This window comes from Macrococcus capreoli (genome assembly GCF_025628935.1).
Lineage (GTDB): Bacteria > Bacillota > Bacilli > Staphylococcales > Staphylococcaceae > Macrococcoides > Macrococcoides capreoli.
In genome coordinates this window covers 1-57,671 of sequence record NZ_JAOTIS010000003.1, presented here as the reverse complement: position 1 = coordinate 57,671, position 57,671 = coordinate 1, and the positions used below count along the sequence as shown (strand labels likewise).

General features: G+C 33.8%; 61 protein-coding genes, 1 other RNA gene and 1 riboswitch (1 of these 63 running past the window's edge). Of the genes, 44 read left to right on the top strand and 18 right to left on the bottom strand.

The features are described 5' to 3' along the window. The 5 genes from OCL94_RS03140 to OCL94_RS03120 all read left to right on the top strand — a co-directional run. Window positions 1-977: the 3' portion of a pyridoxal phosphate-dependent aminotransferase gene (locus OCL94_RS03140; RefSeq protein WP_262994489.1), read on the top strand. It extends 208 nt beyond the left edge of the window; the window shows 977 of its 1,185 coding nt (coding positions 209-1,185); the start codon falls outside the window, past its left edge; the stop codon is at window positions 975-977. Between the two features lie 2 nt (window positions 978-979). Further along, window positions 980-2,275: an asparagine--tRNA ligase gene (gene asnS / locus OCL94_RS03135; protein ID WP_262994487.1), complete on the top strand. Its 1,296-nt coding sequence runs from the start codon at window positions 980-982 to the stop codon at window positions 2,273-2,275. A gap of 90 nt (window positions 2,276-2,365) precedes the next feature. Then, a complete protein-coding gene (locus tag OCL94_RS03130; protein ID WP_262994485.1) occupies window positions 2,366-3,043 on the top strand; it encodes a DnaD domain protein in 678 nt (225 codons plus the stop codon). After that, complete coding sequence (gene nth, locus OCL94_RS03125; protein WP_262994483.1) at window positions 3,033-3,686, top strand: endonuclease III; 654 nt, start codon at window positions 3,033-3,035, stop codon at window positions 3,684-3,686. The genes OCL94_RS03130 and nth overlap by 11 nt, the downstream gene beginning before the upstream one ends. Beyond that, a complete protein-coding gene (locus tag OCL94_RS03120; RefSeq protein WP_262994481.1) occupies window positions 3,683-4,000 on the top strand; it encodes a YpoC family protein in 318 nt (105 codons plus the stop codon). The genes nth and OCL94_RS03120 overlap by 4 nt, the downstream gene beginning before the upstream one ends. Before the next feature lie 17 nt (window positions 4,001-4,017). On the opposite strand, the gene OCL94_RS03115 is transcribed toward OCL94_RS03120, so the two are convergent. Together OCL94_RS03115 and recU are read right to left on the bottom strand one after the other, a co-directional pair. Continuing rightward, entirely contained in the window at window positions 4,018-6,363 is a 2,346-nt protein-coding gene (locus OCL94_RS03115) for a transglycosylase domain-containing protein (RefSeq protein ID WP_262994479.1), read from the bottom strand. 25 nt (window positions 6,364-6,388) lie between these two features. Further along, complete coding sequence (recU, locus tag OCL94_RS03110; protein WP_262994759.1) at window positions 6,389-6,988, bottom strand: Holliday junction resolvase RecU; 600 nt, start codon at window positions 6,986-6,988, stop codon at window positions 6,389-6,391. A gap of 77 nt (window positions 6,989-7,065) precedes the next feature. Between recU and OCL94_RS03105 the strand changes: the two genes are divergently transcribed. The 6 genes from OCL94_RS03105 (at window position 7,066) to OCL94_RS03080 (ending at window position 11,106) form a co-directional block, all read left to right on the top strand. After that, on the top strand, window positions 7,066-7,401 hold the full coding sequence (locus OCL94_RS03105; protein ID WP_262994477.1) for a YppE family protein: 336 nt from the start codon (window positions 7,066-7,068) through the stop codon (window positions 7,399-7,401). 8 nt (window positions 7,402-7,409) lie between these two features. Continuing rightward, window positions 7,410-7,961, top strand: coding sequence for an SLOG family protein (locus OCL94_RS03100; protein ID WP_262994475.1), 552 nt, complete (start codon window positions 7,410-7,412; stop codon window positions 7,959-7,961). Between the two features lie 10 nt (window positions 7,962-7,971). After that, complete coding sequence (gene gpsB, locus OCL94_RS03095; RefSeq protein ID WP_262994473.1) at window positions 7,972-8,286, top strand: cell division regulator GpsB; 315 nt, start codon at window positions 7,972-7,974, stop codon at window positions 8,284-8,286. 52 nt (window positions 8,287-8,338) lie between these two features. Beyond that, an RNA gene (gene rnpB, locus OCL94_RS03090) (RNase P RNA component class B) lies at window positions 8,339-8,707 on the top strand. Between the two features lie 139 nt (window positions 8,708-8,846). Further along, a complete protein-coding gene (locus tag OCL94_RS03085; RefSeq protein ID WP_262994471.1) occupies window positions 8,847-9,965 on the top strand; it encodes a THUMP domain-containing class I SAM-dependent RNA methyltransferase in 1,119 nt (372 codons plus the stop codon). Window positions 9,966-10,104: 139 nt separating this feature from the next. After that, complete coding sequence (locus tag OCL94_RS03080) at window positions 10,105-11,106, top strand: MsnO8 family LLM class oxidoreductase (RefSeq protein WP_262994469.1); 1,002 nt, start codon at window positions 10,105-10,107, stop codon at window positions 11,104-11,106. Between the two features lie 49 nt (window positions 11,107-11,155). Here the strand turns inward: OCL94_RS03080 and OCL94_RS03075 are convergent, their stop codons facing one another. The 3 genes from OCL94_RS03075 to OCL94_RS03065 all read right to left on the bottom strand — a co-directional run bounded on the left by OCL94_RS03075 (window position 11,156) and on the right by OCL94_RS03065 (window position 13,539). Continuing rightward, entirely contained in the window at window positions 11,156-12,811 is a 1,656-nt protein-coding gene (locus OCL94_RS03075) for a b(o/a)3-type cytochrome-c oxidase subunit 1 (protein WP_262994757.1), read from the bottom strand. A 68-nt stretch (window positions 12,812-12,879) separates the two neighbouring features. Next, window positions 12,880-13,359 (bottom strand): cupredoxin domain-containing protein, encoded by a 480-nt coding sequence (locus OCL94_RS03070; protein WP_262994467.1) that lies wholly within the window; start codon window positions 13,357-13,359, stop codon window positions 12,880-12,882. Window positions 13,360-13,371: 12 nt separating this feature from the next. Then, window positions 13,372-13,539 carry a cytochrome c oxidase subunit 2A gene (locus OCL94_RS03065; protein ID WP_262994465.1) on the bottom strand — a complete coding sequence of 56 codons (168 nt, stop codon included), beginning with the start codon at window positions 13,537-13,539 and terminating at the stop codon, window positions 13,372-13,374. A 133-nt stretch (window positions 13,540-13,672) separates the two neighbouring features. Between OCL94_RS03065 and OCL94_RS03060 the strand changes: the two genes are divergently transcribed. The 5 genes from OCL94_RS03060 to OCL94_RS03040 all read left to right on the top strand — a co-directional run bounded on the left by OCL94_RS03060 (window position 13,673) and on the right by OCL94_RS03040 (window position 20,721). Beyond that, window positions 13,673-17,071, top strand: a complete 3,399-nt coding sequence (locus OCL94_RS03060) for a dynamin family protein (RefSeq protein WP_262994463.1) — start codon at window positions 13,673-13,675, stop codon at window positions 17,069-17,071. Next, on the top strand, window positions 17,071-17,961 hold the full coding sequence (locus OCL94_RS03055; protein ID WP_262994460.1) for a sulfurtransferase: 891 nt from the start codon (window positions 17,071-17,073) through the stop codon (window positions 17,959-17,961). The genes OCL94_RS03060 and OCL94_RS03055 overlap by 1 nt, the downstream gene beginning before the upstream one ends. Before the next feature lies 1 nt (window position 17,962). After that, window positions 17,963-18,835, top strand: coding sequence for a 5'-3' exonuclease (locus OCL94_RS03050; RefSeq protein ID WP_262994459.1), 873 nt, complete (start codon window positions 17,963-17,965; stop codon window positions 18,833-18,835). Between the two features lie 135 nt (window positions 18,836-18,970). Further along, entirely contained in the window at window positions 18,971-19,906 is a 936-nt protein-coding gene (locus OCL94_RS03045) for a Fic family protein (RefSeq protein ID WP_262994457.1), read from the top strand. A 29-nt stretch (window positions 19,907-19,935) separates the two neighbouring features. Then, window positions 19,936-20,721, top strand: a complete 786-nt coding sequence (locus OCL94_RS03040) for an HAD family hydrolase (RefSeq protein WP_262994455.1) — start codon at window positions 19,936-19,938, stop codon at window positions 20,719-20,721. A gap of 6 nt (window positions 20,722-20,727) precedes the next feature. Here OCL94_RS03040 and OCL94_RS03035 read toward each other — a convergent pair whose 3' ends face one another. Then, on the bottom strand, window positions 20,728-21,117 hold the full coding sequence (locus OCL94_RS03035) for a ribonuclease HI family protein (RefSeq protein ID WP_262994453.1): 390 nt from the start codon (window positions 21,115-21,117) through the stop codon (window positions 20,728-20,730). A gap of 21 nt (window positions 21,118-21,138) precedes the next feature. Further along, window positions 21,139-21,819 (bottom strand): queuosine precursor transporter, encoded by a 681-nt coding sequence (locus OCL94_RS03030; RefSeq protein WP_262994451.1) that lies wholly within the window; start codon window positions 21,817-21,819, stop codon window positions 21,139-21,141. 133 nt (window positions 21,820-21,952) lie between these two features. Between OCL94_RS03030 and OCL94_RS03025 the strand changes: the two genes are divergently transcribed. The 26 genes from OCL94_RS03025 (at window position 21,953) to brnQ (ending at window position 45,911) form a co-directional block, all read left to right on the top strand. Further along, complete coding sequence (locus OCL94_RS03025) at window positions 21,953-22,135, top strand: zinc-finger domain-containing protein (protein ID WP_262994449.1); 183 nt, start codon at window positions 21,953-21,955, stop codon at window positions 22,133-22,135. Between the two features lie 10 nt (window positions 22,136-22,145). Continuing rightward, window positions 22,146-23,255, top strand: coding sequence for a virulence factor (locus tag OCL94_RS03020; RefSeq protein WP_262994447.1), 1,110 nt, complete (start codon window positions 22,146-22,148; stop codon window positions 23,253-23,255). 55 nt (window positions 23,256-23,310) lie between these two features. Beyond that, on the top strand, window positions 23,311-23,745 hold the full coding sequence (locus OCL94_RS03015) for a BrxA/BrxB family bacilliredoxin (protein WP_317618538.1): 435 nt from the start codon (window positions 23,311-23,313) through the stop codon (window positions 23,743-23,745). Further along, window positions 23,732-24,556 carry a hypothetical protein gene (locus OCL94_RS03010; RefSeq protein ID WP_262994443.1) on the top strand — a complete coding sequence of 275 codons (825 nt, stop codon included), beginning with the start codon at window positions 23,732-23,734 and terminating at the stop codon, window positions 24,554-24,556. Before OCL94_RS03015 ends, OCL94_RS03010 begins: the two co-directional genes overlap by 14 nt. Window positions 24,557-24,777: 221 nt before the next feature. Further along, window positions 24,778-25,731: a thymidylate synthase gene (locus OCL94_RS03005; RefSeq protein WP_262994441.1), complete on the top strand. Its 954-nt coding sequence runs from the start codon at window positions 24,778-24,780 to the stop codon at window positions 25,729-25,731. Window positions 25,732-25,738: 7 nt separating this feature from the next. Next, the gene (locus tag OCL94_RS03000) at window positions 25,739-26,224 is read left to right on the top strand and encodes a dihydrofolate reductase (protein WP_262994755.1); all 486 of its coding nucleotides are present in this window, start codon (window positions 25,739-25,741) and stop codon (window positions 26,222-26,224) included. Further along, entirely contained in the window at window positions 26,217-26,936 is a 720-nt protein-coding gene (locus tag OCL94_RS02995; RefSeq protein WP_262994439.1) for a lysophospholipid acyltransferase family protein, read from the top strand. Before OCL94_RS03000 ends, OCL94_RS02995 begins: the two co-directional genes overlap by 8 nt. 42 nt (window positions 26,937-26,978) lie before the next feature. Next, window positions 26,979-27,824, top strand: coding sequence for a DegV family protein (locus tag OCL94_RS02990; RefSeq protein ID WP_262994437.1), 846 nt, complete (start codon window positions 26,979-26,981; stop codon window positions 27,822-27,824). Continuing rightward, entirely contained in the window at window positions 27,817-28,371 is a 555-nt protein-coding gene (locus OCL94_RS02985) for a DUF2140 family protein (protein WP_262994435.1), read from the top strand. Before OCL94_RS02990 ends, OCL94_RS02985 begins: the two co-directional genes overlap by 8 nt. A gap of 4 nt (window positions 28,372-28,375) precedes the next feature. Beyond that, entirely contained in the window at window positions 28,376-28,903 is a 528-nt protein-coding gene (gene msrA, locus OCL94_RS02980) for a peptide-methionine (S)-S-oxide reductase MsrA (RefSeq protein WP_262994433.1), read from the top strand. After that, window positions 28,896-29,321 carry a peptide-methionine (R)-S-oxide reductase MsrB gene (gene msrB, locus OCL94_RS02975; RefSeq protein WP_262994430.1) on the top strand — a complete coding sequence of 142 codons (426 nt, stop codon included), beginning with the start codon at window positions 28,896-28,898 and terminating at the stop codon, window positions 29,319-29,321. Before msrA ends, msrB begins: the two co-directional genes overlap by 8 nt. Before the next feature lie 47 nt (window positions 29,322-29,368). Continuing rightward, on the top strand, window positions 29,369-29,869 hold the full coding sequence (locus OCL94_RS02970; RefSeq protein WP_262994428.1) for a PTS sugar transporter subunit IIA: 501 nt from the start codon (window positions 29,369-29,371) through the stop codon (window positions 29,867-29,869). Further along, window positions 29,869-30,090 carry a YozE family protein gene (locus OCL94_RS02965; RefSeq protein WP_262994426.1) on the top strand — a complete coding sequence of 74 codons (222 nt, stop codon included), beginning with the start codon at window positions 29,869-29,871 and terminating at the stop codon, window positions 30,088-30,090. The genes OCL94_RS02970 and OCL94_RS02965 overlap by 1 nt, the downstream gene beginning before the upstream one ends. 80 nt (window positions 30,091-30,170) lie before the next feature. Beyond that, the gene (locus tag OCL94_RS02960) at window positions 30,171-31,649 is read left to right on the top strand and encodes a S41 family peptidase (protein ID WP_262994424.1); all 1,479 of its coding nucleotides are present in this window, start codon (window positions 30,171-30,173) and stop codon (window positions 31,647-31,649) included. Between the two features lie 17 nt (window positions 31,650-31,666). Beyond that, window positions 31,667-32,731, top strand: coding sequence for an undecaprenyldiphospho-muramoylpentapeptide beta-N-acetylglucosaminyltransferase (locus OCL94_RS02955; RefSeq protein ID WP_262994422.1), 1,065 nt, complete (start codon window positions 31,667-31,669; stop codon window positions 32,729-32,731). A gap of 10 nt (window positions 32,732-32,741) precedes the next feature. Then, window positions 32,742-33,362 carry a phosphatase PAP2 family protein gene (locus OCL94_RS02950; protein ID WP_262994420.1) on the top strand — a complete coding sequence of 207 codons (621 nt, stop codon included), beginning with the start codon at window positions 32,742-32,744 and terminating at the stop codon, window positions 33,360-33,362. A 222-nt stretch (window positions 33,363-33,584) separates the two neighbouring features. Then, complete coding sequence (locus OCL94_RS02945) at window positions 33,585-34,184, top strand: GNAT family N-acetyltransferase (protein WP_262994418.1); 600 nt, start codon at window positions 33,585-33,587, stop codon at window positions 34,182-34,184. A 20-nt stretch (window positions 34,185-34,204) separates the two neighbouring features. Continuing rightward, window positions 34,205-34,882 carry a response regulator transcription factor gene (locus tag OCL94_RS02940; RefSeq protein ID WP_262994416.1) on the top strand — a complete coding sequence of 226 codons (678 nt, stop codon included), beginning with the start codon at window positions 34,205-34,207 and terminating at the stop codon, window positions 34,880-34,882. Then, the gene (locus tag OCL94_RS02935) at window positions 34,879-36,255 is read left to right on the top strand and encodes a HAMP domain-containing sensor histidine kinase (RefSeq protein WP_262994414.1); all 1,377 of its coding nucleotides are present in this window, start codon (window positions 34,879-34,881) and stop codon (window positions 36,253-36,255) included. The genes OCL94_RS02940 and OCL94_RS02935 overlap by 4 nt, the downstream gene beginning before the upstream one ends. A 94-nt stretch (window positions 36,256-36,349) precedes the next feature. Then, window positions 36,350-39,121 carry a 2-oxoglutarate dehydrogenase E1 component gene (locus OCL94_RS02930; RefSeq protein WP_262994412.1) on the top strand — a complete coding sequence of 924 codons (2,772 nt, stop codon included), beginning with the start codon at window positions 36,350-36,352 and terminating at the stop codon, window positions 39,119-39,121. Window positions 39,122-39,133: 12 nt separating this feature from the next. After that, window positions 39,134-40,405 (top strand): 2-oxoglutarate dehydrogenase complex dihydrolipoyllysine-residue succinyltransferase, encoded by a 1,272-nt coding sequence (odhB, locus tag OCL94_RS02925; protein WP_262994410.1) that lies wholly within the window; start codon window positions 39,134-39,136, stop codon window positions 40,403-40,405. Between the two features lie 86 nt (window positions 40,406-40,491). Beyond that, window positions 40,492-41,451: a ring-cleaving dioxygenase gene (locus OCL94_RS02920; RefSeq protein WP_262994408.1), complete on the top strand. Its 960-nt coding sequence runs from the start codon at window positions 40,492-40,494 to the stop codon at window positions 41,449-41,451. A 17-nt stretch (window positions 41,452-41,468) separates the two neighbouring features. Beyond that, on the top strand, window positions 41,469-41,672 hold the full coding sequence (locus OCL94_RS02915) for a DUF6501 family protein (RefSeq protein ID WP_262994407.1): 204 nt from the start codon (window positions 41,469-41,471) through the stop codon (window positions 41,670-41,672). Window positions 41,673-41,843: 171 nt separating this feature from the next. After that, window positions 41,844-42,629: an ATP-binding protein gene (locus OCL94_RS02910; protein ID WP_411268471.1), complete on the top strand. Its 786-nt coding sequence runs from the start codon at window positions 41,844-41,846 to the stop codon at window positions 42,627-42,629. Then, a complete protein-coding gene (locus OCL94_RS02905; protein WP_262994406.1) occupies window positions 42,629-44,470 on the top strand; it encodes a vWA domain-containing protein in 1,842 nt (613 codons plus the stop codon). The genes OCL94_RS02910 and OCL94_RS02905 overlap by 1 nt, the downstream gene beginning before the upstream one ends. Window positions 44,471-44,579: 109 nt before the next feature. After that, on the top strand, window positions 44,580-45,911 hold the full coding sequence (gene brnQ, locus OCL94_RS02900; RefSeq protein WP_262994404.1) for a branched-chain amino acid transport system II carrier protein: 1,332 nt from the start codon (window positions 44,580-44,582) through the stop codon (window positions 45,909-45,911). 46 nt (window positions 45,912-45,957) lie between these two features. On the opposite strand, the gene OCL94_RS02895 is transcribed toward brnQ, so the two are convergent. From OCL94_RS02895 to OCL94_RS02885, 3 genes are read right to left on the bottom strand one after another with little or no spacing between them, the layout of a single operon-like run. Continuing rightward, window positions 45,958-47,127, bottom strand: coding sequence for a toxic anion resistance protein (locus OCL94_RS02895; RefSeq protein WP_411268467.1), 1,170 nt, complete (start codon window positions 47,125-47,127; stop codon window positions 45,958-45,960). Beyond that, window positions 47,114-47,878 (bottom strand): 5-bromo-4-chloroindolyl phosphate hydrolysis family protein, encoded by a 765-nt coding sequence (locus OCL94_RS02890; protein WP_262994400.1) that lies wholly within the window; start codon window positions 47,876-47,878, stop codon window positions 47,114-47,116. Before OCL94_RS02890 ends, OCL94_RS02895 begins: the two co-directional genes overlap by 14 nt. 17 nt (window positions 47,879-47,895) lie before the next feature. Then, window positions 47,896-48,162: an acylphosphatase gene (locus OCL94_RS02885; protein ID WP_262994398.1), complete on the bottom strand. Its 267-nt coding sequence runs from the start codon at window positions 48,160-48,162 to the stop codon at window positions 47,896-47,898. 128 nt (window positions 48,163-48,290) lie between these two features. Here OCL94_RS02885 and OCL94_RS02880 point away from each other — a divergent pair, with 128 nt between their 5' ends. Next, window positions 48,291-48,593: a DUF1033 family protein gene (locus OCL94_RS02880; RefSeq protein ID WP_262994396.1), complete on the top strand. Its 303-nt coding sequence runs from the start codon at window positions 48,291-48,293 to the stop codon at window positions 48,591-48,593. Between the two features lie 185 nt (window positions 48,594-48,778). Further along, window positions 48,779-48,979, top strand: a complete 201-nt coding sequence (cspA, locus tag OCL94_RS02875) for a cold shock protein CspA (protein WP_016912585.1) — start codon at window positions 48,779-48,781, stop codon at window positions 48,977-48,979. Window positions 48,980-49,047: 68 nt separating this feature from the next. Here cspA and lysA read toward each other — a convergent pair whose 3' ends face one another. The 8 genes from lysA to OCL94_RS02835 all read right to left on the bottom strand — a co-directional run bounded on the left by lysA (window position 49,048) and on the right by OCL94_RS02835 (window position 57,315). After that, window positions 49,048-50,319, bottom strand: a complete 1,272-nt coding sequence (gene lysA, locus OCL94_RS02870; protein ID WP_262994393.1) for a diaminopimelate decarboxylase — start codon at window positions 50,317-50,319, stop codon at window positions 49,048-49,050. After that, complete coding sequence (locus OCL94_RS02865; RefSeq protein ID WP_262994391.1) at window positions 50,316-51,380, bottom strand: alanine racemase; 1,065 nt, start codon at window positions 51,378-51,380, stop codon at window positions 50,316-50,318. The genes lysA and OCL94_RS02865 overlap by 4 nt, the downstream gene beginning before the upstream one ends. Continuing rightward, window positions 51,355-52,521: a M20 metallopeptidase family protein gene (locus tag OCL94_RS02860; protein WP_262994389.1), complete on the bottom strand. Its 1,167-nt coding sequence runs from the start codon at window positions 52,519-52,521 to the stop codon at window positions 51,355-51,357. The genes OCL94_RS02865 and OCL94_RS02860 overlap by 26 nt, the downstream gene beginning before the upstream one ends. 56 nt (window positions 52,522-52,577) lie before the next feature. Then, window positions 52,578-53,294 (bottom strand): 2,3,4,5-tetrahydropyridine-2,6-dicarboxylate N-acetyltransferase, encoded by a 717-nt coding sequence (gene dapD / locus OCL94_RS02855; RefSeq protein WP_262994387.1) that lies wholly within the window; start codon window positions 53,292-53,294, stop codon window positions 52,578-52,580. Between the two features lie 48 nt (window positions 53,295-53,342). After that, on the bottom strand, window positions 53,343-54,065 hold the full coding sequence (gene dapB, locus OCL94_RS02850; protein WP_262994385.1) for a 4-hydroxy-tetrahydrodipicolinate reductase: 723 nt from the start codon (window positions 54,063-54,065) through the stop codon (window positions 53,343-53,345). Then, on the bottom strand, window positions 54,066-54,953 hold the full coding sequence (gene dapA, locus OCL94_RS02845; protein WP_262994383.1) for a 4-hydroxy-tetrahydrodipicolinate synthase: 888 nt from the start codon (window positions 54,951-54,953) through the stop codon (window positions 54,066-54,068). It abuts the gene before it with no gap. Between the two features lie 35 nt (window positions 54,954-54,988). Continuing rightward, window positions 54,989-55,975: an aspartate-semialdehyde dehydrogenase gene (locus OCL94_RS02840; protein WP_262994380.1), complete on the bottom strand. Its 987-nt coding sequence runs from the start codon at window positions 55,973-55,975 to the stop codon at window positions 54,989-54,991. A 98-nt stretch (window positions 55,976-56,073) separates the two neighbouring features. Continuing rightward, entirely contained in the window at window positions 56,074-57,315 is a 1,242-nt protein-coding gene (locus tag OCL94_RS02835; RefSeq protein ID WP_262994379.1) for an aspartate kinase, read from the bottom strand. Window positions 57,316-57,392: 77 nt separating this feature from the next. Further along, window positions 57,393-57,566, bottom strand: a riboswitch (Lysine riboswitch). Window positions 57,567-57,671: the final 105 nt, after the last annotated feature.

Below are 57,671 nucleotides of genomic sequence, written 5' to 3'. Positions count from 1 at the left end.
AACAACTTAAAGAAGCCATTCAACAAAAATTAAAAAATGACAACCAATTAGATTATGCTTTAAACGAAATTATGGTTGCAAGTGGGGCGAAACATGCTTTATATAACTTATTCCAGGCATTATTAAATGACGGTGATGAAGTCATCGTCCCGATTCCTTATTGGGTAAGTTATCCTGAGCAAGTTATTTTAGCAGGTGGAAAAGTTGTTTATGCTGATAGTGATGAATCTACTGAATATAAAGTAACGGTCGAAGTACTGGATAAAGTTAGAACGGATAGAACGAAAGCATTAGTATTAACATCACCAAGTAATCCGAGCGGTATGGTATATACAAAAGAAGAACTACAACAAATTGCAGATTGGGCAGTTAAAAATAAAATTGTCGTCGTTTCTGATGAAATTTATGAAACGCTAGTATATGACGGAGAACATGTAAGTATTGCAAGCTTTAATGATGATATTAAAGCATTAACTGTTGTGATTAACGGTGTTTCGAAAAGTCATTCAATGACAGGTTGGCGTATCGGTTATGCATGTGGAGATGCGAAATTAATTAAAGCGATGACAGATTTATCAAGTCACTCAACAAGTAACCCGACGACACCTTCACAATGGGCAGCAATTGAAGCGTATAATGGAGATAAAACGTTCTTAAATGAAATGAATGGTATCTTCAAAAGTCGCTTAGATGAAATTTATCCTAAATTAATGGAAATCCCAGGAATTCAATGTATTAAACCAAAAGGAGCTTTCTATTTATATCCGAATGTTAGTGAAACAGTGAAATTATGCGGGTATGATAATACTGAAGAATTTGTTACTGCATTGTTAGAAGAAAAATTAGTTGCGGTAGTGCCAGGTTCTGGTTTCGGTTCACCCAATAATATTCGTTTAAGTTATGCAACAGATTTAGAATCTATGCACGAAGCAATTAAACGCATCAAAGAATTCGTAGAAGAGAAAATGGAGAAATAGTTATGACAAAAATTACAATTAATCAAGCAAGCAAATATGTAGGACAAGAAGTAACAATTGGTGCTTGGATTTTAAATAAACGTTCAAGCGGTAAAATTGCATTTTTACAATTACGTGATGGTACTGGTTTTATGCAGGCAGTAGTTGTGAAGGAATCTGTTGGAGAAGATTTATTTAAAGTTGCTAAAGGGATTACACAGGAATCATCTTTATACATCACTGGGATTATTAAAGAAGATGAGCGTTCTGACTTCGGTTATGAGATGGAAGTTACAGGAATGGACGTTATTCATGAATCTGTAGATTATCCTATTACACCGAAAGCACATGGTACAGACTTCTTAATGGATCACCGTCATTTATGGCTACGTTCAAAACGTCAGCATGCTGTAATGAAGATTCGTAACGAAATCATTCGTGCAACATATGAATTCTTTAATAACGAAGGATTTACAAAGATTGATCCACCAATTTTAACGGGATCAGCGCCAGAAGGTACTAGTGAATTATTCCATACTAAATATTTTGATGAAGATGCATTTTTATCTCAATCTGGTCAATTATATATGGAAGCGGCAGCGATGGCGCATGGTAAAGTATTTTCATTCGGTCCTACATTCCGTGCTGAAAAGTCAAAAACACGTCGTCATTTAATTGAATTCTGGATGATTGAACCTGAAATGGCGTTTTATGAGCATGAAGATAGTCTGAAAGTGCAAGAACAATATGTTGCTTATATTGTTCAATCAGTGCTTAAAAACTGTCAATTAGACTTAAAATTATTAGGTCGTGATACTTCTAAATTAGAAAAAGTGAAAGCACCATTCCCACGTATCACTTATACTGAAGCAATTAAATTCTTAAAAGAACAAGGCTTTGACGATATCGAGTGGGGTGATGATTTCGGAGCACCACATGAAACAGCAATTGCAAATCATTTTGATTTACCGGTATTTATTATGAATTATCCTACGGGTATTAAGCCATTCTATATGCAACCTAACCCGGAAGAAGAAGGTACTGTTAAGTGTGCTGATATGATTGCACCTGAAGGCTACGGAGAAATCATTGGTGGTTCTGAACGTATTAACGATTTAGCGTTATTAGAACAACGTATTCAAGAGCATGGATTAGATCCAGCAGCATACAGCTACTATACAGATTTACGTAAATACGGTAGCGTCCCGCATTCTGGTTTCGGTTTAGGATTAGAACGTACAGTTGCATGGTTATCAGGTGTAGAGCATGTGCGAGAAACAAGTCCTTTCCCACGTTTATTAAACCGTTTATATCCATAGTATGTAAACGTCAAATGATAATATATTATGAATTAAATCGTATAGATATAGCAATATATCTGTACGATTTTTCTATCACAAGGAGGAGCAATGAGCATATTTACAAAAGATATCATGATTCCTCGAATATTATTCGAACACTATTATCAAATCGGTATGAGTGAAACAGAACTCATTCTCATCATGAAAATAATTGAGTTGTCTGAAAAAAATAGTTTGCCATCTTTTGAGACGATCAGCAATGCGATGAGTATTGATAAATCGCAAGTGATGATTATTTTGCAAAACTTAATTAGTAAAGATTTCATAAAAATTAATGTAAAAAAATACGATGAACAACATTTTGAGGAACGATATGATTTGTCACCACTTGAGCAACGTTTAATGCAGTTGAAAGATGAAGCAATGAAGACGACTAATATACAAACGCAGCAGGCGAGTTTCAAAGAAGTATTCGAACGCTTTGAAGTGACGTTTGGTAGACCATTAACGCCGATTGAAATTGAAACGATAACGCACTGGATCGATACGGATCATCATTCAGCGCCGCTTATCATTACTGCATTAAACGAAGCGAGTAGTCATAATAAATTAAGCATTAAATATATTGACCGCATATTGCTCAACTGGAAGAAGCGAAATGTGAAAACGATTGACGAATCTAAAGCGATTAGCGATACGTTTAAACCAACAAAAACTTTAACAAAAACGATACCGGAGATACCGGTGTTTGACTGGGTGAACGGGGAGAATCCATATGATCAGTAAGAAGAAAACTTTAGCGATGCTCGATGTGATTGATGAAATGTTTCCTGATGCGGAATGTGAGCTTGTCCATGACAATCCTTTTGAACTCACGATTGCTGTATTATTATCTGCACAATGTACGGATGTCCTAGTTAATAAAGTAACGAAGACATTGTTTCAAAAGTATAAATCGCCGGAAGATTATATCAAGGTAAGTGTTGAGGAATTAATGGATGATATACGATCTATTGGATTGTATAAAAATAAAGCAAAAAATATTCAGGCATTATGTCGTATACTGATTGAAAAATATAATGGTGAAGTACCGAAAACACATTCAGAACTCGTTCAATTACCAGGTGTAGGACAAAAAACAGCAAATGTTGTTGTTTCAGTTGCTTATGGCATACCAGCACTTGCAGTAGATACACATGTTGAACGCGTTTCAAAGCGCTTAGGAATATGCAAATGGAAAGATAACGTGAAGCAAGTTGAATCGACATTACGCAGTAAAATCCCGAAAGAACGATGGAATAAAACTCATCATCAGTTAATCTTTTTCGGCCGCTACCATTGTGTAGCACGTAATCCGAAATGTTTGGAATGTCCATTACTACAAGACTGTAGAGAAGGGAGAAAAAGACATAAGGTGGTTATATCTTGAAGGAACGTATGAAAGCTTTAGAATCATTAATCGATGCACATAGTCGTAACCGAACATTATCAAGTCATGAAGCACAAAAGTTACTGGATGAATATTTTAACGGTTTGTTATATTTAATGTGTGAACTCAACGATAGTAATCCAGTGAATAATGACAATACATTTGAACATGGCCCATTAAATTTTAATGAGCGACTACAATATATTGAAGCCCGTAAATATCATTTTATGGGCTATCAACAGATGAAAACGATGTGTATTGAAATTCAAAAGATGTTAGCAATAAAAAACATAAAAAAGAAGCGACAACATTAATGTGTTTCGCTTCTTTTTTATTGTGATGGTTTAGTTGTGGTTACTGTTGTTGTATTTGTTTTTGGTGTGACTACTTTTGGATTTGCTTGTACTGAATGTGCTTCTACTGTTACTGGTGCTGTTGTTTTTGGTTGTGTAGTAGCTGGTACAGTTGTTTTTGGTGTTTCCGTAGTAACAACTTTTTTCTCAGTATTGACTGCTTTACTTTCGGTTGTTGCTTTTTCAGTAGTTGATTTTTCAGTTGTTGCAACTTCAGAAGTACGTGTTTTATTCACACGTACTTCTTGAGATTGCACATTATTAATTGTATTTGGATAATAGGTTGGAGTTTGATTCGACTTAATGTCTGCTTTACTTGTTAAGATTGTATTCGTATCATTTTGACCTTTTACTCTAACAACGTTACCGAATTTTTCTACACTGTCTGGCATTGTGAAATCCTGACCATCAATTGGGCTAATTTCACCCATTACTTGCTTAAATAAATATTTCGGTAGCGATTGTTCTTCAGCGCCGACAAATGAATTTGCGCCACCTTCAGCCATTTTTGTAAAGCCCATCCAGACGGACATTGTATATCTTGGAGAATATCCAACAATCCAAACGTCTTTTGCAGCGTTGTCTGGTAAATTGTATTTAATATACGTTTCATCTGCGTATGTTCCAGTACCCGTTTTAGCAGCTAAATTTAAGCCCGGAATACTTGAGCCATAAGCTGTTCCTAACGGTTCAAATGTACCTTTTAACATATCCGTAATAATGTACGCTGTATAATCTTCCATTGCTTTTTCTGAAACAGTTTCGAATTGTATTGTTTCATCATCTTGCGTTACAACTTTGCGAATTGCATGTGCTTTATTATAAGTTCCGCCGTTACCAAATGCTGAGAAAGCACTTGCCATTTGTAGTGGAGAGAATTCAGACGATGCACCGCCTAATGCTTCAGCTGGTCCAAGATCTTTTGATTGATATTCTAGACCTACATTTTTCGCAAAGTTATATGATGCTTCATGTCCAGCAGTGTTTTTAACTTCCTGGAATATTTTTAATGCCGGAATGTTAAAACTACGACGAATTGCATCACGCATCGTAACAACGCCATGATTTTGTGTATCATAGTTTTTAAATTTGATACCATTGATATCATATGCAGATTCATCTTGAATTCTGTGATTAGTCGACCATTTCTCATTTTCTACAACGGGACCATAACTTAAAAATGGCTTTATTGTAGAACCAACAGGGTGAACATCTGTAGCTAAATTGCGATCAACGACATCTTTATAGTTTCTACCACCACTAATTGCAACTAATGCCCCTGTCTGTGTATCAACAATTGTAGATGCAGCTTGTTGATATTTATTCTTATAAATAGCCATATTATCAACATTATTTTGTAATGAAATTTGCGCATTGTTATCCATATTTGTATAAATTTTTAGTCCACTCGTTAAAACATCACTTAATGATTTATCTTCAAATTCTTTATTGTTTTTTAATTCTTGTTTTATTACGTTAACGTATGAAGCATACTTTGGATCGTTTTCTTCTATATTTTGTCTTTGAGCTGCCGTTCTTGGCACTAAGTTTTTCGTTAAATCTTCAGATTGTGCCTGTTCCATTTCCGCTTTAGTAATACGGTTATGGCGATTCATTAAGTAAAGTACTGTATCTTTCCGCTTTTCTGCTGCTTCAGGATGATCATATAGATTATAGCTGTTTGGCACTTGCGGTAAACCAGCTAAATAAGCTGTTTCTGCAAGTGAAAGCTGATTTAAATCTTTATTGAAATAATATCTGGCAGCTGTTTTAACACCATAAATACCATCAGAATAATAGATTTTATTCATATACATTTCAAAGATTTGATTCTTGTCATATTCCTGTTCAAGACGGTACGAAAGATAAGCTTCCTGAGCTTTACGTTCAATAGATTTTTGATCTGTTAAGAATGAACGTTTTACTACTTGTTGTGTTAATGTTGATGCACCTTGCGCACCAAAGCCACCTGTAAAGTTTTTAAATATTGCACCTGTTAGTCGTTTGAAATCAAGTGCACCATGTTCATAAAAGCGGTTATCCTCAGTTGCAAGGACAGCATTGCGCATCTTATCCGGAATGTCTGCGAATTTAACATTTTCGCGCTTTTGACCGTTATATAATACCGTAACTAAGTTATTATCTTTATCATATATTTTAGTCGGTAATTGATCACGTAAAGCTGATTCATTAAATTTAGGTGCTTTATATGCATAGTATAAAAATAAACACATTGCTAACACGACTAATAGTGTGCCTAACGCAAACAATCCACCAAGTACTTGTAAAATCGTTCGCTTTAAACTTCTTTTCTTTTTCGCCATTATTAAATCCTCTCTCTCATTAAACTTACACTGTATAAAAAGATTGTACTGCTTTTAAGTAGTCAATTCTAGGACGAAAAGTGTATGGTATCAATATACCATTCTTTTTAATTTCCTTTAACTGAATTGATTTCCTTTCGTTATTCAAATAACGCTGCCAGTAATTGAAAAATATTTCAAAAGGCAATAAATAAATTTCATCCAGGCTTGAAAAACATATTAAAATAAAAACAATACCACCATGCTGATAGACTTGCTGCATATGTTTAACTTGATGGTCGTGTATATTAATCAATGGAAAACTTGTTTTATTTTGAGTAGCTTTCGCTTCAAAATCAATGTATTTTCCTTTGTAAATACCGTTGTAATCCGTCGTAGAAGCGCGTCTAAAATAAGCTTCTTTTATAACAGCTTTTGCTCTTTTAGGATAATCGACATGTACAATTTGAATCGGTGTCGGTTTTTTATGGATGATAGCGATATCTTGTTGAAGATAATATCGATTACTCAAATCAATTTCATCTTCAAATTTCATGCCACGTTTACCATATTCAATTTTACTATTTTTCTCGTTGTTTGTAACTAAGTCTGGAGTCTTAGACTTTTTACCATTTGGATAATTCACCATTTAACTCATCCTAGTTGTAGAGTATCATAAAATATATACAATGATTTTATCATATCTATGAAAGGAGTTCTTCAATGTTACAGAAATGTATTATAACTTTAATTCAGGATTTGAACGCTATAGAAATATATTATACACAAGCTAAAAATGGACGCAATTTTAATTTTGTTATAGATGTACAGCCGTTTACAGAAAAAATTGATCGTCATATCGAAGACTTACAACAATTTCATCCAGCGATAATTCAACTGCCATTAATGAATGAACAAAAATTATCTTTGCTCATTTTACATTTACGAGAATTATCTGTTGATTGTTTCTTTGAAAAAACAAGCAAAAAATTATTTATAGATAAATTTAAAGCTGTTAATCACGATTTAAACTATATCCTCAGACAGACGGAACAATAATTTGTGCTATGAAAACAATTTATATAACAGGATATAAACCATTTGAATTAGGAATATATAAAAACAATCAGCCAGAAGTACGCTTTATCAAACGCTTCTTGCAGGAAAGAATTAAAGCTTACATAGAAGAAGGGCTCGAGTGGGTCATCATTCAAGGAAACCTTGGGACAGAATTATGGGCAGGTGAGGTTGTAATACGATTAAAAAAGCATTATCCGATTAAATTAGGGATTATCACACCTTTTTTAAATCATTTTGAAAAATGGAATGAAGAAAATCAATTGTATTATCAAAAAATTATTAGCAAAGCCGATTATATCAACAGTGTGTATCATGAACCTTATAAAGGGGGTTATATGTTTAGTCAGACAAATCAATTTATAATAGATAATACAGAAGGTGCTTTAATATTTTATGATGAAGAACATGAAGGTAGTCCAAAATACTTTAAACGTACCGTCGTTGATTTTATGACTGAAAATAACTATACTATGGATAGTATAAGTTTATTTGATTTATCTGAATTTGTAAGTGAATATATGAGAGAACAAGAAAATTAGAGGTGTAATGATGTCAGAGCTGAATTTAAAATTATCTGCAAAAGATATTTATGAAAAAGAATTCGAACGCACAATGGTACGTGGATTTAAACCGGAAGATGTTGATAGTTTTCTTGATGAAATTATAGAAGATTATCAAAAAATGGCAGATATGAACAATCAATTGTTGAAACTATCTGATGAAAATAAGAAATTAAAACGAGAAATTGAAAACTTAAGAATGAGAGTAGCGACTGGACGAAATGATGTTCAGCAGCAGGCACCGAACAATTATGACATATTAAAGCGTATTTCTAATTTAGAGAAAGCTGTATTTGGAAAATAAATGTCTTCGCTTTATGATTCAATTGGTGTTATAATATATGAATGTTAAAAGATATCTCGGATAATCGCTATACTTTGTATAGAGGAAAGTCCATGCTCACACAGCTCTGAGATGACTGTAGTGATCGTGCTTGGTGAAACAATAAGCCAAGGCATTAATTTGACGGCAACGAACCGACCTAAGTCGATGATATGGTCTAAGTAGTTTGAAAGTGCCACAGTGACGTAGCTTCTTTAGAAATAAAGAAGGTGGAACGCGGTAAACCCCTCGAGTGAGCAATCCAAATTAGGTAGGAGCACTTTTCTAGCGGAAATGAACGTATAGAAGAGGTAGAGTAATCTACAGACAGATGATTATCACCGGCGTACGAGAGTAACTAGACTCATTTGCAGTACTAAGGAACAGAACATGGCTTATAGAGATATCTTTCTAGATGGCCCTCCGTAATGGAGGGCTTTTTTATTTGTATTTTTATTTATAGAAGGATACGAACATGTTACAATAAATTAAATAAAACCTACATAATACCGTAAATATATTATGTAAACTTGGAGGAAATTATGTATCAATTATTAGCAACTACACCTATGGGGATGGAAGCAGTAGCCGCAAAAGAAGTTCAAGCCCTAGGATATGAAACAACTACAGAAAATGGACGTGTACTGTACAAAGGAGACGCACGTGCTATCGTTAAGTCTAACTTATGGTTACGCAGTGCCGATAGAGTAAAGCTTGTTGTAGGCCGTTTTTATGCCACTACTTTTGAACAGTTATTTGATCAGACTAAAAATATTCCATGGGAAAATTTTATTAGTGAAAATGGAAGTTTTCCAGTGCAAGGCAGAAGTTTAAAATCAAAATTATTTAGTGTACCAGACTGTCAGGCAATCGTAAAAAAAGCGATTGTTGAGCGTTTAAAGAAAGCGCATAATCAGCAAGGATGGTTACGTGAAGATGGTGCGTTATATAAAGTTGAAGTGGCAATCTTAAAAGACGAAGTACTATTAACAATCGATACTTCAGGCGCAGGTTTACATAAACGTGGGTATCGTTTAGCGCAAGGTGAAGCACCGATGAAAGAAACACTTGCTGCAGCATTAGTGTTACTATCAAACTGGAAAGGTGAAACACCGTTTATCGACCCGTTCTGTGGATCTGGAACAATTGCGATAGAAGCAGCAATGATCGCTCAAAATATTGCACCAGGATTTAACCGTGACTTTGTCAGTGAAGATTGGGATATTATTCCTAAAGGGATGTATGATGAAGAACGTGTGAAAGCAGAAGAAGTAGCAGAATATGATAAAGAAATTTCGATTATAGCGAGTGATATTGACCCTAGAATGGTTGAAATTGCGCGCAATAATGCAATTGAAGTAGGATTTGGCGATATTATTGAATTTAAACAGATGAATGTACATGATTTAACTTTAGACAGCGAAAAAGGTGCAATCGTAGGTAACCCTCCTTATGGAGAACGTATTGGGGAGCGTGAAGAAGTTGAAGCAATGTATAAGTATTTAGGGCAATTAATAGAAAAAAATCCGAAATGGTCATTGTACATCTTAACAAGCTTAAAAACATTTGAATTATTAGTCGGTAAAAAAGCAACGAAACGCCGCAAATTATTTAACGGCTATATTGAATGTACGTATTATCAATATTGGGGAGAAAAATAGGAGAGGCCGTTTAAAGCAGAGGCTGTTGAACTTGCGTTAAGACCTCTAATCTCTTTCTTGTTACAACACAATGCATAATTTTATGCATTGTGTTGTTTTTCGTTTATGATAAATGTATTAATGATAAGGTGATGATGTAATGAAGTTAAGTATTTTAGATCAAGTGCCGATGTCTCGAGGCGAATCACCGATAGATGCGCTTAATCATTCAATGGAATTGGTGCAATTTGCTGATCAAATTGGTTACCATCGTTATTTTGTAGCTGAGCATCATAATACGACGGGATTAATTAGTCATGCGCCAGAAATATTGATGACACGGTTATTATCAATTACTGAAAAAATAAATATCGGTTCAGCTGGTATATTACTTCCTCAATATAGTCCGTATAAAATAGCTGAGAATGCTAATTTACTGGAAGCTATGTTTCCAGGTCGTGTAACCATTGGTTTAGGTAATTCTCCAGGAGGAAGTGAGATTACAAGAAGGGCACTTACAGATGGTGCAGAGAGTAAAGTGAGGGATTACGATCGTTTAATAGAAGACTTCTTAGGCTTTATGCGTAACACATTGCCGTTAAACCATCAATTTAGAAGTGTAAAAGCAGGCCCGAGAATAGATACACACCCAGATGTTTTTACGTTAGGTTTAACAGATAATGGTGCGAAACGGGCAGCTAAGTTAGGTATCGGATTTGTATTTGGTGATTTTATTCATGATAAATATCGTGATAGTGCAATAAATATTTATCAATCTGAATTTGTAGCAAATCGATTTATGGCTAAGCCATATACTATATTTTGTAGTTTTATTATCGTAGTGAAAGATGAAGCAGAAAGAGATATGCAAACGCGTATTTTAGACCATTGGTTACTTAATGTTTCTAAGGGTCGAGATACGGTTGTTCCGAGTTACGAACAAGTAAAAGGAATTGTTTATAACGAAAAGGACAAAGCAATCATTAAAGCGAATTGTAAAAGGTATTGCATCGGATTAAAACATGAAGTTGCTCATTATATTGAAGATTTAAATAACCAATATCATATTGATGAGTTAATGGTCATTAATAATACACATCATTTTGAACTTAAATTGGAAAGTTTTAAGGATATAAAAGAGATTGTAGATGAATTAAATTAAAAAAATAAGACATCAGCCATTTTTGATGATGTCTTATTTTTTATTGATATTACCAAAGTTTACCTTCACCCATACCTTTAGCACCAGGCGGTGGATCCATAAACATTTGTCCTACCGGAATTGTATAAGCGATTAAAATTAAAGCAATCGTTACAATAATTAAGAATTTCCAGTTTTCAACGAATTTATAAACAGGTGCATGTTGATCCATTGCTTCAGCAACAGGGAATGCTTCATAACCTTTAGGTGCAAAGAATGCTAATTGGATAAATACGATGACTACTAAGATGATAGAGATGAAAAGAATCGTACCACCTACAGCTTGAATCACCTGGTAGGGTAACCATTCAGCTGCAATTTTTGATCCGCCGTACTCTGAGTAAGTAGAACGACGTGGTGCTCCAAATAAACCGATAAAGTGCATTGCACCAGACATAATTGACATACCTAATGCCCACATTAAACCTTGAATAATAGCTAATCTATTAATTGCTTTTGTCATAACACGACCAGTTGCGTGTGGAATTAACCAATACATTGTTCCAAAGAATGTTAAGATAACTGCTGTTGCTACTGTTAAATGGAAGTGACCTGTAATCCAGATTGTATTATGAACGACTTGGTCCATTTGTGCTGAAGCGTTAACTAAACCACCAGCACCACCCGGAATAAACGCGGCCATACCGATAAATGGTAATACAAATCGTGCATCATTCCATGGTAAAGTTTTAACCCATCCCATTAAACCTTTTGCACCAATACTACGACCATAAGATTCAAACGTTGCAAATAAACTAAATGCTGTCATTAAAGATGGAATAACAACCATAAATGTTAATACAACTTGTACATATTTCCATGTTACATCAATACCAGGTTCAGTTAACTGATGGTGAATACCAACTGGGATTGAGAAGAATAAGAATAACATAAAACTCATACGTGCTAAATTATCACTGAATGCTTTCGCACCGATAATTTTTGGTACAACTGCATACCATGACATATATGCAGGTAATAACCAGAAATAAACTAATGCATGACCAAAGTACCAGAATAATGTACGGCTTAATGAAACGTCAATACGTTCAACTAAACCTAATGACCAAGGAATCATTTGTAATAATACAGTTGCAGCAACTCCAAGTGAACATACGATCCACATTACGTTATTGATTGTTGCCATATATGAAAGTAAAGGTGATTTTTGTCCTTTGTTCTCTTTTTTCCATTGTGCATAACGCATAATTTGTCCAGCTGCTGAGATCCAAGACCCAACAACAACTAATGCCATACCTACATAGAAAATTACATGCGCTTTAAGTGGTGCATAAAAAGTATATAAAACTGTCGCTTTATTTAGTAATACCATAGTTGCAGCCATTGCTGTACCAATTACCATTACCCAGAATCCAATCCAGATTAATTTACGTTGTAAAGGTGATAATTGACCGCTTGTTCTAATTACGGCTGCTGTTTGAAAGCCCATAATGAAGAATGTTGTTAATACTAACGCTAAAATAATACCGTGTACTGTTAATATTTGATAATAACTAATACCTGCTGGTAACTTTAAAGTACCAGATCGCACTAATGTTTGTACTAAACCAGCAAGGCCTCCAATAATAAGGCATACAATAGCAACATACATATGTGCCATAACTAATTTACCATCTTTTTTATCCATCACAACACGTTCTGACATATCTTCAGCATGATGATTTCTAAATGTTGCACGTTCGTCGAATGCACCACTATCTAATTTGAATTCGTTCATTTCTTATCAACCACCTTAATGTTAGACTTCATGTCAGCATGTCCCATACCGCAATATTCGTTACATAATAATAAATATTCACCCGTTTTATCAAATGTTTTTACGAATGTTGATTTATGACCTGGTTCAATCATCATGTTGACATTTGTTTGTGCAATTTCAAAACCATGAACAACGTCTCGGCTTGTCGCAATAATTTTTACTTTTGCTCCTTTTGGAATTTCAACTTGACCTGGATTGTAGTTAAAAGCTGATACGACAAAAACTAATTCGTAATCCCAATCTTTTCCTTCAACTTTGTGTAAACCAGGTTTACTGAATGTTGGATCTTTATCAATTAATTCTGGTTCAATAAATTCACGACCACTGGCAATCGGCTCATGACCATTATGAATTGCTGATACAAAAATAATACTTAAGAATAAAACAAGTGAACCCATACCTAATGCGAGCCAAATTTTCTCTAACTTATGCAAAATATTCCCCTCCTATATACGTTCTAAAAATAAAATAAAAATAGCAAACCAAGTTACAACGAATACTGCACCTAAAAACAATACAGAAGCCATTGTACCTCTTAAATCTAAATCATGATGTGATTCTTCTGTTGCTTGAATCGGATCGATGTGTTGATTTAAATTTTTCTCCTCAGTCATACTGTACACCCTTTCTTAATAGCTTTTCTTTCTTTATAATAATAGAGTACAAAGTATATTAATGTGATAAATATCACAGTTTTTGAATTTCGTTAAAAATTTCACAAATAAATATATATAAATGAGGTATATCATGAAATATGAAAAGCAAATTAAACATTTATATCAATTAAAAAAGGAAGTTGAGAAGTCTGATAATAATATTTTAGTTGAACAAATTAATGAAATAATAAAAAAGATACACCAGGAGCGAACGGTTATTAGTTTTATCGGGCATTTTTCTTCTGGAAAATCTTCATTAATCAATACTATTTTTAATGAAAATATATTACCAAGTTCTCCAGTACCAACGACGAGTAATACTGCGCAAATTATTATCAGCGATCAAGATTATGTCCGTATTAACCTGGATAATCATACATATAGTGATTTAAATCATTATGATGAAATAAAGAAAGTCAATACATTGAACCATAAAATAGAATCTGTGGAAATAAATAAAGTATCTAATTGCTTTGAAATTGGAACTGTCATCCAAGATACACCGGGTATTGATGCAACGTTTAAAAATCACGAAGCAAGTACAATGAAATTCTTGCTTGTCAGTGACGTCGTATTTTATACAGTTGAATATAATCACGTTAATTCAGAGAAAAACTTTGATCAAATCCGTGCATTGAACGCATTAAATGTGCCTGTTGTGTTGATTATTAATCAAATCGATAAACATCAAGAGCATGAATTATCATTTGAAGCGTTTAAATCAGCCATTTCAGAAAATATTTCACGTTGGAGCCTGAATATCGAAAAGATTTTGTATACATCAATATACGATAGTCCTTATAATGAAATCGATCGAGTAAAGCCAGTGATGAAAACTTATACTAGTGAAGCAAAAGCAAATAAAGATGCTTATTTTGAGCGAATGATTCATTATATTGAGACAACGCAAATTGAATATTTACAATTCAAAAAGCAAAATCTCCTTTTAGATTTAAATATTGAAGAAGATGAGGTTGAACGAGCATATGAGAAGGCGACAGAAAGTGCTGCAATGAACGCAGAGCAAGCTATTTTAACTGATCCCAATAATGAACAACTACTATTAAATGGTGTAAAAGATATTATTAAGAATGCCTATTTAATGCCATTTGAAATGCGAGAAAAGAATCGTAGCATGTTAGAAACATTCGCAGATAACTATAAAGTACCAGGAATATTTGGCAAAAAAGCGAAGTTACTTGCAATACAAGATGAAAAAGTGAGTGACGTTGTTGAAGCGATGAACGCAATCATCGAAAAACAAATCACATTCCAGTTAAAAGAATATTATCATACGTTTTCTAAATATTTAATGGATCCAAGTATGGTTAGCGGCTTAGCATTTAAAATTACGAACGATGAAGTGAAACATTTAATCAAGCAACAACCATCAATTTCAAATGATTACGTATTGATTTATTCTGATGAATTAAAATTATTTATTGAACGAATGATATTAAATAGACAAAAATCATGGCATGTACAGTTCATAAAAAATATAAATATGTCTAATTTAAATACAAATGCTACAGTAAGTGAAGAAACTGTGAAGTTTGAAGACTACTTTGTGAATGAAAAGTATATTGAATCTATTACGACTAAAAATTATCTACATTACTATATTCATGTCGACGAATCTGTTGATAAATTAATCGGAAGAGAATACGTTACATTTGAAATGTTTGAAGAGGAACCAACATCTATTGAAAAGACAGTGAAAGTAACAAATGAACAATATGTAAATTTAAATCGCAGTTCAAGTATATTAAATCATTTGGCACAGGTGGATTATTTTAAGACAGATATAGAAAAAATTAATACACAAATACGACGATTGAATCAAAATATGACTAAAATTGTAGTTTTTGGGGCTTTTAGTGCAGGGAAAAGTGCAATGATTAATGCACTTTTAAAAGAAGAAATTTTAGTATCATCTCCAAATCCAACGACAGCTTCAATAACTGAAATTCAATATGGAGATAAAAACTATGTTACATTTAAGCTTGAAAAAGATATATTGAAATCATTAAACGATATGATGTTAACTTCAGCAATTGAAATTACTACGATACCACAGTGGATTAAACGATTTAATGGAAAGTTAGATCAATTAAGCGCACAAAATAGAAACTTTGCAGAAGCAATCATTCAAAACTATGATCGCTATGCAACTTATCTATCTGAGTTAACGACAATTGAGGTACGTGATGATGAAATTAAGCAGTACACAGCAGAAGATGCGCATGCAGCTTTCGTCCAAAAGATAACGTTAGGTGTTCAAAATGATTTCTTAAAAGATAAAATCATTATTGACTCACCGGGCACTGGTAGTACAAACAGTCGCCATACTAAAGAAACGACAGAAATCATTGCGGATAGTGACTTATTGATATATGTATCATATTACAACCATGTGTACACTGAAAAAGATAAAGCATTTCTTTCTTATTTGAATGAAGTAGAAATTATAAATGAGGATAGTCAAAACTTCTTTGTCATTAACGCGGTCGATTTAGCGAAAGATGAAGGTGAATTGCAATCGGTCATAAATTACTTATCAAATGAACTTCAAGCAATTCATATTAATGACCCAATCTATCCAATATCAAGTCGAAATGCACTTAAATCTTATGATGAACGATTTACAGCATTTAAATCAGCAATAGAGCAATTTGTGACAGCAACGAGCAAACAACAAAAAATTAAACAAATTAATCATCATTCAGAAATATTATTCGATAAAGCGAAAGCACTCGTTACAAATTTTGAAGCGTATGAAAAACAAATGATTCAACGCAACATGCAATATGCACAATGGTTAGAGAATGGACCAATAGAAAATTCAATAGTAGAAATCGTGAAAAGTGCAATTTTAGATGTATTAAACGAACAAACAACATATTTAAAAGACAAAATGAAAATTCAGTTATATGATGTATTAAAAGCTGAAATTAATACGTCTTCAGATTTAGCAACCGTGAATCAAAGTTATTTACACGCTGTACAGCTTAAGCTCAACGAAGAATTATATTTAATCATACCTAGATTAAACAAAGCGGTTCAAAACCAATTTAATCTAGCAGTGAGTGTTGTATCCAAAGCTTTAGAACAGAATGAAATATATGAAGATATTCAATTTAAAAACCAATATATAAATCCTAATGAATTAAGTATTAGCCAAATTACAGATCAATTACATCAGTTAAAACTAGGTAATATTAAACAAAAGCAACTCATGAATCAAAGTTTAAGAACAGAACTTTATGATACAATACATGCATCAACGTTAGCAGAAATGAAATCAATAATTGATCAGTACGAAAATAGAATAAAGCAATTAATCAACGACAATTTAATTATTTTGACGGAGCATATTAACAAAAAGAATGAATCAATGCGTCAAACAATGCAAGAAAAAATAGCGCAGAAAATTGATCAATCATTGATTCAAAATGTATCAGAAGCCATTCATAAAATTGAGGTGGAATAATGAAAATTTGGATAACTGAAGCAGAAGCGTTAGAACTTGTATCTCAAGATAAAGCTGTAATTTTTGATTGTCGTGGAGTCATGGATAATTTAGAACAAAGTATTCAAAACTTCATGGATGAAAGAATTGAAGGTGCTGAATATATCCATTCATTTCTAATGGGACAAAATCCGTTGTCAGGAGGACGACATCCTTTACCAGATTTAAATGACTTTGCAGAAATTGTTGAATCTTTTGCACAAGGAAAACAGATCATTGGATATGATAATCGTAATAGCTTTTATGGCACACGTTTTGTATATCTTTGTCACTTAGTCGGACTAGAGTGTTTACTGATAGAAACGGGTTATGAAGATATGAAATTGTTTAATAAATCAACTGATGATCCGTTTAAAGCAAAACATCATACTACGCTAGTATTATATAAATGCTCAGTCGAAGAATACAAAATGGCGGAGAAAAAGATTCGAGAAAAAATGCATAGAAATTTAAATCAAAGTTTTGATAAAAATATCATCGCTTTCTGCGACGATATTCAAGCACTCATTAAATCTCCAAAAGATGATGTTATATTAATCGATGCACGTGCACACGAACGTTATATTGGTGATGTTGAACCGATGGATAAGATTGCAGGTCATATCCCATCAGCAATTAACATTCCTTTCAGTGAAGTGTATTATAACGGGTTACCGAAAAACGAAAACGATTTACGAGAAGTCTTTCAAACGGTATTAGGTAAAGAGAGTATTGTATACTGTGGTTCAGGGCTGAGTGCTACACCTTTATATGTTGCATTAAAAACATTAGACGAAAAAGTTAAGCTATATGCTGGTAGTTATTCGGAATGGGTATCGCGACATCCAGAAATAATTGAAACAGGAGAATAATATGAATAATTTATTAATCGTAGATGGCATGGCGCTATTATTTCGCCATTTCTTTGCTACAAGTTTACACAATAATTATATGAAAAACTCAAAAGGGCTCCCTACGAATGGTGTGCAAGGGTTTGTCCGTCATGTCGTAAGTGCGATTCATGATACAAATGCAACGCATGTAATTGTATGTTGGGATATGGGTGCTAAAACGTTTCGTAATGAAATTGATCCTAATTATAAAGCGCATCGTCCTGCACCACAAGATGAATTAATACCACAATTTGATATGGTACAGGAAATTTCCAGACAGTTAGGCTTTCATAATATTGGAGTTCAAAATTTTGAAGCTGATGATGTGATTGGTACGCTTGCAAAGTCGTTAGATGATACATATAACATTAAAGTCATCAGTGGCGACCGTGATTTACTTCAAATATTGGATGAACACATTGAAGTGTGGTTAACGAAAAAAGGTTTTAATATTTATAATAAGTATGACAAAGCACGATTTATTGAAGAATATCAATTACAACCAAAACAATTAATTGATGTGAAAGCTTTTATGGGTGATACTGCCGATGGTTATCCAGGTGTTAAAGGTATCGGTGAAAAAACAGCATTAAAATTAATTCAAACATATGGTAGTGTAGCCGGTGTATTAGAGCATGTGAATGAATTACCGAAAGGTCAGCAAACAAAGATAAAAGAAAGTATTGAGGCACTGAAATTATCACAACAATTGGCTGAAATACATACTGAAGTCCCTTTACGAATTGATGAAATTGTAAGTGAAATGCCGTATTCGGTTAATCTTGATGCCATGATCCAAATTTGTGAAACATTTGAGTTAAAGGTAGCAAGTAATTTTATTCGGAAATTATAGTTTATATCTTTGATAAAGTAATTTAATTAAAAATGATAACTCAATAAATTATAATGAAGAGGATTAGATTTCATCTAATCCTCTTTGTATTCACAGTCTTATATAGTATAATGACTGAGAAAGAGGTGTATTTATTTGGAATACAACGGTAACCTTGTTCGTCTGATGACGGAAATACATGAATATAAAGGGAAGCAAATTATCTATTTACAATATAATAACAAGACTTTAGAAAAACTGAAATTTGCCGCTTTGTTTCACAATGTCAAATATGGTTGTGCTTTATCGGGCATTAATATATCTGAAACAAAGTTATTGCAATTATTGCATTATAAAAAGGGCTTTGATAATGAAATTGAAGCACAAGTATGTGGCTATAGAGATGCAACGGTGTTAATTAATGAAGATTACGAATTTATCGATATAAATTATCATTCGATCGTTAATTTATATTTGGAAATGACTTTAGGTGATACTGAAACAATAGAAGTGATCGCAGATGACAAAAAGCAATGTTTAATTCGTCGATGTAATGAATATAATGATAAAATGAATAATAAAAGTGTTAATATACTAACAGAAATTTTTGAGTTTATGTATCAATTTATACAATCTGATATTTTCGGTAAACGAACGATGCTACTTTCAAGACTATTAATGCAATTGCTATTGTTTAAATCGAATATTTTAGTTACACAGTATCAAAGTATTGATCGTTTAATATTCCTGGACCGTAGTAATGGAAAACAAAAATTAAGAAAAAAGCAAATGGATCTTTTTAACTTTCAAAGTGTTCTAAGCTTTCAAGATTATTACTTTATGAAATTGATTGAAAGCTATGAAGCGTTAGATTATAATTTTCAGCTCATATTAGATACGAATATAACGCCGAAATATCGTGTATTAAATGTGCTCAATCGTTCATTTGATCCAATATCAAGAAGCGAACTCGAAATTATGTTGGCTGATATTAGCAGAAAAACGATAGAGCGCGCGCTCGTACAACTTCAAAAAGAAGTATTAATTGAAAAAGTAGGACAGGGAAAGGCAACAAAATATAAAGTGAAATAGAATGTTTCACGTGGATAAGGTGGAATTTAATGAAAGTATTCGCGGTAGATATGGATGGTACATTTCTCAATAGCCAAAATGATTATGATCGTGAAATGTTTAAAGATTTATTCGAGCTTTATAAAAATCAATTCTATTTAATTGTTGCAAGCAGCAATACACACCACCATTTAAAAGGTTTCTTTTCAGAACAAGACTTATATTATGTTGCATCTAATGGAGCAGTAGTTATGCATAAAGATGAAATATTACATTCAGCATTTATTAATCGAAATGATATAAGTAACGCTATTCAAACGCTTGATGATTTGAAACTGTATAGTTATGTAATCAGTACAATCGATGCATCGTATGTATCACTTAATGCAGAAAATGCATTTATAAAACGTATGCATCGTTATTATGATAAATTGAACGCTGTATCGAATTTACCCTTAAGTAAAGTTACTAAAATTACCATCGAAGTGGATGGGACGAATTTTGATAAGTCAGAAGTCATCACATTATTACAACACGTGTGTAATAATTGTGCAATTGTAGACAGTGGTTTCAACTGTATTGATATTATTGATAAAAGTACGAATAAAGCGACTGGTATTGAACAAGTCCTCACTCGTATCGGTAAAACTGTGAATGATTTGTATACTTTCGGTGATAGCGATAATGATTTAGAAATGTTAAGCATGACCGCGCACGGTTATGCAATGGAAAATGCCAACTCGAATGTCAAACGTGTCGCGCAACATCTTTGCCCAAGTAATGATGACAACGGCGTATTATTAACAATGGAGAATATATTAAAAGAAGAACTTTGAGCAATATCATATATATTGCTGCAAAGTTCTTCTTGCAATTGTATCTGCATGTTTATTTTGTTGCCGTGGTATCCAATTGATTAAGACGAGCTCAAAAGCAGTTGCCAATGTGTTATAGTCCTGTAAATAAGATTTAAAAAGCGGTTGTTTAACATATTGCTTATCAATGGAATCTACAACTATTTTTGAATCACTATTAATTAATAGTGATTGGCAACCTTGTTGAATTGCAAGTTTCATACCAACGATAAGACTTTGCCATTCTGCCGTATGATTATCAATTTGGCCTAAATACTCGCCATATTCAATGGTCGTTTCATCCATTTTTAATACGATGCCACATGCACTGTGTAGTGGTTGTTGCTTAGTTGAAGCATCAATAAAGATTTGTGCCATGAATAACACCTCATCATTAATTTATTGTATTTCTTTATGGTAAGTTTTTGCCCAGTATCCAAAAGGAATATTGAATAGTGTTGAGGCTAATTTAAATATATACGTTGTAATAAATATTTCAAAGACAACAGCGTTAGGCATTAATCCAGTAAACGCTATGATTGAGAAAAGAGCAGTATCAACAATCGAACTAAAAATGGTACTACCATACGCGCGAATGATAAATGTTCTTTCTGAAGCAAAATATTTTTTAATAAAATTAAATAAATAAACATCGACATACTGCCCAATTATATAGGCAATAATCGAACCTAATACAATACGTGGAACAACACAGAATAAAGTCTTCATACTTTCCTGAGCGATATCTGTTGATGTCGGAATAAACTGTAAAGATGTCGTCATGAGAACAGTCATAATAATTGCAGAAGCAAAGCCTAACCATACAGCTTTTTTAGCAATTGTACGACCGTATCTATCATTTAGTATATCTGTTGCTAAATAGATAGAGGCGAATAATACGTTGCCTAAAGTAGCTGTAATACCAAATAATTCGACTGATTTTGTGACTTGGATATTTGCTATCACTGTTCCTACCGCTACCCAGACAAATAGTCCTTCTTTCCCGAAATATCTGTACATTAACACTAATCCTATAAAGGTCAATAAAAATGCAACAAGTGCCCATAATTCATTTGTCATATAAATCCTCTTTTCTAATAAAAATTAACTAAAGTATTATAGTAGGCTTTCCTTGTTTTGGCAAGAGTATGTTGATAAACAAATTTGCATCACTTTTTATTCATTTTTGATATACTTCATTTGAGGTGAGTTAATGAACCTGGAACAAAAAATAACTTTAAAGCAAATTGATACGTTAACAGATCATTACTGTAACGAATGTATTTTAAAAAGCTATCACCGAAAAACGCATGGAAAAACGTATGCACATCATTATTGTATAAAAAAATGTTCGGTAGGTATTAAAATTAAACAATTAGGCAATGTATTGCAGTAAGGAGACAGGTATGAAAATAATAAAGATAGAACCAACACCTAGCCCAAATACGCTAAAAATCACTTTAGATTATAAAAAAGACGATTTGAAAAGTGCAACATATACAGTGGTTGATGAGACAAATCCTTCTTTTATTAATGCATTATTACAGATTGATGAGGTGAAATCTGTATTTCATGTTATGGATTTTATTTCTGTAGATAAAACAGCAAAATCAGACTGGGAAATCGTTTTACCGAAAATAAAATCAATTTTTGATATGGATGTCGCAGCCCAACCGGTTATTTCAATCGATAATGGTGAGAAGAAAGTTGAAGTATTAAGTTTTAAAAATATACCCTATCAAATTAAAGTAACTGATCATCAAGGTGAAACACGTAAGCAGCTAGATATTAGGTTTATTGATGCCATGTTAGCGGCACAAAATGATGAAGATAATGTTATCCTTTTGCGTAAATGGTTAGATTACGGTATACGTTATGGTGAAACTGACGCCATTATTCAATCGATTAAAGAAGAAATTGATGCAAAATTCCCGAAGGATGAGCTTAGTCGACTCGTCTCACTTGGTAAAGATAATCAGTCGGTACAACAATCTAAACAATTGCACAAAATATCTTTACATACTTTTTTACAGGCGGAAGACTGGCAGGAAAGATACCGCTTAATTGACCATTATCCGAAACCAGATGTAACAGATATTGCATTTTTTGAAACAGTTCTAAAAGATGAAAAGCCACAAATAAGACGTTTAGCTGTCGTATTTTTAGGAATGATTGAAGATAAAAGTGTATTACCGTTATTGCATGATGCTATGAAAGATAGTAATTTAACGGTACGAAGAACAGCTGGTGATACAATCAGTGATTTAGGGTTCAAAGAAAGTTTGCCTATAATGCATCTAGCACTTGATGACAAGCATCCAATTGTAAGATGGCGCGCAGCGATGTTTATTTATGATGAAGGTGATGCGTCAAGTTTGCCATATCTTGAAAAACATTTAGAGGATGAAGCGTTTGACGTCAAATTGCAAGTGCAAATGGCATATGAACGCATTACAAATGGTGAAGCTGCGGTCGGTTCAGTGTGGAAACAAATCGCAAATCGAAATTCAATTTAGAAATGCACCATATAAGCAATATGATTTTATGAAATGATTTAAAGGAGAAATGAAAATGAATGCATATGAAGAATATATGAAATCGATAACAAAAGACATGAGAAGTGAATTAACACAACACGGATTTACTTCATTAGAAACGAGTGAAGCGGTAGAAGATTATTTTAATCATGTGAAAGAAGATGAATCTACTTTCGTTGTTATTAATTCTGTTTGTGGCTGTGCAGCAGGTTTAGCAAGACCCGCTGCAGTAACCGTTGCAACGCAAAATGATAAAAAGCCTGACCATTTATTGACTGTATTTGCAGGTCAAGATCGTGAAGCAACGGATAAGATGAGAATGTTTATTGCACAAGTACCTTCAAGTCCTTCTATGGCATTATTTGTTGGGCAACAATTAGTAGGATTTATTCCTAGAGAGCATATTGAGGGCCGTCCTATCGAAGAAATTTGTATGGATATTAAAGCGCAATTCGATGAACACTGTTAATCTTCAACTGCGTATCACGACTTGTGTTGCGCCTGATCCATTCATCTTCAATTATTTATCGAATATCACTGATGATTTAAATAATCATTATAAAAATGTGATATATGAAGTGATTGACCGGGAAAAATTAACGATAAAAAAATTATTTGAAACATGTTCTACTCCGTTACTTGTAATATTGCACAAAGGGATTATACTTTATACTTCTCGTGATAATAAAATTTTTTATCACGAGAATACAACCCGCGTAAAATATAAAGCTTATATTGCAGGGAAAGATATACCGCCATTAATTAATTTGATTCAAGATCCCAAAGTAAACCAGCAAGTCATTGTTGATGCAACGATGGGGATGGCGAATGATTTGACGCTAATGGCATTAACGATGACTACGACTACATTCTTTGCTTTTGAAGAGAATTTTTATATTCATTTTGCAGTTAAATGGGGGATGTTGTTTCATTTTAATGAAATCAATAAAGGCGGGATTGATATTTCTCGTATTCATTTTATTTATGGGAATATCACTAACCATATTGATATTTTCAGTAAAGCAAATATTATTTATTTAGACCCGATGTATGAAGAAACCATTACTACTTCCAATATTGCTTCTTTAAGGCAAGTGACTGAATATAATAGAGAACAGAACATCAAATTACTGAATACAATATTTAAATCTTTTAAAGGTAAGATCATATTACGCGCACATTATAAGTCGCATTTAATTGATGACTACGGGTTTAATATGACGATCCGTAAACAATCGAAAACACATTATGGATATCGATATCATCAATTAGATAAGTAGAAATCAAAATATAAAGGCTTCGGAAAAACCGAAGCCTTTTTACTATTCAGTAATACACATACTGATCATATAGCATAATAATAAAAATAATCCTGAAACTACCATCATATCTGCGCCCATATATTTCACCCCTAGATTGTAAATCTCTAATATGTAATTCTTTAAATAATCATTATATAAATGTATTATAAAGTATATAAGAAAAAATAGAAAGAGGTGACTTGATGAATTCATTCGATCAAGCATATCACGACTTATGTAGGAAGGTGCTAGATACTGGCAAGAACAAGGATGATCGTACAAATACCGGAACATTATCAATCTTCGGTCATCAAATGCGTTTCGATTTATCGAAAGGGTTTCCATTGCTCACGACAAAAAAAGTATCATTTAAATTAATTGCAACTGAATTAATATGGTTTGTGCGTGGTGATACGAATATTAAATATTTGTTAGAATATAACAATAATATATGGAATGAGTGGGCATTTTTAAAATGGATTGAAAGCGATGAGTATAACGGTCCGGACATGACAAATTTCGGTCACCGTGCACTTGTTGATGAGGCTTTTAATGACGAATATCAAGCACAATTGAAGATTTTTAAAGAAAAAATATTAACAGATACATCATTTAGTGAAAAATATGGTGATTTGGGCAATGTATATGGCAAGCAATGGCGTAACTTCGAAACGAAGCATGGTTCTACAGATCAATTAAAAGATGTTATTGAAAGTATTAAACACAACCCGACAAGCCGTCGTCACATCATTTCAGCGTGGAATCCTGGAGAAATTGATACGATGGCACTCCCGCCATGTCATACTATGTTCCAGTTTTATGTGCATGAAAATAAGCTATCTTGCCAACTATATCAACGCAGTGCTGATATTTTTTTAGGTGTACCTTTTAATATTGCCAGTTATAGTCTATTGACACATTTGATTGCTAGAGAATGTGGATTAGAGGTTGGCGAATTTGTCCATACGTTTGGCGATGCACATATTTATTCGAATCATATTGATGCTGTTAATGCGCAATTATCGCGAACATCTTTCGAACCACCAACCTTAAAGATTCATTCTGATAAATCATTATTTGAAATAGATTATGAAGATTTAGAAATTGTAAATTATAAAGCACATCCTGCAATAAAAGCACCTATAGCAGTTTAAGGAGAGTATTATGTTATCATTAATTGTATGTCATGATCAAAATAGAGTTATCGGTTATGAGAATAAAATGCCGTGGCATTTACCAAATGATTTAAAAAGAGTAAAAGCACTAACAACAGGGAATACTATTGTTATGGGACGTAAAACATATGAATCCCTCGGTAAAGCTTTACCAAATCGCCGTAATGTTGTGCTAACACGTGATGCGTCATTTCAACCTGTTGATGCAGATGTAATTCATAATTTAGAAGATATTGCAGCATTGGAGGGTCATGTATTTATCTTTGGCGGACAGAACCTATATGAGCAAACGATTGATATGGTTGACGATATGTACGTGACAGTGATAGAACAAAAGTTTCCTGGAGATGCATTTTTTCCAGAATATACATTTGAAGATTTTAAAGTACAATCGATTGAATCTGGTGAATTAGATGATAGAAATTTAATTCCCCATCATTTTATGCATTTAGTGAGGAAAAATAATGATTAGATTAATACGTACAGTTGGAACTATTATAGGATATGCCGCATTGGTGACACCAAAACTGAATAAAGTAAAGAACAGTCTTACTTTATATGAAACCGTCGCTGAACAAGATGTTATAACGCAACAATATCCGAAAAAGTGGGCCGATAAAATATTAAAAACGGCTGGCGTAAAAGTGAATGTCAATGGAAGACAGCAATTTCCTGAGGATGGTGTACTCTTTATAGCAAATCACGAAGGAAATTTTGACATTCCGGTTTTAATATATGCAATTAATAAACCTTTCGGATTTGTTTCAAAAATTGAAGTGAAGAAGATACCATTTTTACATCAATGGATGGACTTATTAAACTGTATTTATTTAGATCGTACAGACCGTCGCTCATCGATTCAAATGATAAGAGATGGTGTTTCATCATTAAAAAAAGGTCATAGTATTTTAATTTTCCCTGAAGGAACACGTAGTAAAGGTCGTGGTATGACAGAATTTAAAGCTGGTTCATTTAAGCTTGCAAAAAGTGCGGGCGTTCCAATTGTACCAGTAGCAATCAAAGGGACGTCATCGATTATGGAAAAGTATAACAGCAAAAAGATTGTGCCAGGTACGGTTGAGGTCACAATTTTGGATCCTATTATGCCTGACATATTTGACCGCTTTACATTACAGGAAGTGGCGAATATAGTGCATGAACGTATTGAAAAACAAATAAGATAAACCTATGTAAACATTAAATAAAATAAGATATAGAGGGATAAAATGAGTAAAATAAAATTAATCGTTGATTCAACACATGATTTACCTCAACAATATTTAAAGGATCACGACATTGTGCAAGTGCCACTCAATATCGTGATTGATGGCAAAACTTATTTAGATCAGGAAGAAATGTCGTCAGATGAATATTTACATCAACTTGTGACATTAAAAGATATTCCTAAAACTAGTCAGCCACCTACAGGCAAATTTGCTGAAATATATGAAAAGTATATTGAAGAAGGTTATGAAATATTAAGTCTACATATGACACATCGCCTCAGCGGAACATTAGGCAGTGCGCAAACTGCTGCAAGTATGGTAGATGGAAAAGTTACGGTGATTGACAGTGGATTCATCGCTCAATCCTATGGCTTTATTATCCAGAATGTTGCAGAACTGATTATTAAACATAAATCAATGGACGAAATTGTAGAAGCTATAGACATTATGAAGCGTCAGTCAAAGTTATTTCTTGTGATTAGCCAGCTTGAATATTTAAGAAAAGGTGGCCGAATTTCGCGTGGCAAAGGTTTTATAGGAGGACTTATGAATTTAAAGCCCGTTGCCCAGGTCGTAGACGGTGAAATTAATGTAATACAAAACGCACGTACACAAAATGCCGTTGTTAAATTACTAACAAAAGAAGTTGCTCAAATGGCTGAAGAATATAAATATTTAAGAATTGGCATATCAGAAGCAGATGCACATGATTTATTAGAGAAGTTGAAAGCATCTATTGAACAATATACTGATGAAAATATAACTATCCATACGACAACACCGATCGTTTCTACCCATACAGGTCCGGGTGCAATTGGTTTATCTTTATTCGGTTATAATGACTAATATTATTAAACATCCGATTTGGGCGATATTATTTTTAATTTTATGTATCGCTAATATTTGTTGCTTATTCTGGTTGATAGAATCATTAAATGGGCAACCAAAGCATCAACCTAGTGCTGATCAAACGTTTCGGTTGAAATCCAATGACACTTTAATCCTTTCTGAAGCGACAGTAAAAAAACATATTGATACGAAAAATAAAGATACAGCGATACTTTTTAATAATTATTATATCTGGATTAAATCGTCATCAAAATTTATGAATTTTGATGTTGAATCAACAATCAAAACGAAACCTGTCGTGATATCTCCCGGAGTATTATCATTAGAAATTAAAAGTGTTGATATTGGTAATCTTCCAATAAGTAAAAAACAAGCACTTCGACTTGTTCAGCGCTATGGTGCTTTACCGCAAGCAGTCAAATTAGATGAAGAAAATGAGCGATTCATTTATACTGTAGGCATACAAAAATTTGGTGATACTGAATTATTGCTTACAAAAATAGAAAATCATCAATGGTATTTTGATGTAAAGATGAAGGAGTGATAGAATGGCAATCGCAACTTTAGCAGGCGGGTGTTTTTGGTGTATGGTTAAACCTTTTCATCAATTTGATGGTATCAACCAAGTCGTCAGTGGCTATAGTGGGGGATTTGTAGAAAATCCAACGTACGAAGCCGTATGTTCTAATACAACCGGACATCGAGAAGCGGTACAAATAGATTTTGATGAAGAAAAAATCAGTTACGAAGCTTTATTGAAAATATATTTTAAAACGTTTGATCCAACAGATAATCAAGGTCAATTTTATGATCGAGGTGAAAGTTATACACCTGCTATATTTGTCCATAATAGTGAGCAACAACAAATAGCTAATCAAGTAATAGATGATATTAATCAATCTCAAGTTTTTACTAAACCTGTTGTAACGCCTGTTATTCCATATAGGAATTTTTATCCAGCGGAAGCTTATCATCAAGATTATTATCAGAAAGCACCAGACCATTATGCTGCTTATCAAGAAAGATCAGGTCGTAAAGGCTTTATTCAAGCGCATTGGGGGGATTCAAATGATTAAAAAGTCAATAAAAGATTTAAATGAGATGGAATATTATGTTACACAACAAAATGGAACTGAACCCCCTTTTGAAAATGAATACTGGAATCATTTTGAAAAAGGGTTATATGTAGATAAAGTAAGTGGAAAACCTCTTTTTACTTCCATGGATAAATTTGATTCATCATGCGGATGGCCCTCTTTTTCGAAAGCAATAAGTGATGATGAAATCATATCTTTAGTTGATAAATCCTATGGCATGACGCGTACAGAAGTCAGAACTGAATTAAGTGACATTCATCTTGGCCATGTGTTCAATGACGGCCCTAAATCAATGGGTGGCCTAAGATATTGTATTAATTCAGCAAGCATACAGTTTATTCCGTTTGAAAAATTGGCAGAGCTCGGTTATACCGATTACTTATATTTATTTGAATAACAGAAGCTTAAACAGTAAAATTATAACGCATAATAGGAGGTCTTCAAATGTTTAAAAAATTATTTGGTAAAAATGATGAAGCAGCAAAACAAATTGAAATTAAAGCACCCATTTCAGGTAAGTATATTGCCATTGAAACGATACCTGATCCAGTATTTGCACAAAAAATGATGGGTGAAGGATTTGGGATTGAGCCGACAGAAGGATTAGTCGTTTCACCGATTGATGGAGAAATCGTCAATGTATTTCCAACGAAACATGCCATTGGTATAAAAGCAGCAAATGGATTAGAAATCTTAATTCACGTTGGTTTGGAAACGGTTGCAATGAAAGGTGATGGTTTTGAAACAAAAGTAAGTGCTGGCGATAAAGTGAATGTAGGAGATGCATTATTAAGCTTTGATATTGATTTAATTAAAGAAAATGCTTCTTCTATTATTACACCTGTTATTATTACAAACTCTGATATTATTAATACGATGGACATCGTGAATGATGATTTATTATCACGTGGTGCCACAACTGTATTATCTGTTGAAGTTAAATAATGAAACGAGCTTCTTTTTATCATTATGTATTAACAGAACGTGGTGCAAATAATGAAATGGGGCACTTTGCTGAAGCTGTATTTAACGATTTAATGTTTCCGAAGCATGCCCACGATTTTAATGTATTATCTACTTATATTGAAGAATATGGTTCAGCACAAATGTCACTTACAACGTTTGATAAACTGTATGAATCCTATCAAGAATGGTTAAATTTTTAGCACGTACATTTCGTACGTGCTTTATTTTTTGTTTTTTTATATACTATACTAATAAACTTATTTTATTGGATGTGAACAATTTGAAGCAAGATAATACAGACAAGACAAAAGATAAAGCTATAGAACAACATGAAAAACACCGTAGACATTATGAGATTTCACCATTCAAATTTATTATGATGATTGTTTCTACAATTATCATTACCGCGGCTGTTACAGCTTTTTCAATTTTAGGTGGCAGTGAAAAAATGATCAGTGATGATGCACCTAAACGCAGTGAATTTGTAAAATTATATAATGTTTATGACACGTTAAATAAAGATTATTATAAATCTGTGGATAAACAAGCTTTAATTGATGGCGCAATCAAAGGTATGGTGAATGGATTAAATGATCCATATAGTGAATATATGACTGAAAAAGAACAAAATGAATTTTCAGAATCAATGCAAGGGGATTTCCAAGGTATCGGCGCTGAAATTGAACAAAAAGATGGAAAAATATTAATTTCAAGTCCTATTAAAGATGCTCCAGCGTATAAAGCAGGTATAAAACCAAATGATATTATCGTAGCTATTGACGGTAAAACAATAGAAGGCTGGAATGCTCAGCAAGTTGTTAAAAAAATAAGAGGGGAAAAAGGCACGAAAGTTGAATTAACGATAAAACGTGGCGCTCAAGATCCGTTTAAAGTGAAAATTACACGAGATAAAATTCACATGGATAGTGTCTTCTCAAAAATTAATAAAGATAAAACGGCTATCATCACAGTAACGAAATTTCAGGAAAAAACAGCAAGTGAATTTCATGATGCATTGACAAAAATGCATGATGCCGGAATGAAACGTTTAGTAATTGATTTACGTAATAATCCAGGCGGCTATTTAGATGAGGCAACGAAAATGGCAAATGAATTTTTAAATCAAGGGGATATCATACTTTATACAGAAGATAGTAAAGGTGATAAAACGCCGTTAAAAGCTGAAAATGACATGAATCCATATACTGAAAACGTTAAAACAGCAATTCTATTAAATGAAGGTTCAGCTAGTGCATCAGAGGTCTTTGCAGAAGCTTTAAGAGAAAATGATAAAGCACAAATTGTGGGTACAAAATCATTCGGTAAAGGGATCGTGCAAACAGCGACCCCCTATAAAGATAAATCGATGTTAAAATATACACAACTGAAGTGGTTAACGCCTAAGGCGCATTGGATTCATAAAAAAGGTATTGAGCCGGACGTTGAAGCTAAATTACCAGATTATACAAATGCCCAAATATTAGATAGTGATACAGTATTAAGTATTGGTGAAAAAGGTAACAGTGTAAAATCACTGGAACTTGGTCTTAAAGCTTTAGGGTATAATCCAGGTAAAATTGATAATGAATTTGATGAGGCAACACAACAGGCTGTTATGGCATTTCAAATCGCAGAAGGTATTGCACCAACGGGACAAATGAATGGGAAATCGACATCTACGTTTACTGAAAGATTAATGAAAAAAGTACAGGATGATGACACACAATTACAAGCAGCATTGAAAGCTGTAAATTCATAAATGATGGAGTGACGAATATGAAAATTGCATTTACTGGTGGTGGCACTATCGGCCATGTAGCGGTTAATATGGCATTGATACCACAAGCACAACAGCAAAATATAGAATGTATCTATATTGGATCGAAAAATGGTATAGAAAAAGATGAAATCACAAAAAGATTTCCTGATGTAAAATATTTTGGTATTTCAAGTGGAAAATTAAGACGATATCTTTCAGTCGAAAACGCTAAAGATATATTTAAAGTACAAAAAGGAATCATTGATGCATTATTAGTTTTGAAAAAAGAAAAACCGGATATAGTATTTTCGAAAGGTGGTTTTGTTGCAGTCCCAGTTACAATCGCAGCTAAAATGCTCAATATTAAAACGATTATTCATGAATCGGATGTTACACCGGGATTAGCGAATAAACTTGCCTTAAAATTTGCAAATAAAATGTATACAACCTTTGAAGAAACGTTAAAATATGTTCCGAAAGAAAAAGCAGATTATGTGGGTAGTATAATACGAGATGATTTATTTACAGGTGACAATCAAAAAGGTTATCAAATTACACAGTTTAATCAAAATAAAAAAGTGATTATGATTATGGGTGGATCGCTTGGCTCGAAAACAATAAACAATACAATTCGTGAGAATTTAGACGCATTACTTAATCATTATCAAATTATACATTTAGTAGGACGTGGCAACCTGGACATTTCAATACAAAAACAAGGATATTACCAGCGAGAATATGTTTCTGAAGAATTAATGCATTTATACAAAATAACTGATATCATGATTTCTCGTGCAGGTGCGAATGCATTATTTGAATTTGTAGCGCTGAAGAAACCGATGATTTTGATTCCACTTGGGCTGGATCAAAGTCGCGGGGATCAAATAGACAATGCAAACATATTTAAATCAAAAGGGTTGGCTGAAGTAATTCAGGAAGCCGATTTAACGAAAGCATCGTTACTCGCAGCAATCCATGCAATTGACTCAAATTCGAACGAAATAATTAAGCAGATGGAAAAAGAACAATCTCAGCACACAGCAGCATCACTTTTAAATAAAATAATTGATGATACGAAGTAGGAGAGATAATATGTCACGAACGAAAAGGATTACATTAATATTAATTTTTAGTTTTATCTTTGGTGTGATTGCATTCTTTCATGAATCAAGACTAGGAAAGTGGATTGATAATGAAGTTTATGAATTCATTTATTCATCAGAAAGCTTTATTACCACATCAATTATGTTAGGATTTACTAAAATAGGTGAAGTTTGGGCGATGATTGCTTTAAGTTTGTTAATTGTAGCATATTTAATGTTAAAACGATTAAAGATAGAAGCATTATTTTTTGCACTTTCTATGATATTAGCTGGGTCATTAAATCCATTGCTTAAAAATATTTTTGATAGAGAACGACCTACTTTATTAAGATTAATTGATATTACAGGCTTTAGTTTTCCGAGTGGTCATGCAATGGGATCAACAGCCTTTTTCGGTAGTATTGCCTATTTATTAAGTCGCTCAGATGTAAAATTTAAACCATATTTAATCGGTTTGTGCGTCTTCACTATTATAATGATATCAACGAGTCGTGTATATTTAGGTGTACATTATCCTACTGATATTATTGCAGGTATAGTGGGTGGCATTATTAGTATTTTATTAGCACAAACAATTTTACACAAAGTAATTGACAACCGTTCTCAATAAGGTATAATAATAAATGAAAATGATTCTCAATTAAAGAGTTCCCCCTCTAAAAAGAACATTTTCATATAACCCCCAATATTTTGCCCATACACTCCTGACTTTGCCCAGTCAGGAGTTTTTTATTATGAATTTTATTTATTTGTAAATTTCAATCATAAACATATGAATTTTCATCATTTCTTGTTATGATTTTGCTATATCATATAAAAAGAAGGTGCAACAGTGACGATAAATGTTTTTGAATCTGTCGTGTTAGAAAATGAACGAATTAAATTAATACCAATGCAAATAGAACATGCAAAAGATTTGCATGCTATTAACCATGAATCGATTTGGAGTTATATGTTATTTAAAGCGACAGATATGGATTTGATGGAACAATGGGTGATAGACGCTGTACATTTACGCGAAAAAATGAAATCTATCCCGTTTATCGTTGTTATGAAAGAAACCAATGAAGTTGTAGGTTCTACACGCATAAAAGAAATTGACTATGAAAATGATAGTTGTGAAATAGGCACGACATGGTTTGGTGTAAAAGCGCAAAAAACATATGTAAATACAGATAGTAAGTATTTATTACTAGAATTCTGCTTTGAAACACTAAATATGGTGCGTGTTCAAATTCGTGCAGACGAAAGAAACGAACGATCGAATCGAGCGATTGAAAGACTGGGTTTTCAAAAAGAAGGTGTCATTCGTAAAGAACGTAATTTAGATGGTGTTAGAAGAAATTTAATCATTTATTCAATTATCGATGACGAATGGCCTGACGTGAAAGAAAATATTAAACGTATCCAGGAAAAGTATAATAAAAAGTAATCATATTAGGAGTTGATTTTTTGCACAAAATATTGATTATTGAAGATGAAGAGAATTTAGCACGTTTTATCCAATTAGAATTAATACATGAAAATTATGAAGTTAGTGTTGTGAATGATGGCGAAAAGGGATTAGAAGAAGCAATACAAACAGACTATGACTGCATTTTACTTGATTTAATGCTGCCGAAAATTAATGGTCTGGAAGTGTGTCGAAAACTTAGAAAAGTAAAAAATACACCTGTAATTATTATCACTGCAAAAGGTGATACGTATGATAAAGTTATCGGCCTCGATTACGGTGCGGATGATTATATCGTTAAACCTTTTGATATTGAAGAATTGCTCGCGCGTATCAGAGTGATATTACGACGTAATATTCAACCGGATAATACAAATCATGAGAAGTTATTAAAGATTAATGAAATGAAAATTAATTTAGACGCGTTTACTGTAACGATAAATGGTGAAACGTTAGAATTAACGAAAACAGAATTTGAACTGTTAAAGGTTCTCGTTGAAAACAGAAAGCACGTCTTAACACGTGAACAAATATTAACGAGTGTATGGGGTTATGAAAGTGAAGTTGAAACAAATGTCGTTGATGTTTATATTCGTTATTTGCGTAATAAACTCAAACCATTTCAATATCATAAATTGATTGAAACAGTTCGTGGCGTAGGTTACGTTATCAGATGACAACAAAGTCTCAGTCTTTACGTTCAAAATGGACAATATTAACGACGACAATTACATTTATCATTTTCATGCTCTTTAGTTTGTTTATTATATTTTTAATGAGTACATATCAGAAAGAACAAGAAGTAGATGTTCTTAAAAAAACGGTATCAGATATATCCGCGCTTTTTGAGGAAAAAACACCAGGGGAAGTAACAACTTCAGATATTAAACGATCGATGAATGATAATGAAAAAGTATTTTTATACGATATCGATGGAAAAAATTATTATAGCGCGACTACGAAACTAAGCTACACTTTTGAGTTGCCTGTTGATAAAGGAAATAAAGTAACAATTGTGCAAAAAGAAATAGATGGCACACATTTTTTATTGATGTCAACACCACTACATAATGACCATTTCAATGGTTATTTAACTGTGGCGCATTCTTTGGATAAATATTTTAGTGTCATCCAATTTCTAATACTACTCTGTAGTTTCTTTGGTTTAACGGCTTTATTTATTACTGCACTCATCAGTTTTCTGTTTTCTAATCAAATTACTAAACCGATTCGACAGTTATCAAGTAAGATGAATCAAATTAAACGTGATGGATTTCAAAATAAGTTACAAGTATCAACGAGTTATAATGAGATGGATGATATGATCGATACGTTTAATGAAATGATGAGTCAACTTGAAACGTCGTTTGATCAGCAGAAACAATTTGTTGAAGATGCGAGTCATGAATTAAGAACACCATTACAAATCGTAAATGGCCATCTTAATTTAATACAACGATGGGGGAAAAATAACCCTGATGTCCTTGAAGAATCATTATCAATTTCACTTGAAGAAATGAATCGAATCAATAAACTTGTAGAAGAATTATTGTTGTTATCGAAAGACTCTAATTTGTTAGAGTTGAAACAAACCGAATTAATCGATATCAACTCAGAAATTCGAGGCCGTATTCATTCCATTCAACAACTCAAGAATGACTATACATTTGAATATCACTCTACACATGATCAAATAAAATTAAACATAAATCGATTTCATTTCGAACAAATTCTATTAATTTTTTTAGATAATGCCATGAAATATGATCAAAGAAATAAACATATCGTGATTAGAACATCATTAAAAAACAAACTCGTACAAATTGAAATCATTGATAATGGTGAAGGAATTCCACAAGAAGATATTCAAAATGTATTTGATCGTTTTTACCGTGTTGATAAATCACGTGCACGTTCGAAAGGTGGCAATGGCTTAGGATTATCTATCGCCAAAAAACTAATTGAATCTTATAAAGGACAAGTACGTATTGAAAGTGAAGTTGATCACTACACGAAAGTGATTATTCAGTTTCCAATTCGAACAATATAATTCACAAAGATACGTATTTACCCTTTAATTTCGTGATTTGCTTTGTTAAAATAGTCATGTAAACGTTTTATTTAATTAAATGGAGGGTGGAACCATGACAAAAGGTAAAAACCTCGATGAAGCACCACCTAGATTTGGAACGAACTTAGGCATTTTATTAGAGATGTTTGACCAGTATCTAGTTGATCCATCATCGGTTTCTGATGAATTACAAGTATTATTTTCAAGTATTCAAGGGGGGCAACCTACACATCTCTTAGGCAATGCCGATACTGAAAAAGTAAAACGCGTGTTAAGGTTAGTTGATAACATAAGAGTATATGGGCATTTAACAGCAGATATTTATCCGTTGTACCAACCAAAGCGCGAAAATCTACCAGCACTGAAATTAGAAGATTTCGACTTAACTGAAGCTGACTTAGCTGCTTTACCTGCAAGTTTAATTTCAGAGCAATATGCTGCTCGATTTAGCAATGCTTTAGAAGCGGTTGAACATTTACAGAAAGCTTATCAACGTACAATTGGTTTTGAAATCTCACATATTAATGATGCAACTGAGCGCGATTGGCTCATGGAACAAATTGAATCACGTAAAGAAAATCATCTTAGTAAAGAAGATAAAATTAATTTATTAAAAAGCCTTGCACATGTAGAAGGCTTTGAAAAATATATTCATAAAAATTTTGTGGGTGCGAAACGATTCTCAATAGAAGGTGTTGATGCGTTAGTACCAATGCTTGAGAATGTATTACGTATCGCTAATAAAGAGAATATTAATAATATTGAAATTGGTATGGCACATCGTGGCCGATTAAATGTGTTAACGCATATATTAGAAAAGCCTTATGAAATGATGTTGTCCGAGTTTATGCATACGGACCCATTGAAATTTTTACCTGAAGATGGATCATTAGAAGTAACGAAAGGCTGGACGAGTGATGTTAAATACCATTTAGGTGGTAAGAAAACAACGACAAAATATGGACATGAGCAGGTCGTATCGCTTGCCAATAATCCTTCGCACCTTGAAATTGTTGCGCCAGTTGTATTAGGGAAAACACGTGCAGTTCAGGAGGAAACAGAAGGTGTGAATGCACCAGTTCAGGACTTCAATAAAGCAATTGCAGTCTTAATTCATGGTGATGCAGCATTTCCAGGACAAGGGATTAACTTTGAAAGTATGAACTTAAGCAATTTAGATGGTTATTCAGTGGGTGGTTCTTTACATATCATCACGAACAATCGTGTCGGATTCACAACTGAACCATATGATTCTAGGTCAACAACTTATGCCACAGATGTAGCTAAAGGTTATGACTTGCCGATTATTCATGTGAATGCTGATGATGTTGAAGCATGTATGGAAGCAATTGAACTTGCGATGGCGTTTAGACAAAAGTTCAATAAAGATTTTGTGATAGATTTAGTAGGTTATCGTCGTTATGGCCATAATGAAATGGATGAACCGACAATTACTAATCCTATGTTATATAAAGAAGTAAAAGGTCATCCAAGTATTGAAATTAAATATGGTAAACAGTTAATAGAAGAAGGCATTATTACAGAGGAAGAAATGAATAATATCTTTGAGAATGTAATAACGGAACTTCGAACAGCACATGATAAAATAGATAAAAGTACAATGATAACGGATAGCGAGATGCTGGCACCTGCTGAAGTAACATCTGGTTACGATCAAGTTGAAACGGGTGTATCGTTAGAACGTTTAAAACAAATTAATGATGAAATGCTTACAACACCTGAATCTTTTACGGTATTTAATAAACTCCAGAAAATACTTGAACGTCGAAATGATCCATTTACGAAAGATGGGTTAATTGATTGGGGACACGCGGAATTATTGGCTTATGGAACAATCATTCAAGATGGTAAACCAGTGCGACACACAGGACAAGATGCAGAACGCGGTACTTTTGCACATCGTCATGCAGTATTAAATGATGCAAATAATGGTGATAAATATACGCCATTACAACATATTTCGAATGCACAGGCATCATTTGATATTCACAACTCACCTTTATCAGAAGCAGCTGTTGTTGGATTTGAATACGGATATAATTTAGAGAACAACAAAGCTTTAGCAGTTTGGGAAGCACAATATGGTGATTTTGCGAATATGGCACAAATGATTTTTGATAACTTTATTTCAAGTGCGAATGCTAAATGGGGCGAACGTAGTGGTTTAACCCTTTTACTACCACATGCATTTGAAGGCCAGGGACCTGAACATTCATCAGCGCGTTTAGAGCGTTTCTTACAATTAGCGGGTGAGAATAACTGGACAGTTGCAAATGTAACGTCAACTGCGAACTACTTCCATTTATTACGTAGACAGGCGTATTATTTAAATACAATGCATATGAGACCATTAGTATTAATGAGTCCGAAAAGTTTATTGCGTAATAATTTAGTCGCAGATACAGTAGATAAGTTTACATCAGGTAGCTTTAAACCTATTATTTCTGAAAGTTATAAAAAGACAAAAGTTAAAAAGCTATTAATTGCGAGTGGTAAAGTTGCAGTCGATTTATATACTGAGTTGCAAAAGACTCCAAATGATGAAATTCATTTAATTCGATTAGAGCAGTTATATCCATTACCAAAAGAAGAAATTCAGGCAATTATTAATGATATGCGCGCTTTAACTGAAATAGGTTTTGTGCAGGAAGAGCCAGAAAATCAAGGTGCTTGGCACTTTATTTATCCGGATTTATTAAGTATGGCACAAAATATTCCTGTACGTTATTATGGTCGTGTACGACGTGCAGCACCTTCTGAAGGTGATAACGAAATTCATAAGCTTGTACAATCTAAAATAATCAATGATGCATTAAATTTATAGGGGGATTTTAAAGTGGCAGAAATCAGAGTTCCAGAATTAGCAGAATCTATTACTGAAGGTACAATTTCAACTTGGTTTAAACAAGTCGGTGACACTGTTGAAAAAGGTGAAAACATCGTAGAATTAGAAACGGATAAAGTAAACGTTGAAGTTATTTCTGAAGAAGCAGGTGTTATTACTGAAATCAAAGCTCAAGAAGGCGATACAGTTGAAGTAGGATCTGTCATTGCAATCGTTGGTGAAGGTGGGGCAACACAATCACCAGCACAGACTGAAACACAAAAGCAAACTGAATCAGTTCCTGTACAGGAAAATAAAGCTGGAGATGCAACACCTGCACCGGCTCAATCATCTGAAACAGCAGAATCAAATGAAAAAGGTTCACGAATTATTGCAACGCCATCTGCGCGTAAATATGCTCGTGAGCATGGTATTGATTTAGCGACAATTAATCCACTTGACCCTAAAGGATTAATTAGAAGTCATGATGTTAAAAATGCAATCAATGCACCGACACAACCGGTTGCGCCTGCTCAAACACCAGCACAAGCAGCACAAGCAAAACCGGAAAACCCTTCAAAACCCGTTATTCGAGAAAAAATGAGTCGTCGAAGAAAAACAATTGCAAACAAATTATTAGAAGTATCTCAAAATACTGCAATGTTAACGACATTCAATGAAATCGATATGACGAATGTTATGGATTTACGTAAGCGTAAAAAAGATGCATTCCAGGAAAATCATGATGGAACACGTTTAGGATTTATGTCATTCTTTACGAAGGCCGTAGTTGCTGCCCTTAAAAAATATCCAGCTGTTAATGCTGAAATTGATGGAGATGACTTAATTTTAAAACAATTCTATGATATTGGTGTTGCAGTTTCTACGGATGAAGGATTAGTCGTACCAGTCGTACGTGACTGCGATAAGAAAAACTTCGCCGAAATTGAAGGTTCAATTTATGACTTAGCAGTTAAAGCACGTGATAAAAAATTAGGCTTAGATGATATGATGGGTGGATCATTTACAATTACAAATGGAGGCGTATTTGGTTCATTAATGTCAACACCGATTATTAATAGTACGCAAGCTGCGATTTTAGGTATGCACTCTATCGTAACTCGCCCAGTTGCAATTGATAAAGAGCGTATGGAAAATCGTCCGATGATGTACGTTGCATTAAGTTATGATCATCGCATTATTGATGGAAAAGAAGCAGTTGGATTCTTAAAAACGGTTAAAGAATTAATTGAAAGTCCCGAAGATTTATTATTAGAAAGTTAATTTGTGAATAATAATTTACCCGATAACTTATACAATGTATAATAAGTATAAGTTATCGGGTTTTAATTTTGATGGAGGTTATTTCAATGGAACTATTAGGAATACATCACGTGACAGCAATCACAAGTGACGCACAAAAATGTTATGATTTTTATCATCGTGTGCTCGGTCTAAAATTAGTCAAAAAAACTGTGAATCAAGATGCAGTAGATACATACCATTTATTCTTTGCAGATAATGAAGGTAGTCCAGGTACTGAGATTACTTTTTTTGATTTTAAAGATGCACCTCAAAATATAAATGGTGCGAATGAAATATTTGCGTTTTCACTTCGCGTGCCAACTGATTATAGTTTATATTATTTCAAACAACGATTTGATACGATGAATGTTAAATATGATGCCGTCATTCAAATCAACGGAAAACACGCGCTGCCATTTTATGATTTTGATGATCGTTTAATTTATTTGATTTCTGATGAGTTAAATACCGGCATTCCAATGGGGAAACCTAATGCTAATAGTCCTGTAGACAGTGTACATCAAATATTGGGCTTAGGGCCTGTATTACTTGCGGTAGAACATACTTTAGTCACAGCTTCAGTATTAACACAAGTGTTAAATATGGAGCGCACTGGTGCATATGAACATACACATTCGCTGGATACTGTTCATGTGTTCTCAATGGCTGAAGGTGGTAACGGCGGGGAAGTACATGTGATGAAACAAACAGGACAATCAGTTCAAGGCATTGGCGGAACACATCATGTTGCATTTAGAATTAGCGATGAGGCGAAATTACAAGCATGTTTGAATACGCTTAATGCAGGAAATATACCGAATTCCGGAATAGTTGAGCGATTTTATTTTAAATCTCTTTATTTTAGAGATATTTCTGGTATACTATTTGAAATCGCAACAGATGGTCCTGGAGTTACTTCTGATGAAACTTTAGAATCTTTAGGTGAGCGATTGAGTTTACCGCCATTTTTGGAAGAGCAAAGAGCAACAATTGAACAACAATTAAAACCATTAAATACTAATTAAAGAGTGGAGATGTTTATATGTTACATGAAGAATGGCAAAATAAAGCATCAATTAAACAAGTAAAAGTCATCAATGTAGATGCTAAGAAATATAAAGTTAGCGATATGCTTACTGTAGGTCAAGTTTATGATGTCGTGAATGAAACGGAAGAATATTATCAAATTCGAGATAATAGTGGCAAAGTTGGTGGGTATTACAAAGACTATTTTGAAGAAGTATAAGATAAACTTTAGTACAGAATGTGTTCAAGATGAATAATACTATTATATCAGTTGAAATGTTCAATTGATAATTTGAAACAGATTGATACAAAAACTAATACAATCGTGTATAATAACGGTATACAAAAAAAGAGGCAGCATTTGCCTCTTTTTATTTTGAAAGGGAGTTTAATTGTGCAAAAATATCAAAACAGTGATGTTACTATTTATCAAGATGCACTGGCAATGTTAAATTTAAAAAAGAATGTGTTGCTCAAGGGACCTACAGGTTCAGGAAAAACGAAATTAGCAGAAACTTTAAGTACGGATATGCAACAGAAAATGAATAGTATAAACTGTTCTGTAGATTTAGATGCTGAAAGTTTACTTGGATATAAAACGATTGAAAATGTAAATGGTGATTCAAAAATTGTATTTGTCGATGGTCCGGTGATTGAAGCAATGCGTGAAGGTAATCTGTTATATATAGACGAAATCAACATGGCTAAACCAGAAACGTTACCGATACTCAACGGTGTACTTGATTTCCGTAGAACAATAACGAATCCATTTACCGGAGAAGTCATTAAAGCACATGAAAATTTTAAAGTGATCGCTGCCATTAACGTGGGTTATGTCGGGACACTACCGATGAATGAAGCCTTAAAGAACCGTTTTGTCGTATTGGATTTACACTATATTCATGGAGATGTTTTAAAACAAGTCATTAAAGAGCAAACTACATTACACGATGATTCATTGTTAGATCAAATTATTAAATTTAATCAGGATTTAATTACAATGGCACGCCAAGGTCAGATTAGTGAAGAAGCCAGTTCGATTCGTGCATTACTCGACTTTTGTGATTTAATAAGTATTATGCCGATTGAACGTGCTGTTAAACGCGCCATCATTGATAAACTAGATGATGAACGTGAACAAAATGCAATTATGAATGCAATGGAATTGAATTTCTAATGAGTGAAAAATTTATATTATTTAATGATGAACGTGTTGATCCATCGTTAATGATGACATTGACTGATTTAGCGCAATTACTACGAAAAGATGAAACTGTCAAAGTCAATTTTCAAAAGTTTGCTTATTTTGATTTAGTGGAAAATACGATTAATGTGGCATTTAAATGGAAACATCGAGAACGTGAAGAAGAGATGAAACTATTAAAAAGTGATACGATACTCCATGCCATCGGTTTTGATTTAACCGATTTAGATGTTGTCGAAGAAGTGCTCAACGAAGATTTTCGTGTAAAGAGTTTCTTTTATCAATTATTTATGATGATTGATGAATATCGATTAATACATTACATTCGTCAGTCAAGACCATTCACACAAAAATTTTTTAACGTTCGTATATCTGCGAAACTAAAAGAAAACGAAAGTCAGATCAAATTTTATCAGACAAAAGCGATGCCGACCGACGAATTATTTCTTCAAATTGAGCATGCATTACTGACTGATAATGTATTATCATTTCAAACAAAGTTTTTCAGTGCATTGGACTATCACATACAACTTGCACTTCAGTCTATTTATGAGTTGAAAAATACGGAAGACAGTGCAAATCTAGCGATTCGCTTAATGCATATCATTGAACCACATTTAAAGAAAGATATGTTAAATGAATATTACTATATACCGAAATTGGCATACATGAATGCGAAAGCATATAAAAATGCGAACCTTGATAAAGCGAAACAAGATGTTGCAGAAATGGATGAATCCGAATCTATACAAACGAAACAGCGTGATACTGAAACAAAAAGTGGTGCATATCTTGAGACAGAAGTGACCGAAGGCGCAAATAGTAATAACATTAAAGAAAATGATCGCCAAGGTGATGCGAGCGATGATATTACAGAGATGTTAATGGGCAAAGGTAAATCGAAAGCACCACAGATTGATGCAGAGGGCAATGATATCAGTGATATAGTTGGTGAAGAGAATGCATTTACGCAATTGATATGGAAAGACACTGAGCAAAACGAACAAAGTTTAATGATTTATCAACAATATAAAGAAGAAGTTTTAAAAGAAATAAAAACACTTGTCAATGTCATTAATAAAAGTGTCGATCATGAAGTTTCAGCGAAAAGACAAGGTTTAAGCAAAGGAAAGTTAAATCGAAATTTAACGCAGTGGTTTGTCGATGATAGAAAACGTATATTCTATAAAGAGGATCAAAAATCTTATCAGTTAGATGCTACTTTTTCATTACTGATTGATGCATCTTTTAGTATGGAAGATAAATTAGAGGAAACGAAAAAAGGAATTGTACTTTTTCATGAGACGTTATTGCAACTCGCAATCAAGCATGAAATATTAGCATTTTCTGAAGATGGCTTTGAAGCGGATAAGAAGCTACAACCGAATATTTTAGAACAAATTATTACCTATCAAAATAGTCTTCTGCAACAGTATTCACCTAACGTCGTGAGTTACAAAACGGGAGAAGATAATCGTGATGGTTTAGCAATAAGAGTTGCAGGACATATGTTGAAGCAAAGAACAGAAAAACAAAAGTTCTTAATCGTATTTTCAGATGGTGAACCGTCAGCGTTTGATTATGAAGCCAATGGTATTATTGATACGCATGATGCGGTAGTGGCATTAAGAAAAGAAAATATTTTTGTCATCAATATATTTCTAAGTCAGACTAAAATTGATGATAATACACGTGCAACGATAAAAAATATTTACAATGATTATTGTATTTTTGTTGAAGGTGTCGAAAAATTACCAAGCGTGATTCAGCCATTATTAAAAACATTACTGCTTCAAAGCATGAAGCAATTTTAAAGTGTTAAATGTAACATGTGCACGCTTATTTTTCAAATTTTCAGAAAAATATAGACTTTATGCGTTTAAAGTGTTAATATAAATACCATTAAAGTAAGGAGGTTCGCCTATGAAAAAAAGTACTTGGGTCGTAGGTTTTATGTTATTTGCAATATTTTTTGGAGCTGGAAATTTAATTTTTCCCCCTAATTTAGGCTTTACAAGTGGTCATTATTTTTGGCCTGCAATATTTGGATTTATTTTAACTGGAGTAGGCTTACCCTTACTAGGCATTATCATTGGTTCATTAGATGAAGCTGGATATAAAGGTGTTTTACATAAAATTAATCCGATTTTTGGTGTTGTGTTTTTATCTGCTGTCTATTTAACAATCGGGCCATTATTTGCTATTCCAAGAACAGGTGCGACATCTTATGAAATGGCAGTATTGCCATTTTTAAGCAAGGGTCCATCTGCAATGTCATTGTTTATTTTCACTTTAATATTCTTTGGCATTACATTATGGTTAGCAATTAATCCGTCTAAAATGGTTGATAGAGTAGGTGCAATATTAACACCTGCATTATTAATTTCAATTCTGGCATTGGTTGTCGTTGGGATTACCTCATTATTAGGAACACATGCAGTTAAGGGTAATACAACAATGTATTCAAATATGAACACAAGTTTCTTTAATGGATTTACGAATGGTTATCAAACGATGGATGCCATAGCAGCTATTGCATTTTCTGTTATCGTAATTAATGCGATTAAAGATAAAGGTATAACGAAAGAAACAGGTTTATTCAAACAAACAGTGCTGGCAGGTATGATTGCTGCTATAGCATTAGGTTTCATTTATTTAACGTTAGGCTGGATTGGTAGTCATTATCATTTATCAAGTAGTCAACTTGCTGATATTAAACAGCATAATTTAGATTTAGGTACGTATATTTTAACGCATATTTCAAATGATGCATTTGGTATTTTCGGTAAATTACTGATCGGTATTATCGTAAGTCTGGCGTGTTTAACGACTTCAACAGGGTTAGTCGTGGCAGTGAGTGAATACTTCCATGAAATTTATGGGCGTATTCCGTACAAAGTATATGCAATCGTGTTTACGATTTTTAGTTTTATATTAGCGAATCAAGGGTTAAAAGCAGTAATTGACAAGTCAATACCTGTATTAATGATTTTATATCCGATCGCAATGACATTAGTATTAATCATGTTAGTTGCAAAATTCGTTCCGACACCGATTATCGCGTTTCAAATACCAATTATTCTCGTAACGATTGTATCGGTTTTATCAGTAATCAGTTCATTATTTAAAACATTCACTTTTATGAACGCATTACCGTTAAAAGCACAATCAATGGAATGGTTATTGTTTGCAATCATTGGCTATATTATTGGTTACATCGTCGGAATAAAACAAGAGAACATAAAATATCAATAATAAAAAGACTCGAGGAATGAAAACGATCACTCCTCGAGTCTTTTTATTATATATTAGTTTGTCGTTGATTTTGCTGGATTTGTAATAATTGTTGTTTTAAATCTTGTTCCATTTTTCCAAGTTCAATCTCTGCAGCACGACGTTTTTCTGAACCTTGCTGTTGAATCGATAAAGTTTCTTTAATTGTATCTACTATATTTTGCTGTGTAATTTTTAATGTTTCTAATTCGACAATGCCGCGTTCATTCTCCTGCGCTGTCCTAATTGTATTCATCTTCAGCATTTCTGAGTTTTTAAGTAGCAGTTCATTTGTCGTATTAGTTACTTGTTGTTGTGCTTTTGAAGCTTTTTGCTGATGTAATAAACTCATTGCGATTGCCATTTGATTTTTCCATAATGGAATACTTGTTAGGATAGAACTTTGAATTTTCTCAGCTAACGTTTGATTGACATCTTGAATCATACGAATTTGAGGCGCAGATTGTAATGTAATTTGACGTGATAATTTTAAGTCATAAATACGTTTATCTAAACGATTTAAATAATGTCTTAAATTATTTACATCCTGAACAGCCATTTGATCATTTGATGATAGGGCAAGCTGTTCGAGTTCTGGTAACATAACAGATTGAATTTCATCGCGTTTTTCTTCAGCTGCAATGATAAGCATATCTAATGCTTCAAAGTAAGCTTTATTCTCATCATACAGACGATCGAGCATATGAACATCTCTTAATAAGACATCTTTTGAATTTTGGAGTTGTACCGAGATACGGTCGATTTGACCTGACACAGATTGATAACGTGAAATCAGTTCATTCACCGATTTAGAGACACGTTTAAATAAGCGTTTTATTGTATTTTTTTCGGCTTGTGTAATTTCATCAGGGTCGACTTCTTTTAATTTTTTCATTAACTGGTCTAAACTATCACCAATGGAACCGACATCTTTCTTTTGTACTTCATCTAATATTTGATGTGAGAATACTGACAATTTTTGTTGTGCACTTGCACCATATAACAATAAATTTTCATTATCAAGTGGTTTTATTTGTAACTTGATTTGATTTATTTTTTCGCGCTTTTCAGGTGATATTGTTTCAGTTTGAAATGTTGTCGTCATTTGCTTATTGTTTTTAACGATTTGTTGACCTTCTGTCACTTCAAAAGGGTTAGCAATTAAATCATTAATGCGTTCTTGTTCATTCATATTCATGTGTCCTTTCAACGATTGGTTCTTTATGTTGTGAACGGTTAAATTTAACCGGTATTTCTAGTTTTTGTGATAAATATTTATGGTGGTTCGCTTCGTTAATACGTGATGAATCGGTGTTTTCTTTCATTGCATTGTTGCTGTTTGATTTGTTTAATGCTGCAATGTCAATTTCTACTTTCATTTGTTCATAGTCTGCAGAATTTAATGCTTTTAAATCAGCTTGTAATGTACGCTTTAATTCTTCTAGTGTTAATTGTGCATTATATAATAATTGTTTGTCCTGTTGCGTCTTATGTGGCATGCGAGATAAGTATAAAAATTGATCCAGTAAATTCACAGTATTTTCAAGATGTGAAAAGAAAAAACTACCTACTTTAAAAAATTTTTTAGGATCTTTCTGAACTGCTTTATAAATAGTACGTGCCAATTTATTAATTTCATTGACATTGCGAAAATCATTGATTGAACGTACTTTTTTATATTGAATCAATAAATGTTTAATTTTCGGTTCTGCTTGTTTCATTTCTTTACGAATATATTTATATTCCTGTTTTGTAATGCCCATTGCTTTTAAATATTTATTACCTGTTGTCGTTTGTATGGGTAGATATGCACTGAAATAACCAGCAATCATGACTAACATATCAATCCACATATCAAAGTGGAAAAATTGCATACTGATAAAGCCGGTGATCATTGCGATAGGTACTGCAAAAATTGCACCAAATATATAAGATGCATTATATTTCATATCATCATGTCCTTTAACTATATCGATTTAAATTGATTGAACGTTTGTAACGGTATCTCGATAATCTCATATGATGCAACACGGGACATCGGAGAAGCACCACGCAGTACGTTTTCTGTAAAATGATTGAGTGCCGATTCTGAGCCTGTCGCAAAAATTTCTACATAATCATTTACATTTTGAACTGTCCCCGTCACGTTAAACTTAATAGCATGTTGTACTGTGTAAAAACGAAAACCTACGCCTTGAACATGGCCATAAACTTTTAGATGGAGTGATTTCATCTTGTGTCACCTCTATCTATTATTATATGTAAAATAGATAAAATTACCTAATAAATCGCTTTTCTAAGCCGATTTACTTGAAAATAATATTTAAACAGAACATAATATTTTCATACGAGGTGAGAGTAATGTACGAGATTATTACGATTAGAGCAGATTATGAAGGTTGGTGGCTTTTTGAAGGCTATAGAGATCAAGCAACTGATATTCAAACATTTGAATTATTGTATGACGCGCAACGTTATTACCAACAGCAAATCAACACGTTAAGAGCAAGATTTTGTAATGAAATTACAGGTCAGTATTATATCCATGCTTTTTATAATAATTGTGAGATTGAATTTTGCGAAGCATGTGATGAAGATGTTCAAATATTTCATAGCGTAATTTTCTTAAATGATGGTGTTGTATATCCATACGAATTAATATAGCATTAATTTACTATATCATATTGAATCGTATTCATTTAATTACATATATTACAGCAAAGTAAATTTTGTGAAATGTTTTTAATTTACAGAATATTGTATTGCTTTATGAATAACGGTATTTTATAATAATTTATAGCAATATGAATTACACATATTGAATTTTTATAGTGTGGAGGTTTCTAATTATGAAACAAGGTACAGTAAAATGGTTTAACGCAGAAAAAGGATTTGGATTCATTGAAATCGAAGGAGAAAACGACGTATTCGTACACTTCTCAGCGATTAATCAAGAAGGATACAAATCATTAGAAGAAGGACAAGCAGTGGAATTCGAAGTGGTTGAAGGCGACCGTGGACCACAAGCTGCAAACGTTGTAAAATTATAATTTTAATGCAAGAAATTATATATGCACGTTAGAAGGACACCCTGGAAATTCCAGGGTGTCCTTCTTTTTTATAATATTTCATTAGCGATTAAATGATCCGGCGATTGTCTTTTAATAACTTTACGAACGCCTTTGTCAGACACAAAGACAACTGCCGGTTTAAGCATTTGATTGTAATTTGAAGCCATTGAATAATGGTATGCTCCAGTTGATTTCACACAAAGTGTATCACCGCTTTTAATTGATTGAGGTAAGCTGATATTACGTGCGATAATATCACCTGATTCACACAGCTTACCGGCAACAGTAACGGTTTCAAGTTCGTGTTCTTCGCGATCAACGAGTTCAACTTCATACTGTGCATTATAAAGTGCTGTTCTGATATGATCACTCATTCCACCATCGATTGAAATATATTTATTAATTCCAGGTATCGATTTTATGGTCCCCACTTCATAAAGCGTCATACCCGCTTCGCCAACAATAGAACGACCAGGTTCTAACGAAATTTCAGGGATAGGGTAATCATGACTTTCACATGTTGCTATCAATGTCTCTGTAATGGATTTAATGCCATCTTCAATCGGATAACTGATGTCGTCTGATGTGTAGCGAATACTAAAACCACCGCCGATATTCAATACTTTAATATCAATTTGATGTTCTTTTAACCACTGAATTACGATTTGAATCGTTTCTATTGTGCCGGTTGATTCAAAAATTTGAGACCCGATATGAAAATGGATGCCATGAAATTCAATGTTTGAAGATGCGATAATTTGCTGTATGCCTTGAAGCGCAAGTCCGTGTTTTATACTTAATCCGAACTTACTATCTTCCTGACCTGTCTGAATGAATTCATGTGTGTGTGCTTCTACGCCAGGGTTAACACGAAGTACTGCTTTTACGGATTTACCTTGTTGATTCGCAATATCATTAATGCGTTCAATTTCATCTAATGCATCTATTACAAAGTATTCTACGCCCGCTTCAATAGCATACTGAATTTCACGTTTTGTTTTATTATTACCGTGAAAGTGAATGCGACCAGGATTAAATTGTGCTGTAAGCGCGGTAAATAACTCACCTTCAGAAACAACATCTAATCCCATATTTTCTTCCTGCATAAGTTTAAATAGCTGAATAGAAGTAAATGCTTTTGATGCATAAGATATTGTATAGTTTAAACCGGATTGTTGAAGCGCTGTATGAAATCTACGACATTGATTTCTAATCAATGCTTCATCATATACAAATAGGGGTGTCCCATATTTATTTTTAATATCAATCAGTGAATGACCATGTAATGTCATTACACCATTTTCTCTCGTTATATTCATGCTGTAACCTCCGTAAGTAAAGTATGATGGTTCAATGCAGATAATTGTTCTGAATTTGCGCCGACACCTTTAAATGTATATTCATCGATGCGCATAGCTTCATGATAAATATAGACTGTATCATTAGGTTGAACGGTTTCATCGACTTCGACGAACATATGACTCATCATGAGCGCTTTAATTGGATATCTTTTCCCGTTAATCATGCAATCATGCTTTGCGCGTGTTCTAAGGATACCGTCGCCATATCCGATAGCAATAACTGCAAGGCGTGTGTCTTTGAGTGCAGTAAACGCAAAACTATATCCTGCAGATTCATCTTGTTTGATTTTTCTTATTTGTATCACATGACTTGAAATGCGTAGCGCTTGTTCAGTAGTGGAAGGCGGTAAACTTGCATAAGGACGGGCACCAAATAATATGATACCGAGTCGTAAGTGCGTATGTGCATCTAATAATCCTTCTTCACGCATATAACTGGCACTATTTTGTGCATGAATCACCTCAAAATTATGTAATGCTGTTAAATGATGCACTACATCCAGCCATGTTTGGCGTTCATGGTGATAGTCATCGACTTCAAATTCGTCGGCATAACCGAAATGCGTCCATAATCCTTTAATATGCATATTACTTTCACTTACCTGATAGTGTTGAATGAAAGCTTGCAAGCACTTTAAAGTTTTAAAGCCGGAGCGATGTAATAGATTTTCAAATTCGAGATGAACAGTGATGCCGTCAAGGTTATGCTTATATTGTTCATAGAATTCAGGTGAGGGAAGTGTCATTTCAATGTTATACGCTCTTAATGTATCGAATTCAGTCGTTGGATTCATTAAGAAGATATTACAATCTGCCTTGAGGCGTCTGATCATTATAGCCTCCTCAAGGCTTGTTGTACTAAAGTAGTTAATGCCACATGCTGTCATACAATCCATTGTAAATTCCAGTCCGAAATTGTATGCGTTATTCTTGATAACTGCGATAACAGGGTAATCTTTGATGACATTGCGGATATTTTCAGTGAATCGTGTTTTATTGATTTCCCATTTTGCGCTCATGTTCGTAACTCCTCACTAATGATAAGTAATAGTTGATACCATTGATTAATACTTTCTCATCAAAATTAAATTGATTGTGATGTAAGCCATGGATGTAACCTTTGTCCTTATTGCGACAACCCAGAAAGACGAAATACGTTGGCGCAACTTTAGCATAAAATGAAAAATCCTCACCGAACAAATAGGGTAGATCGTTATGAACGGGTGTTATCTGCGCATCATTGATGGCACTGATGACGCGTTGTTCTAAAGTTTCATGATTGATTGTCGGAGGATAACCTTCAGTGAAAGCAACCTCTACCTGGCAGCCCGTTGTCATTGCAATACCCTTTGCCATTTCAGTCATTTTTGTTTTTACGATATCCAAATCATGCGCACTATATGTTCTAATCGTGCCTTCTAAATAACCCGTCGATGGGACAGTGTTAATCGCTTCACCGGCATTAAACTTACCAATATGTACTATATTTCTATTGAGCCCTGGTAAATAGAATTGTTGCAGCGTACTCACTTGATTGAGTATTTGGATTAACGCATTACTTGCAGCATAACCTTGTTCTTTATTCGCAACATGTGCGCTCTTTCCATCAATGTAAAAGCGATATTCTGTTGCACTCGCAGTAATTTCATTACTGCGATAAGCAATTTCACCTTCTGGGTTATCGGGCATCATATGAATACCGTATATCGCTTGAATGTTATATGGGCTAAAGTCAAAATTTCGAATGAGTAAATTTGCGCCGGCATTTGCTTCTTCAGATGGCTGGAAAATGAACATGTAATTATAGTGAAGCGAATGTTGTTCACTTAACTGTTTCACTTCTTTCATCAGTGCGAGTAGCATTGTCGTATGACCATCATGACCACAAGCATGCATAACATTGGGTACATTTGATTTGAAGGATACGTCATTGTGCTCATCGATTGGTAAAGCATCAATGTCAGCACGAAAAGCAATCGTCTGTTCAGCATTTCCTCTAATGAATGCAATGACACCAGTGTCAAGCGGCGTAAAGTACTCAACATTTAGCTTTTCTAAATGATCAATAATAAAACGTGTCGTTTCATATTCCTGTAAACTGAGTTCAGGATGTTGATGCAAATGTCTTCTTATATCAGTTATTTCTTCAATACATACCATTGTTTCACCTCAAATACTTTTGATAAAAAGAAAAGCTGATAATTATCAGCTTTAAACTATTGATTGAGTTGTCTTAATGCAGATACAATCTCTATTTTTGAACCTTCAACTTCAGATGCTTGTTTAATGACGCGCGCAGGGACGCCTGCAACAACAGTACCAGCAGGGACGTCTTCCGTAACGATACTCCCTGCTGCAACAACTGCACCACGTCCGACACGTACACCTTCTAATATCACAGCGTTGGCACCGATTAATACATCATCTTCAATAACAACCGGATCTGCACTTGGGGGTTCAATAACACCAGCAAGCACAGCACCAGCACCGACATGGACATTCTTACCAGTCGTTGCACGGCCGCCTAATACTGCGTTCATATCAATCATTGTGCCTTCTCCGACAACAGCACCGATATTGATTGTCGCACCCATCATAACAACCGCATTATCTTCAATGACCGCATGTTCACGAATGAATGCACCTGGCTCGATACGTGCATTGATATAACGTTGGTCAATTAATGGAATGGCCGAATTACGTCGGTCATATTCCACTTCAACATCTGTTATATTTGCTTCGTGACGCTCGTAAAATGCTTCCCAGTCTGCTAAATCACCAAATATCGTTTTAGATTGACTGCAGCCAAATACTTTTAATGTATCAGGGAAAGTTATATCGTCAAAATGACCATTGGCATATACTTTTACAGGTGTTTGTTTTTTGGATTCACTTATATATTGAATAATTTCTTGTGCAGTTAAATCTCTCATTGTTTGACCTCCATTTTCTCTTTTCTTCGATTCTTTTGATGAGTTAAATTATAGATTATCAAATGTAAAATAACCGTTTGGTTGATTGATCAATTTTTCTGCAACATCAATTGCCCCATTTGCAAAGATATCTTTACTTTGTGCACGATGAATAATTTGAATTGTTTCATCGTGTCCTGCAAATAATACTTCGTGTTCTCCCGTAATCGTACCTCCACGCACGACGCTAATACCTACGTCATCTGCCTCACGCGCTTTATCTACATTTGTACGATCGGTTACTGGATGTAGCTTCCTTTTTTTCTGGATGGCATCGAGCAGTTTCACTAATGTACCACTTGGTCCATCCACTTTCTTGTTATGATGACGTTCAATGAGTTCAATATCATAATCTTGTAATAGGGGCACTGCATATTGAATGAGTTCAGTTAGTATATGCACACCATAACTCATGTTTGCACTAAAGAAAACAGGTACACTGTTAGCTTTAGTCTTTAAGCTTTGAATGATTTCTTCTTTTTTTCCTGTTGTAGCGATTACAAGTGGTATATTAACTTCACTTTGAATCAGCGGTAATGTTATTGCTGGATTCGAAAAATCAATAATAACATCTACATCAGGAATTGTTTCATTGACTAAATAGGTTGGATAAGGATATGACTTATCCGTTTTACGAGATAGTATGATACCAGATATTTCATGACCACGAGCATTTGCTAAATGTGCAACACGTTCATTCATTGCACCGTATCCTGCGAGTAATATTTTCAATTAGATCACCTGACTTTTGAATTGTTGATATACACTTTTAATATGCTGCTGCTCTTCATCTAATAATGGAACAAGTGGTAAGCGTAGCTCACCATTCGCAAAGCCGATTTGTGTGACAAGTGCTTTAATCGGCATTGGATTAATGTCTACAGATAAAGCATTCAGTAGGGGGTTAATCGCATTAAATTGCTGCTCTGCTAATGACTGTTCTGTTTTGAATGTTGTATAAATTTGCTGGAATTCTTTCGGAATCGCATTTGCAATCACTGAGATTACCCCGTCGCCCCCTGCAGCATAAAATGGAATGATAATATCATCATTGCCACAATAAAGTTTGAAGGCTTCAGGCACACGTGACTTCACAGCACGCGTATAGTCTAAATCACCGGTTGCATCTTTTAATGCATAGATATATGGATGTTGAGCAAGTATTTCCACAGTTTCCGGTTCAATCGTCATATTTGTTCGACTTGGAACATTATAGAGTACTACTGGTAACTGTACTTTGTCTGCGATGGTTGTAAAGTGTTGGATTAAGCCACGTTGATTCGTTTTATTATAGTAGGGTGTAATCAGCATAATGCCATCTGCACCTAATGCTTTTACCTTTAATGAATGATCGATGGTTGCTTGAGTATTATTAGTGCCGGTCCCAACAATGATAGGCACTCGTTTGTTAGCAGTTCGTATCGCAATTTCAACGAGCTTTAGTTTTTCTTCTTCTGTTAAAGTTGAACCTTCTCCTGTCGTACCATTGACAAATATCGCTTGTATATCATTATCGATCAGAAATTGAATATGGCGTTCAAACGTTGCATAATCGACTTCATAATTTAGAAAGGGGGTCGTAATTGCAACTGCCGTGCCATTAAATTGTACTTGTGTCATATATAACACTCCTTGTATGAAATATAAACATTCTTTTATAGATGATTTTGCTGATGGATTTGTTCTAATATTTGAACGGCGTTTAGTGCAGCACCTTTTAATAAATTGTCGGCCGTACACCAAATGTGGAACGAATTCTCAAGTGATTCATCAACGCGAATTCTACCGACAAATACTTCATCTTTACCTGTTGCATGAATGGCAAGAGGGTATTGATTATGCTCAACATCATCTACTAATACAACGCCTTCAGTCTGTTCGAATAAAGAACGAATTGCTTCAACTGTTGCTGGTTTGTCTAACGTTACATTGATCGCAACAGAGTGTGAATCTTGTACCGGGACTCGAACGCACGTTGCAGTTACTTTTAAATCAGGTAAGTTCAAGATTTTTTTTGTTTCATCAATCATTTTCTGTTCTTCTTTTGTATAGCCAGTGGGCTGGAATACATCAATATGCGGTAATACGTTGTTATAAATAGGGTGAGGATAATTTGTAGGCGCTTCACCTTTTGCACCATTGATTAAATCATTACGACCGGCAACACCGCTACCTGATACGGCTTGATATGTTGTATATGCAACACGTTTAAGTCCGAAATGGTCTTGAAGCGGCTTTAAAGGAACAACGGACTGAATTGTAGAGCAGTTTGGATTTGCAATAATCTTTCTATTTAATTGTGGGTGATTCACTTCAGGTACAATTAAATCAATATCTTGTTCCATTCTGAAAGCGCTAGAGTTATCGATAACGATACTACCTGCTGCTTCGAATAGAGGTGAGTATTTGAGACTCGTTGTACCTCCAGCACTCATTAAGACGAAATCATACTTCTTGTTTGCTTTTTCTTCTGTTAATTCTTCTGTAATGTATTGCTTTCCTTGAAAGTCGATAGTTTTTCCTGCTGATCTCGCTGAAGTAAATAACGTTAAGCTGTCATAAGGGATATTTTTTCTTTCTATTACCTCAAGCATCTTTTGTCCAACTAGTCCTGTAGCACCGACGACTGCAATTTTATACATTAAGTAAACACTCCTTAAAATCATAATATTTTGATAATTAATACTATAGTATCCTTATGCTTTACTAAATTAAAGTGAAAATGGATGATCTAAATAATTTATATATTAAATTGCTGGCATAACGTCTGTACTGCACGTTCAGCGTTCTGCTCTGAAACGACAACCGAAATACTGATTTCGCTTGTTGAAACTTGATAATAAGCGATTTCAGATTCAATTAAAGTGGTAAATACTTTAGCTGCGACGCCACTCATATCTCTCATACCAGAACCGACAACTGAAACTTTAGCATAATGTGAAGTCGTTTCATGGAGCAGGGCAGGGTATGATTGTTTTAAGTCTTCAATGATGGTACTGATTTGTTGTTGTTCTGTATTTTTCATCGTAAATGAAAGCTGCATCCCATCATTATTTACAGTTTGCGATATCATATCAATATTGATTTGTTGTTGTTCTAAAGCACTGTAAATCGCTTTTAATACCTTGGCGTCATGCATTGGATAGGATAGTGTGATGTAATCCATATTTTTATCTAGTGCGATGCCTGTTACGGCTTTTCTTTCAATAATTTGTTCTGTTGGCATAATCCATGTTCCTTTCTCAGTCGATAATGTTTTTCCAGTATAAATGGGTGTATTATGGTTCAGTGCAATTTCAACACTTCTTGTCTCAAGAATGCCTGCACCAAGAGATGATAGTTCCATCATCTCTTCGAAGCTTAACTGATCAATCTTTTGTGTATCAGGATAAATACGTGGATCAGTACCATAAACACCTAATACGTCACTGTATATTTCACACGTCGCACCTAGACTTGATGCAAGGGCCACAGCTGTTGTGTCACTGCCCCCTCGACCGAGTGTCGTTAATTCATCGTTATTATTAATTCCCTGGAAACCTGCAATAATAATAATATCTTTCGTATTGAATAATTGATTGATTTTATCTGTATTGATGGTTTGGATTTTACTTTTTAAATGATGACCTTCAGTTTTTATACCAGCTTGTGCACCAGTTAGTGCGACTGCTTCAACTGAAATTTCCTGAAGAATGATTGAAAGATATGCAATCGTCTGTTGTTCACCAGTTGATAATAACATTGCCAGTGCACTATCTTTTGGTGATTTTGATAAAGTTGTCGCATTATTTAATAACTGATCGGTCGTTTTTCCCATGGCTGATACGACAACGACTAATTTTTCATGTTGTAAAGTACGTGATTTGAGGTATTCTGCGATAGCTTTGATTTTATCGAAGTCAGCCACTGAGCTACCGCCAAATTTTAATACTTTAATGTGTTGATTGTGATGATTCGTCTGAATCCTTGGTTCTGTTAACATTAATCCGCCTCCTGAAAGTAGGGGCATCACGACAACAAAAAAACAAGCCCAGAGACATCTGGACTTGTTAATCTATATACAAGCGATGCACTCCATTATTTTTCAATAATGACAAATCCATAGCTCTTAACCTGTGGATCCAACATAGTATTCACTGCAATAAATACTACATTTCGGCATCGCACCCTTTCAGTAATTCATTTGCAGAATTAACATTACTTACTCATGATTGATGCGCCTCATCTTTATTTATTAAGTTGATGATTTACATTCTACAGAAACATTTCTGAATTGTAAAGTGTTTTATAAATATTTAAAAAATATAGATTGCAGATAAACGTTTCAATTGCAAAAAA

Bases quoted from the DNA above. Each gene is read 5' to 3' on its own strand.
- asnS (WP_262994487.1), top strand. From the start codon at position 980: ATGACAAAAATTACAATTAATCAAGCAAGCAAATATGTAGGACAAGAA.
- OCL94_RS03130 (WP_262994485.1), top strand. From the start codon at position 2,366: ATGAGCATATTTACAAAAGATATCATGATTCCTCGAATATTATTCGAA.
- nth (WP_262994483.1), top strand. From the start codon at position 3,033: ATGATCAGTAAGAAGAAAACTTTAGCGATGCTCGATGTGATTGATGAA.
- OCL94_RS03115 (WP_262994479.1), bottom strand. From the start codon at position 6,363: ATGGCGAAAAAGAAAAGAAGTTTAAAGCGAACGATTTTACAAGTACTT.
- OCL94_RS03105 (WP_262994477.1), top strand. From the start codon at position 7,066: ATGTTACAGAAATGTATTATAACTTTAATTCAGGATTTGAACGCTATA.
- OCL94_RS03100 (WP_262994475.1), top strand. From the start codon at position 7,410: ATGAAAACAATTTATATAACAGGATATAAACCATTTGAATTAGGAATA.
- gpsB (WP_262994473.1), top strand. From the start codon at position 7,972: ATGTCAGAGCTGAATTTAAAATTATCTGCAAAAGATATTTATGAAAAA.
- OCL94_RS03085 (WP_262994471.1), top strand. From the start codon at position 8,847: ATGTATCAATTATTAGCAACTACACCTATGGGGATGGAAGCAGTAGCC.
- OCL94_RS03080 (WP_262994469.1), top strand. From the start codon at position 10,105: ATGAAGTTAAGTATTTTAGATCAAGTGCCGATGTCTCGAGGCGAATCA.
- OCL94_RS03075 (WP_262994757.1), bottom strand. From the start codon at position 12,811: ATGTCAGAACGTGTTGTGATGGATAAAAAAGATGGTAAATTAGTTATG.
- OCL94_RS03065 (WP_262994465.1), bottom strand. From the start codon at position 13,539: ATGACTGAGGAGAAAAATTTAAATCAACACATCGATCCGATTCAAGCA.
- OCL94_RS03060 (WP_262994463.1), top strand. From the start codon at position 13,673: ATGAAATATGAAAAGCAAATTAAACATTTATATCAATTAAAAAAGGAA.
- OCL94_RS03055 (WP_262994460.1), top strand. From the start codon at position 17,071: ATGAAAATTTGGATAACTGAAGCAGAAGCGTTAGAACTTGTATCTCAA.
- OCL94_RS03050 (WP_262994459.1), top strand. From the start codon at position 17,963: ATGAATAATTTATTAATCGTAGATGGCATGGCGCTATTATTTCGCCAT.
- OCL94_RS03040 (WP_262994455.1), top strand. From the start codon at position 19,936: ATGAAAGTATTCGCGGTAGATATGGATGGTACATTTCTCAATAGCCAA.
- OCL94_RS03035 (WP_262994453.1), bottom strand. From the start codon at position 21,117: ATGGCACAAATCTTTATTGATGCTTCAACTAAGCAACAACCACTACAC.
- OCL94_RS03030 (WP_262994451.1), bottom strand. From the start codon at position 21,819: ATGACAAATGAATTATGGGCACTTGTTGCATTTTTATTGACCTTTATA.
- OCL94_RS03025 (WP_262994449.1), top strand. From the start codon at position 21,953: ATGAACCTGGAACAAAAAATAACTTTAAAGCAAATTGATACGTTAACA.
- OCL94_RS03020 (WP_262994447.1), top strand. From the start codon at position 22,146: ATGAAAATAATAAAGATAGAACCAACACCTAGCCCAAATACGCTAAAA.
- OCL94_RS03015 (WP_317618538.1), top strand. From the start codon at position 23,311: ATGAATGCATATGAAGAATATATGAAATCGATAACAAAAGACATGAGA.
- OCL94_RS03010 (WP_262994443.1), top strand. From the start codon at position 23,732: ATGAACACTGTTAATCTTCAACTGCGTATCACGACTTGTGTTGCGCCT.
- OCL94_RS02995 (WP_262994439.1), top strand. From the start codon at position 26,217: ATGATTAGATTAATACGTACAGTTGGAACTATTATAGGATATGCCGCA.
- OCL94_RS02990 (WP_262994437.1), top strand. From the start codon at position 26,979: ATGAGTAAAATAAAATTAATCGTTGATTCAACACATGATTTACCTCAA.
- OCL94_RS02985 (WP_262994435.1), top strand. From the start codon at position 27,817: ATGACTAATATTATTAAACATCCGATTTGGGCGATATTATTTTTAATT.
- msrA (WP_262994433.1), top strand. From the start codon at position 28,376: ATGGCAATCGCAACTTTAGCAGGCGGGTGTTTTTGGTGTATGGTTAAA.
- msrB (WP_262994430.1), top strand. From the start codon at position 28,896: ATGATTAAAAAGTCAATAAAAGATTTAAATGAGATGGAATATTATGTT.
- OCL94_RS02970 (WP_262994428.1), top strand. From the start codon at position 29,369: ATGTTTAAAAAATTATTTGGTAAAAATGATGAAGCAGCAAAACAAATT.
- OCL94_RS02965 (WP_262994426.1), top strand. From the start codon at position 29,869: ATGAAACGAGCTTCTTTTTATCATTATGTATTAACAGAACGTGGTGCA.
- OCL94_RS02955 (WP_262994422.1), top strand. From the start codon at position 31,667: ATGAAAATTGCATTTACTGGTGGTGGCACTATCGGCCATGTAGCGGTT.
- OCL94_RS02950 (WP_262994420.1), top strand. From the start codon at position 32,742: ATGTCACGAACGAAAAGGATTACATTAATATTAATTTTTAGTTTTATC.
- OCL94_RS02935 (WP_262994414.1), top strand. From the start codon at position 34,879: ATGACAACAAAGTCTCAGTCTTTACGTTCAAAATGGACAATATTAACG.
- OCL94_RS02930 (WP_262994412.1), top strand. From the start codon at position 36,350: ATGACAAAAGGTAAAAACCTCGATGAAGCACCACCTAGATTTGGAACG.
- OCL94_RS02920 (WP_262994408.1), top strand. From the start codon at position 40,492: ATGGAACTATTAGGAATACATCACGTGACAGCAATCACAAGTGACGCA.
- OCL94_RS02915 (WP_262994407.1), top strand. From the start codon at position 41,469: ATGTTACATGAAGAATGGCAAAATAAAGCATCAATTAAACAAGTAAAA.
- OCL94_RS02905 (WP_262994406.1), top strand. From the start codon at position 42,629: ATGAGTGAAAAATTTATATTATTTAATGATGAACGTGTTGATCCATCG.
- brnQ (WP_262994404.1), top strand. From the start codon at position 44,580: ATGAAAAAAAGTACTTGGGTCGTAGGTTTTATGTTATTTGCAATATTT.
- OCL94_RS02895 (WP_411268467.1), bottom strand. From the start codon at position 47,127: ATGAATATGAATGAACAAGAACGCATTAATGATTTAATTGCTAACCCT.
- OCL94_RS02890 (WP_262994400.1), bottom strand. From the start codon at position 47,878: ATGAAATATAATGCATCTTATATATTTGGTGCAATTTTTGCAGTACCT.
- OCL94_RS02885 (WP_262994398.1), bottom strand. From the start codon at position 48,162: ATGAAATCACTCCATCTAAAAGTTTATGGCCATGTTCAAGGCGTAGGT.
- OCL94_RS02880 (WP_262994396.1), top strand. From the start codon at position 48,291: ATGTACGAGATTATTACGATTAGAGCAGATTATGAAGGTTGGTGGCTT.
- cspA (WP_016912585.1), top strand. From the start codon at position 48,779: ATGAAACAAGGTACAGTAAAATGGTTTAACGCAGAAAAAGGATTTGGA.
- lysA (WP_262994393.1), bottom strand. From the start codon at position 50,319: ATGAATATAACGAGAGAAAATGGTGTAATGACATTACATGGTCATTCA.
- OCL94_RS02865 (WP_262994391.1), bottom strand. From the start codon at position 51,380: ATGAGCGCAAAATGGGAAATCAATAAAACACGATTCACTGAAAATATC.
- OCL94_RS02860 (WP_262994389.1), bottom strand. From the start codon at position 52,521: ATGGTATGTATTGAAGAAATAACTGATATAAGAAGACATTTGCATCAA.
- dapD (WP_262994387.1), bottom strand. From the start codon at position 53,294: ATGAGAGATTTAACTGCACAAGAAATTATTCAATATATAAGTGAATCC.
- dapA (WP_262994383.1), bottom strand. From the start codon at position 54,953: ATGACACAAGTACAATTTAATGGCACGGCAGTTGCAATTACGACCCCC.
- OCL94_RS02840 (WP_262994380.1), bottom strand. From the start codon at position 55,975: ATGTATAAAATTGCAGTCGTCGGTGCTACAGGACTAGTTGGACAAAAG.
- OCL94_RS02835 (WP_262994379.1), bottom strand. From the start codon at position 57,315: ATGTTAACAGAACCAAGGATTCAGACGAATCATCACAATCAACACATT.